This window comes from Clostridium estertheticum (assembly GCF_011065935.2).
GTDB classification, from domain to species: Bacteria; Bacillota; Clostridia; order Clostridiales; family Clostridiaceae; genus Clostridium_AD; species Clostridium_AD estertheticum_A.
Window position 1 is genome coordinate 1125414 of the sequence record NZ_JAAMNH020000001.1, and the last position, 57671, is coordinate 1183084.

Consider the following 57671-nt stretch of genomic DNA (forward strand, 5'->3'; position numbering starts at 1 on the left):
CTGTAATTAAGTATGTTATAAGTAGTATAGATTAATTAGGAGGTTATGAGATGAAATCAGCATTGTTAATAATTGATATGCAAAAATTATTTAAAAGCTTAATGCAATCAGATTTTGAAAATGTACTAGTACCTAATACAGAGAAAGCATTAAAAATTGCTAGAAATAAAAATATGACCATTATACACATTAGAACAGTATATAAAAAAGATAAGAGTAATTGGTCAAGAGTTAGAATGCATTACAAAAAAATGTGGTGTGAAGAGGATTGTTGGGAAAGTGAATTTATTGATGAGTTAATACCACTAATGGATGAATGTATTATTGATAAAAGTAGGTTTAGCGGTTTTTACAATACGAATCTTGGAGATTATTTACATGAAAATGAAATTGAACACATATATATAGCGGGGTATGCAACAGATGTTTGTATTAGATTTACAGCTGTTGATGCATTCAATAGAGATATTTTAGTTACTATATTAAATGAGTGTGTACTTTCAGAAAGAGAAGAAAATGAACAGGCTATAGAATATCTTAAGTTTTTCACAAAAAGTTCAGTATCAACGATAAAAGAAATGGAAAATAGATAATTTTAATTATAATAAATATTATGTTTAATTAAAGAAGTGGTTGATTATATATAGTTTACAAGAGGGAATATTCTAATAGTGTGACCCATGTCCTACCTTTTTCATTTTTAAGAAATATGTTTAAAATATATTTTAGAGTAATTAAAACACCGATATATTCAAATAAATTTTTGAATATATCGGTGTTTTGGTAATATGGGGACTTATGTGACACTATTTAAAGGTAAATAATATCAAACGGCTGTTTTTTTTCATTAACTGTTGCTGCCGGACAATATTATCCAATTTTTCTAAAATGAGTTTGTATTTCTGATTGTCCTCTATAATTTCTACTATTGTGAGTTAAATTATAAATGAATATACATAAGAATGAATATTTAGTAATTTTGTAAAATTTTATTGAAAAATGTCGTAAAACTTGTATAATGTAATTGTAATTACAAAATTAAATTAATTTAGGGGGAAATAAAATGAGTAAAAAGAAAAAAAGCTTTCCTACAGCATTTACTGTGCTATTTATAGTTCTAATTTTTGCAGCTGTACTTACCTATGTGGTACCAGCAGGTTCATATGCAAAATTAAAGTATGATAATGAAAAAAACATTTTCGCTGTAATAAAACCAGATGCCTCTGTAAAGGAATTGCCTGGAACACAAGATACACTAAATAAACTAAAAATCAAGATAGACATACAAAAATTTAAGGATGGAAGTATTAGCAAACCTGTGGCAATTCCAGACACTTATGAGAAGGTAAAGCAAAACCCTCAAGGTTTAGCTAATATAATTCAAGCTCCGATAAAAGGAGTATATGACACCATTGATATTATTATGTTTGTATTCATAATTGGTGGATGTATTGGTGTATTAAATAGCAGTGGAGCTTTTGATGCAGGTATTGCAAGTCTTTCACGTATTACCAAAGGAAAAGAATTTATTTTAATTATTGTAGTTACAATATTGATTTCTATAGGAGGAACCACTTTTGGATTAGCAGAAGAAACCATTGCCCTATATCCAATACTTGTTCCAGTATTTATGGCAGCAGGCTATGATGCAATAGTATGTATTGCTGCACTTTATATGGGATCATCCATTGGTACGATGTTTTCCACTGTAAATCCATTTTCATCAGTTATTGGTTCAAATGCAGCAGGAATAACCTTTACACAAGGGTTAGGAATGAGGGCTGTAGGTTTAGTAATTGCAACAATAATAACTATTATTTATATTATGAAGTATGCTAAAAAAATAAAAAATGATCCAACTAAATCTTTAATATACAGCCAAAAAGAAGAAATTGAAGATAGATTTTTAAAGGGTTATAACGATAAAGAAGTACCAGAATTTACTTTTAGGCGTAAATTAATGTTAATTATATTTGCGTTAACTTTTGCTGTAATGATTTGGGGAGTTTCCACTCAGGAATGGTGGTTCACTGAAATGACTGCACTATTTTTAGTTGTAGGCATAGGGCTTGGTGTAATTTCAGGACTTGGAGAAAAAGAATTTGTTAACAGATTTATTATTGGGGCCTCTGATTTAGTCGGTGTTGCATTAGTTATTGGAGTTGCAAGATCAATTAATTTGATTATGGAAAATGGAGTAATTTCTGATTCAATTCTTAATATGGCATCAGGATCAGTTCAAGGAATGAATTCAAAAGTATTTATAATTGTAATTCTTTTATTATTTATACTCCTTGGGTTTTTTATCCCTTCATCTTCAGGACTCGCAGTATTGTCAATACCAATTATAGCACCACTTGCGGACACTGTAGGATTGCCAAGAGATATAATAGTAAGTGCATATCAATATGGACAAGGGCTAATATCATTTATAACTCCAACAGGACTTATTTTAGCTACTTTAGCAATGGTAGATGTAACTTATGATAAATGGTTAAAATTTATAATGCCATTAATGGGTTATATTGGAGCACTTGCAGTTGTTATATTATTAATTCAAACAGTATTCTAAATAATAAAAAGTAATATATAAGTACCAATGAATTGGTTATTTAACAATTTTATATTCAGAGTAGTTTTATTACATTATATATGTATATTATCATATGTTTTCACATAAAGAATCACACTGTTTATAAATTTATTTAACAGTGTGATTCTTTATGTGATTATTAACGTGAAACTTAATGATAATTGAAGGATAATTCAGCATAATTTCATAAAAATCTGTCTACAATTATGTGAAGGTTAATACGTAAAAAATAGAAGGAGGGAAAATTATCCTCCTTCTATTTTTAATATTATAATGTTGCATGATATAAGAATATTATGTCTTATATTTCAACTTAATGCAGATTTTCTCATACTCCTTATGTTTAATCAAATAAGTAAAAGAATAGATGTCCCAATGACATTTGCTAAAAAATGTGAAATAGTGCACGAGTAAATATTCTTAGTTTTTTGATAAATCACGCCATAAATAATATTATCTATAAAAATAAAAAACAAGATATAAATAAGAGCTGAAATGGAGCCAGCCGAAAAATTTACCTACAATAGAAGATGGAATACACTATGCTAAAGTATTAGAAAAAAACGGAATAGATTTCCTAGATATTTCTTATGGATTTATAAGTGAACAAGAAATGCACGTAAATAAAGAGTATAAATACTCTAATGCTGTTTATGCAGCGCAAAGGATTAAACAAGAAGTTTCAATTCCAGTATTTGCAGTTAACGGAATTAACTCAGCGGAGATTGCAGAAGAAATATTAAATCAAACAAATGTAGACATTGTAGATATTGCTAAAGGATTTCTTATAAATCCTAATTGGGCAAATGACGCCAAAGATGTGTTTTTGGACCTAAAGACACAACTAGTAGTGAACACCCTATTTTAAAATATGCTTATCAATTTGCTAGCGCAGATAAGTATGCTATTGCAGCTCCAATGTGGAACCTAGCTTTCCCAGCCATTTTAAAAGCATATATCGATTATGTTAGTGTTCCTGGTATTACTTTTAAATATACAGCTGAGGGAGCAGTGGGTTTATTGGAAAATAAAAAAGCTGTTAATATCGTATCGCGTGGAGGAGCTTACTCTGAAGGGTCTATGGCGAATTTTGAAATGGGCGATCGTTATTTAAGAACCATTTTTGGATTCTTTGGAATTAGAGAATTCCAAACCATTGCAGTAGAAAACTGTAATGTGCAAGGTATTGACGTTGACGCAATAGTGAAAGAAGTAAAAGATAAGGCTATAGGCCTATCAAAGAATTTCTAGAATAAATACTGAATGGTATCTGTAAGGTAGACAATAATGGTTACTGTTTATATAAAAAAAGCTTCAGGGTTCACTTCAGTTAGTTTGTATTTCATTTAAAGTTTATTTTATGAGTAGCTCTCATAGAGACTTTTTAAGTGGCGAAACTATGAACGGTTTGTTAACAATAAGATATCATCAATGATTTTAATGCAATATAATGGATGAAAATGAGTTAATATGTACAATAATGGGCAATAAAATCACAAACATACAAGCTATGTCACTTTTTGATAGATAATAATATACATTTATAGGTATAAACATTCAAAAAAAAGTTTATTGAATGTTTATACCTTGTTTTTTTCATTATACACAGTAAATTAAAAGATTGTGAATATATATGCAAACAATTTAACATTCCTAATTGTCAAATGGAAACATACATAGCATTATTACGTAAAATAGAGCTTAGGGTAAGGAATGCGGTGTTAAATTAATAAAAATAATAATAGGCATGATATATATGTAATTACAGTAAAATATTCAGTTTTCCTTATGAAATCGTATACTCTATAATGATGGCATCAACAAGAAACAACAGGGGGGAAAATTAAATGAAGTCATTTATAAATGTAACTTCTGAAATAGGAAAACTTAATAAAGTAATGCTACATAGACCTGGAAGAGAGATAGAAAATTTAGTGCCAGAGCTTCTTGAAAGATTACTTTTTGATGATATTCCTTATTTAGAGGTTGCTAGAAAAGAGCATGATATATTTGCAAAAATATTAAAGGAAAATGATGTGGAGGTTTTTTATTTAGAAGAACTTGCTACCGAGGCTTTGAATGAGGATAAAACAAAAAAAATATTTTTACAACAATTTTTGCAAGAAAGCCATATTAGTAATAAAGAGATATATGAATCCCTTTATACTTATTTAATGTCAAAGTCAACAAGAGAAATGATTGATATCCTTATGGCTGGAGTTAGAAAAAATGAGATAGAGGTTAAGGAAATGCAATCTCTAAGAGGATTAATAGGAAACCAGTATCCTTTCTACTTGGACCCTATGCCTAATCTTTACTTTACTAGAGATCCAGGTGCTTCAATTGGAAATGGTATTACTATAAATACTATGCAAACTGAAGCTAGAAGGCGTGAGACTATGTTCTTGAAATTCATTCATGAATATCATAGCTCTTTTAAAAAATATGAAGTGCCACTTTGGTATGATAGAAGCCTTCCAAATAATATCGAAGGTGGGGACGAGCTTATATTATCTGCCACAACTCTTGCAATAGGATGTAGTCAAAGGACTTCACCAGAGGCTATAGAAGTTGTAGCAAGGAATTTGTTCCAAAAACATACTTCTTTCACAAAAGTATTAGTGTTGGAGATCCCAGCCTGTAGAGCATTTATGCATCTTGATACTGTATTTACTATGGTGGATTATGATAAATTCACAATACACCCTGCTATAGAAGGACCTCTTAATGTTTTTGAAATTACAAAAGGCGTCAATGGAGAATTAAATATTAAACATGAGAAAGATATATTACAAAATATATTAAAATTCGCATTAGGCTTACCTTCAGTTGAGTTAATAAGATGTGGCGGTGGAGACTCTATTGTAGCAGCAAGAGAACAATGGAATGATGGATCAAATACTCTTGCAATTGCACCTGGAAAGGTTATAACTTATGAAAGAAATTATGTTACAAATGATATTTTATCAAAACGAGGTATAACAGTGTTAACAATGCCAAGTGCTGAACTTTCGAGAGGAAGAGGCGGTCCAAGATGTATGAGTATGCCTCTAAATAGAGATAACTTATAAAAACAACAAAAAAATAACAAAATATTAGGAGGAATTTATTATGTTTAACTTAAGAAACAGAAACTTTTTAACTCTGATGGACTTTACTCCAAAGGAAATAAACTACTTTTTAGATTTAGCTAGAGATTTAAAAAGGGCTAAGTATGCAGGTACAGAACAGCAAACATTAAAAGGTAAAAACATTGCGTTAATATTTGAAAAAAGTTCTACAAGAACAAGGTGTGCTTTTGAAGTAGGCGCATTAGATCAAGGAGCACATGTAACATACCTAGGACCTACAGGAACTCAAATTGGCAAAAAAGAATCTGTAGCAGATACAGCAAGGGTTCTTGGAAGAATGTATGATGGAATAGAATACAGAGGATATGGACAAGAAGTAGTTGAAGAACTAGCTAAATATGCAGGAGTGCCTGTATGGAACGGATTAACAACTGAAGACCATCCAACACAAATCCTTGCAGACTTCTTAACTATAAAAGAACATTTTTCTAAACCATTAAATGAAATTAAATTTGTTTATGCTGGTGATGGAAGAAATAATATGGCAAATGCCCTTATGATAGGAGCTGCCAAGATGGGTATGGACTTTAGAATAGTTGCTCCAAATTCATTATTTCCTGAAGATGCACTAGTTAATAAATGTAGAGAAGTAGCTAAGGATACAGGAGCAAAAATCACTATTACGGGTGACGTAGCGCAGGGAGTAAAAGATGCAGATGTTATATACACTGACGTTTGGGTATCCATGGGAGAAGCAGATGAAGTTTGGGAACAAAGGATTAGTATATTAAAACCATATCAAGTTAATAAAGAAATGATGAAGTTAACTGGTAATAAAGATACTAAATTTATGCATTGTCTGCCAGCATATCATGATTTAAAAACTGGAGTTGGTAGAGAAGTATTTGAAAAATTTGGAATGAATGGTGTTGAAGTTACAGATGAAGTATTTGAAAGTGAGGCTTCAATAGTATTTGATGAAGCAGAAAACAGAATGCATACAATCAAAGCAGTTATGGTTGCTACACTTGGTGACTAAGCTAAAGTAATTTATAAGTATAAGGTTAATTAGTGAGGGTAATATTATCGCCCTCACTAATTGAAAATATTGCGAATGCACTGAGCAGAAGGAGAATATAAAATGGAAAAAGAAAAGAAGTTAGGCTTGTCACTATTAGTGGCTCTTGGTGTTGGTTCCATGATCGGAGGCGGAATTTTCAATAGCCCAACTGATCTTATAGGTAAAGCAAATCCTCAATCAGTACTTATTGCATGGGCAGTTGGTGGACTTGGTGTGGCATTTTTAGCACTAGTATTTCAAATGCTTGCAAACAGAAGGCCTGAGCTTACAGGGGGAATTTTTACTTATGCAAAGGAAGGCTTTGGAGAGTTTATTGGATTCAATTCAGCCTGGGGATATTGGTTAAGTGCTTGGCTTGGAAATGTGGCATTTTTTATTCTTATATTTAAAACTTTTAATAGTTTAGTAGGTGACATGAGTCCTATAATATCATTTATATTAGCGTCTGCACTATTATGGGGAATTCATTATATACAAATGAGTGGAATTAAAAACGCTGGAATAATAAACGCTGTTGCTACAGTGGCGAAAATTATTCCATTATTAATGGTAGTTGTATTTGGACTTGCAATATTTAAATTTGGAACTTTTAATGTGTCAAATTGGAAAACAGCATTAGCAGCTACTGGAGATTCTGCTACAGTATTTGCGCAGGTTAAAGGAGCAATGGGTACAATTTTGTGGTGCTTTATTGGTATTGAAGCTGCAACGGTACTTTCTGAGAGAGCAAAATCTCAAAAGATTGTTGGAACAGCTACAATAATAAGTTTAATTGTAACTTTAATACTTTATGCACTGGTTTCAACAACAGCTATGGGCGTAATTCCAGCTAAAGCTCTTGCAGGATCAGCTACACCACTAGCCGATGTACTAGCAAGTACGGTAATTGGAAGTGTTGGAGCTTTAATTGTTAAAGTTGGTTTAATAGTTTCACTTGTAGGCTGCCTAATTAGTTGGATTATGCTTGCAGCAGAAATTCCTTATGTTGCGGCAAAAGGCGGTACAATGCCTAAATGGTTTATGAAACAAAATAACAATGGTGCTACAGTAAATTCATTATTGCTAACGGATGGATTAACTCAAATATTTTTACTTTCCCTACTTTTACCAGCACTTCAAACTGCCTACAATAGTGTGTTTTTAATTTCTACAACATGTATTTTGATTCCATATTTGCTTTCATCATTATATGCAGTTAAGGTTTCATTAGCAGATGGACTAGGAGTTAAAGATAAGGTAGTTTCTATATTAGCCTGTATTTATTCATTATATGTAATTTATGCAGTAGGAATGAAATATTTAGGAACAGCAGTAATACTGTATGCAATTGGTATATTTGTATATCTAAAGGCTAGAAAAGAAAAGAACGAAGTTGTTAGTTTAAATGAGAAAATAGGAATGGCAGCGATTATGATAGGAGCAATCTTGATGATTATACTGCTTGCAATTGGTAAAATTCAACTTTAAATATTATTTTAGTGAAATTTTATAGAATAGCTTTAATCTGTTAAATAAAAAAAATTATATTTTATATATAATATAAAAGGAGAAATTAATATGGCGAGAATAGTAATAGCGCTTGGTGGGAATGCCCTTCAAGCAAATCCAAAGGATACTACAGCAGAAGCACAGTTAGTAACTGCAAGAGAAACTTCAGAGGCTATTGTAGATTTAATTGAAGAGGGTCATGAGGTAATAGTTGCCCATGGTAATGGACCTCAAGTAGGTCAACTTGTAGCTACCTATGAAGCAGCAACATTAATTAATGAAAATAACCCAATAATGCCGTTTCCTGAATGTGGTGCTATGAGTCAAGGCTATATAGGGTATCATCTGCAACAAAGTATTAAGGCGGAGATGGGAAAAAGAGGGATAAATAAACAAGTTGCAACAGTAGTTACTCAAGTAATAGTAGACCCTAATGATCCAGGATTTAAGAATCCAACTAAACCAGTAGGTTCTTTCTTTACAGAGCAGCAGGCTAAGAAACTAATGACTGAAAAGGGATACATAATGAAGGAAGATTCCAATAGAGGCTGGAGACGAGTAGTTGCGTCACCTCTTCCAAAGGCTATAGTTGAAGAACCTATTATTAAAACATTAGTTGAAGCTGGACATGTTGTTATAACTGTTGGTGGAGGCGGTATACCTGTAATTGACAAGGGAAACGGAAACCTTGAAGGAGTACCAGCAGTAATAGATAAGGATTTTGCTTCTGGTAAAATAGCAGAACTTCTAAATGCTGATGCATTGGTTGTACTTACAGCAGTTGAACAAGTTGCTATTAACTTTGGAAAGCCTGATCAAAAGAATCTTTCAAGAATAACGGTAGAAGAGGCTAAGACATACATTGAAGAAGGACATTTTGCTCCTGGCTCTATGCTTCCAAAAATAAAAGCGGCGCTTACTTTCGTTGAAGCAAAAAAAGGTAGAAAAGCAATTATAACATCCCTTGAGAAAGCTAGGGAAGCGATAGGTGGAACGGCAGGAACTGTGATAACAAACTAATTAAATTAAGATGTAAGTCCTAAGAAGAAAATTCTTATGACTGGTATTACTCACTTCATCCATAAGTTGATGTAGCTTAGAAAAATAGTGCCTGTGAAAAGGCACTATTTTTTATTGCAAAAATGTTCTCAAATCTAAAATCTCTAATAGTGTTACTAAGTTCTCAGGTCAATATACCATTTTAAAATTTAGAGAAAGCTTTCTAAATTTAGATGAGGCTGAATACTTTAAATACTTAGAAATTGCTAAAAAAGTACTGTCTGGAACTATTGGGAATAATATTTTAGAACTTAACTTTGAAGCTAATGAAGATTTTACAAATGAAAGACAGATTTCGCTTATGCAGCTTAAAAACAGTCAATTAAAAGATGATGCTCTTGTAGGTAACCTTTATGATTTGATTATAGCTAATTATGATTACACTGGTAATTTTTTAATACTCTTTTTTCATGATGCTTATGATGTTATTAGCAAAACCAAAGATAATATTCGGATAGATGAATCTGAAGAAGTATATGAATATGTGTTATGTGCAATATGTCCAGTTTCACTTTCAGAACCTGGTCTTAGATACTTTGAACAGCAAAACGAAATAAAAGCACGTATTAGAGATTGGATAGTCGAGCCCCCAACTAATGGCTTTGTGTTTCCAGCTTTTATTGATCGTAGTTCAGATGTTAACTCTATTATGTATTATACAAAAAATGCAAAGGATACACATACTGAATTAATGGAAAATGTGCTAGGTTGTCATTCAGTACAAACGGCTACGGTGCAAAAGGAAACATTTCAATCAATTATTAAAGATTCTTTTAGCTTAGATGAAAATAAAGCTGATAAAATTTTTATGGATATACAAGAAAACCTAAGTACTATGATAGAAGAATACAATGCTATAAATGATGATGCAGATTGTGAACCTATAAGCTTAACAAAGAAGGATATACAAAACCTTTTAATAGAAAGTGAAGTTCCGCAGGAAATTACTACTTTGATTCAAAACTCCTATGTAGAGAACTTTGGTGATGATATCACTTTAGCAAAGAATTTAATTGACGCAAAGGCTCTTAAGGCAAATGTGCAAAGAAAAAAGGAAGAACACCTCCACAAACAAGTGGAAATACTTCAAGCTAGACTTGATCAAGTTAAACAAGAGAATACTATAGATAATGAAACTCTCCTGTCTACAGAAGTTAATGATGATAATGTGGTTTTAGAAGAAGCCTCTACAACTGATTTAGAAGAAACTTTAGAAACTAATTTAGAGAAAGTTCCAGATGCATATTCAGAAGAGAATAATGTTACCCCTCATTATGATGTTATACTACAAGTAAAACCCGAAAAAGTTTCTCAAATAAAATCTCAAATAATTGATGGCCAAAAATGCATAGTTATTCCTATTAATGACAATGAACAAACTAGGGTTAATGGTATAGAAAATTTGATTTAGAACAACCTTATTAACTATTTTATCCGGAGGCATTTTTTATATATAGGAAACAGCTTGCGGAAACCGCTGTGGATAACATTTTAACAGAGATTGAAGAAAAGGCAGAAATGTTAATGAATGCAATGAAGTATAAAGTAAGTGATGCCAATTCTATAGCATTTATAAAACTAATACAAAGTAAGAAAAAAATAAATTCAGTTAAAGCTGAAAAGGCATTACTTTTAGCTAAGGACATAAAAGCAATTCACAAGACCTTAGGTGAAAAAAAAATTAAAGTTAATAGTGGGTTTTGTCCTAAATTTACACCTTTCGACAAGTGACAGTCACCCTTGTGGGGAGGTTGCTTCCCACTTGCTTAAACTTTTCAATTCACTTTGAGGATTATTGCTGATAAGGATAGAATAAAAAAATATGAAAATAGCCATGTGTATTGTAATGGTGAACTTTGTAAGTTCAATTATGTGACACCAGAAGAGTTATACAAACCTGTAGACTTAATTATTTTTGCTGTTAAATATAGTGCATTGAATAATGCTATAAAAGATGCATCTAATCAAATAGGAGAACACACTATTATTTTATCAGCATTAAATGGAATTTCAAGTGAAGCTATTATTTCTGAAACTTATGGAATGGATAAAATTTTATATTGCGTTGCACAAGGCAGGGATGCAGTTAAAGAAGGAAATGAATTAACATATCATAATAAGGGAATGCTCTGCTTTGGGGAACGAGAACCAGGCATTATGACAGAAAAGGTGAAGAGGGTTTCTGAGTTTTTTGAAAAGGTAGAATTTCCATATGAGGCAGTTATGGATATGAATGAGAGACAATGGGGTAAGTTTATGCTCAATGTTGGAGTGAATCAAACAGTTGCTGTATATGAAAGTAACTACGGTAAAATACAAAGAGAAGGATAATGGTGTAGAAATTATAGTTGTCAATAATGAGGCCTTATCCCCCGAAGCTGAAATGGTTCATGACTTAGTTAACATTATACATGTGTTCAGTTGCATAATTTATAGACTTAGAAAGTATAAAAAAAAGGTCAAGGAGGATAAGGAAATTGCTAAGAACATATAAAACAGAAATAAACCCAACAGGGGAACAAAGACGACAGACTCGTCAAAGCATTGGTGTTTGTAGGTATTTATACAACTTTTATTTAGCTGAAAATAAAGAATTATATAATCAATTTAAAAATGGATTAATAGATAAAAAACAAGCTTTTATGAGTGCTAATAATTTTGATATATTTATAAATCATGCAATTAAAACACAAGAAGAATTTGCATGGATTAATGAATGTGGTTCTAAAGCTAGAAAAAAGGCTATTTGTAATGCTGAAACTGCATTTAAAAGGTTTTTTAAAGGACAAAGTAAATTCCCTAACTTCAAGAAAAAGAAGAATCAAGATGTTAAAATGTATTTTCCTAAAAATAATAAAGGCGATTGGACAGTAGAAAGACACAGAATTAAAGTTCCGAGTCTTGGTTGGGTACAACTAAAAGAAAAAGGATATATTCCAATTAATTTGAAAGTGACTAGTGGGACTGTAAGCTTTAAAGCAAGTAGGTATTATGTTTCTGTTTTAATTGATGTTCAAGACACCAATGATTATTCCACTTCTGAGAATCAAGGAATAGGAATAGATTTGGGAATAAAAGACTTGGCAATAGTTAATACAATAGAGAAACCATTTAAAAATATAAATAAGACTAAAGAAGTTAAAAAATTAGAAAAAAAGTTAAAAAGAGAACAAAGAAAGCTTTCAAGGAAATATGAAAGTTTAAAAGCAAGAAATAAAAAAATAAAAAAAGAAGGAGGAAATGCTACTAGACACAATATATCCAAGAAAATAGCCATTGTACAAAAACTTCATCAAAAACTTTCTAATATTAGAACCAATTATGTTAATCAAGTAATTAATGAGATAGTAAAAACCAAACCGTCTTATATAACAATTGAAGATTTAAACGTAAGAGGAATGATGAAAAATAAGCATTTAGCAAAGGCAGTAGCACAACAAAATTTTTACGACTTTAGAGTTAAACTTGCTTTCAAATGTAAGCTTAATAATATAGAACTAAGAATTGTTGATAGATGGTATCCATCAAGTAAAACGTGTTCTAATTGTGAAAGCATTAATAAAGATTTAAAACTTTCAGATAGAATGTATGTATGTCCAGTATGTGGACTTATAATTGATAGGGATAAAAATGCTAGTGTAAACCTTGCAAATGCTAAAATATACAAAGTGGCATAATCAAGCTATTGTATATGTGTACCGATGGCTAATCGGGAATTTAAGCCTTTGGAGTGTTATATCAAATGTTAGTAGTATCAGTAATGATATGAGGACAGACACAATGAAAAAGGAATTTTCTTGGTATGGATATGTTTGTCCATATTTTAAGTAGCAGTATAACATATGGTTAGAACAATTATGAAAGACATATTTTTTCTTAATCAAAAATCAGAACTTGCTACAAAAGCAGATGCTCAGGTGATACAGGATTTGCTTGATACACTTAAAGCAAATGAAGAAGGCTGTGTAGGAATGGCAGCTAATATGATTGGTGTCAAAAAAAGAATTATTGTGATCAGTATGGGCGATATGAACGTTCCGATGATTAATCCTATGATAGTGAATAAATCGGGTCAATATGAAACAGAAGAAGGATGTCTTTCACTTATAGGTGTTAGAAAAACTAATAGATTTCAAGAGATAGAAGTAGAGTATTTTGATTCGGGATTTAAGAAGCGAAGGGGAAAATACTCAGGATGGATTGCTCAAATTATTCAACATGAAGTAGACCATTGTGATGGGATAGTCATATAGAAAAAAGGTAGATAGCTGTTTATAATGGTACCTATAGACTAAACATTTTTAAAAAAGTGTTTAGCCTATAGGTATTTTTTTGTATAATAGAATTAACATCAGGAGGTATAGGGGTAGCTGTTCACTAGTCTTTTTTATAGAAGTTTTTTAGCAAATTCCATATTATCCAATTTGTTTTCTTTTATATAATTTAGTGAATCAACTAAATATGTTCTATGATGTTCTATGGTCTTTGAGAAAGATTGGATAAATTCAACTATATCTTCTTTGTTATCTTGCTTAGTACATAGATATTTCCCGACTAAATAAAATCTAATAAATGAATATCTTACTAAAAGCAAAATATATTCATCAAATATTGATTCCGATTCAGTAAATGGGAACATATAGTTATACATAAAATTTACTAAATAATTTTCGAAAATATAGCTATTATTATTTATAAAATTTTCAGTATAATATTCAAATGCTTTTATATACAATTCAGAGTATTTGCTAATGTCTTCTCCTTCATCAAACTTGAATCCACTTATAATTTGCTTGGTACATTCCTTAAAAGAAGGACTTTCAACTTCTTTAGATACATTTAAGAAACCCATCATCTTTTTGAAAAAATCCATCTGCATAATATAACTTGATTGATTTTTTTCATAAGAATCATTAACTGAATTCATATTATATTGTTTAATAAATGTAGGTACATCATTATACTTATGTTTAAGTTCTTTTTCTACTGTATTTATAAAATCACCTAATATGTACAGTCTTTCACTTAAATTAAATTCTCTGTTTTGTATTATTTTAATACTCAAATCTCTAATTTCTTTAAAATATTTAACGGGTGAGTTATTATATTCTGTAGATGTAGTTTCAATATCACTTGATAATATATGTTTTTCTAAAGGCTCGTAACTTTCCGTAAATTCAATTCCTTCTTCTTTTAATAAAAGAATTCTTGCAGCTTCGGGACATGCTACATCAAGGGATATTTCATAATACCTATCTACTTTATTTGTTATTCTAGGAAAAGATGTGCAAACATTTGAAAGATATTTCTCTCCAATTTTAGAATGAATTATACAGTAATTTTCTTCATCTAAAAAGGCACACCGTTTCCCACTTTTTAATTTTATTTTTCCATAATCTATATCAGGGCTTAGGTAATAATCATTAATATGTACATTTTTCTGTAACATGAGCTTAATTTCTTTGTCTTGAACTTTATAATACTGCCTGAAGGTGACCTCATCAATATCTATATCCCATCCAATACAACAGCTATCTGTGCATTTCCCACCTATACATTTAAATTCTTTAAGATATCTTGGATATCGCATTTTTATATTTTCTCTCATTGTATACTTCCTTTGCATATAAATTATTTCAATTTAAGTTTCATATTTATTTTACTATAGTAGTTCAAGTTTGTCAGATGTCTCTTCATTTTCAGGTGCAACAAATCATACTCTGGAATAATATTGCCATTGGGTAGTTAATAAGATTTTAGATATATTGTGATTTGCTTTTGCAATCTATTTAATAATGCTAGTATGAATTTTAAGTCTACATCACTTTTATATATAATGCTAGTTGATTTTCCGGCAAGGTATTCACCTGCATCATAATATCAAACAATAACTTCTAGTTATTGTAACGTCACCCGAGGTCGTAGTAAAAACTTGAAGTTTTTACTTTCTAATATTGCAACCTGTTAATATTGAAAGGTCTCGACGCACTCTCGTGGCTTCAGCCATGAGTTAGGTCGACTTGCATATGTTAATTTATATTTAGAGGTGAAAGTAATGGCTCAAGTATATTATGGACGTGGCTATGTTTATTTAATAGAATAGCATATTGTTTGGTGTGTTAAATATAGATATAAAGTTATAACTTCTAGTATAGAAATTATATTAATAGCAAAAAATAAAAGTAGAAAGGCAGGTGAATTTATCTATGGTAAAAGGATTTAAATATCGTATTTATCCAACAGTGGAACAAGAAACACAATTAGCTAAGACATTTGGTTGCGTAAGGTTTATTTATAATAAAATGTTAGCTAAAAAAATAAAATTATATGAAACTGTTAAAAAGAGTTTATCAAAAACTGACTGTAACAATTACTGCAATAGAGAATTAAAAAAAGAATACCTTTGGCTTAAAGATGTAGATAAATTTGCTTTAACTAATTCTATTTATAATTTAGATAATGCTTATCAAAAATTTTTTATAGAACATAGTGGTTTTCCTAAATTGAAATCAAAACATGATCATAATTATTCTTACACTACTAACTTTACAAATAACAATATCAAGGTTTTATTTCATAACAATTTAGTTCAATTACCTAAACTAGGTAAAGTAAAAGCTAAATTACACAGAGAATTTAAAGGGAAAATACTATTTGCTACTGTTAGTAAAGTGCCAAGCGGTAAGTATTTTGTTAGTTTTAATGTAGAAACTGAAAATTTCAAGTTGTCCATAAATAATAATATGATAGGATTTGACTTAGGTCTCAAAGAATTTCTTATAGATACAAACAATAACCATATAGAAAGACCAAATATTAGAAATGATTTTTCAAATAAGTTGTCATCGCAAATTATTAACGATAACCAAGTAATAATTTCAGAAGACTTACAAGTTTCTAATATGATAAAAAATCATAATTTGGCAAAAAGTATTCAAGATGTATCATGGTCAGAGTTTACAAGACAACTAGAATATAAAGTAAATTGGTATGGGAGAACATATCATAAAATAAGTCCATGGTTCGCTAGTTCTCAGATTTGCTCTGATTGTGGAGCAGTAAATAAGAAGGTTAAGCTGCTATCAATAAGAGAGTGGACTTGTGAAGAATGCAAAAACATTAATGATAGGGATGAAAACACATCAAAAAACATTCTAAAACAAGGAATAAAAGAATTAGGTTTCGAAGTAGCTATATAATAGATTATAAAAATTTATATAGAGGAAATGTAGGGTAGGAACTTATCCGAAGTATAACGCCCATGAAGCTCATAGGTTACGAGGACAATGATGTGGTAAACTTTATTAGTAATGATAGAAGCCCGTCACTTCAGTGATGGGAGGTTCACAACTGAACCACGCACACTTGGGACTTCAGTCGTGAGTTAGTGGTTCTTTTACGATAGTAAGAGCATCTTTATAACTTATAAATAGAATGTAAGTTCGCATGAATTTTGTTATAATAAATGTATGTATAGGAAATAATAATAGTATAGTAAAAGTAGAAATGGAGGTGAATATTCATGCCAAGAAAAACAACTCCTACTTATGTTTTAACTCTTAAATTAGATACTAATAATAGAGATGAATCAACATTAAATAAAAGATTTGAAATATGTAGAAAACTTTACAATGCAATTTTAGGAACAGGGTTAAAGAAATTTAATGCTTTAATCGAATTAAAGGTTTACAAAAAACTAAGAAAAGAATTAGCAGAAATCAATAAATTATACTTTAAAGATGAAGAGAGTAAAAAATCTAAAATAAATGATGAACTAAGGAAAGAAAAATATAAAGAGTTAACTGATTTATTAGGAGAATACGGCATTAATGAGTATTCACTTATAAATAAAATGACACCAATGTATAAACCATTTAATAAAAATATAGATAATAAAACTGCTCAAGTATTAGCAAGTAGGGCGTGGAAAGCTTTAGAAAAATTAATATTTAAGGAAGCGCAAAAGGTTAATTTTATTAGATATGATGAATTAAAAAGTGTTGAAGGTAAATGGAATAAAAGTGGTATAACTTATAGAGACGGGATTATTAAATGGAACGGATTAAAGATTCCAGTAATTATAAAATCTAATGATTTTTATGCTCAAATAGCTATTCAAGATAAAATTAAATATTGTAGAATAGTAAGAAAATTTATTCGTGGTAAATATAAGTACTATGTGCAATTCATAATGGAGGGTATACCGCCAGTAAAATATAATAAAGAAAATGGTAATATAAAAAGAAGTATGGGGATAGGTAATGTTGGAATAGATATAGGAACTCAAACAATTGCAATATCGAGTAAGTATGATGTTAAATTATTAGAGTTATGTCCTGAAATTAATAACATTCAGGATATAAAAACTAAATTGTCAAGAAAATTAGATAGACAAAGACGTGCAAATAATCCAAATAACTATAATAGTGATGGAACTATAAAATTTGGTATTATAAGTAATGGAAAGAAAGAGAAATTAATATGGGTTAAGTCTAATAAATATATTAAAACTCAAATGGAATTAAGGGATGTTCAAAGGAAACAAACTGATGTTAGAAAACAATCCCACGAGAAGTTGGCAAATTATATAATTTCATTAGGTGATAGAATATTAGTTGAAAACATGAATTTTAAGGGACTACAAAAAAGAAGCAAGAAAACCACCATTAATGCGAGTACTGGTAAATTTAATAAGAAGAAAAGATTTGGTAAATCCTTAGCGAGTAGAGCACCTTCTAAATTAATAGAGATAATTAATAGAAAACTTAAATATAAGGAACTGGAAATCTTAAAAATAAATACACATAAAGTTAAGGCTAGTATGTACAATCATTTTACGGATAAATACACTAAAAAAGAATTAAAAGATAGATGGGATGTGTCTACTGGAATTCAAAGGGACTGTTATTCTGCATTTTTAATAATGAATGTTAGTAATGATTTAGAAAAAATTAATAGAGAATTATGTTTTGAAACCTATGATAATTTCAAGCAATTATATGATGATGAAATTAATAGACTTAAATCCTTAAAAGAAAATGGTATTAAACTGATATCTAGTATGGGGATATAAATATAAAAAAATATGGTTTTGAACCGAGCCATTATACTATCGCGAATAGGCTAATTGTAGTCTTTGGTAGTAAAAGTCTTATTATAATTAAATGAGTCATTATATGTTGTAAGATATAGGTGAAATATTATCCCTATAAATGAGAGTATTATGGAAGTTTAAGAAGATAAGAACCACGTGACTTCAGTCATGTGAGATTCAGGGTGAGCATATGTCCATAGAATATATTTACTGTTTTTACCAAGTCACAGTTACCTTATTAAAAGATGTAATTTTTTTCTCCATTGTTAATGTTATAATACTTATTGAAAAGTTTAGAGTGTAAGGGTGTTTATGCTTAGTATATAAAGAAAAACTATGTGCATGTACATAACTGACAGTAACTTTTCGAATAATATTTTCTATGGTATTCCATAGGTTAACAGGAGGATAAAATTTTGTATAAGAAAATAGGGGTCCCTTTTGATTATAAAACAAAAAAAGAGTTTCCAAGTAAGTTGATGGATTGGATTGGCGATGTTTTTTACGATATTCTTCCGAAACACGGATATGAGATACGTGATGAGCAAATATATACTGCTTTTCAGCTTGCTGATGCAGTTTGTAATAAAAAAGTTCATCTGGCTGAGGCTGAGGTAGGTACCGGAAAGACCTTCGCCTACTTACTCACTGCAATTGCCTACGCTGGTTTTAGCGGAAAACCTGTAGTAATTGCATGTGCCTCAACAGCACTTCAGGAACAGCTGGCAGGGCCAAAGGGAGATATTCAAACACTTTCCCGAATACTGGGATTAGAAATAGATGCGCCAATGGCAAAGGATCCTCGTCAGTATGTTTGTGATGAGAGAGTTAGTGGAATAGGGGGAGTGTTTGGCGATGCGACAGCCTCTGATGAGATTAATCAATGGTTAGCCAGGACTACAAAAGGTGAACGCTCAGAAATGCCGCATATATCCGATAGTGTATGGAGACAGATTGGATGGGATGAGACTATGCCCTGTGGTGCCTGTCCCAGAAGAGGCTTTTGTAAGCTTGTTAAGGTAAGGGAACATTACAGATCTTCCAAGGATTTAATTATCGCAGATCATAGTATCTTTTTTCAGGACCTGTGGACAAGGGATGAAAGAATTGCAGACGGTAAAATGCCTATGATTCCAGATTACTCGCTGGTGATTTTTGATGAAGGGCATAAAGTCATACTGCCGGCAGCCATGGGTGCTGGAAGACAAATTCATAAAGAGGATATTGATAATATTATCCTTTCCATAGAGGAAATCCAGGGAGCAAGAACTTCACTGGTTGTAATTGCAAATGCCTTGGACCAGGCCACTTCTAACTTTTTCGAAAAACTTAATCAAAACGTAATAGATGATGAGCAATCAGAGCGTCTGGCGGTTCGCACCGATGATATACTTCTGAAAGCAGCTGATACTTTTCATAAGGCACTAGATCGGTTGCTCTTAGAGATACAAATTGAGGAAGAGCTATACATAGACGCGCTACCGGAAAGCACGTTACATACCTTTGAAATTCAAATAGAACTATCAATTACAGCCTTAGCTAGGTTTGGTAGGAATAAAGGTAGAGAGGTTATTACTTGGGTAGATAGGGCAGACGGCAGCTTTTGGGTAGTTCCTAGGAATTTGAGCAATATGCTAGATAAACATTTATTTTTGAAAAAATTGCCTGTGGTGTTTACTTCAGGAACTTTAAGTGATGAGGGGGATTTTGGTTATCTTATGAGGACTCTTGGTTTAAAAGATCCAGCAATATCAACGGTTGGAAGTCCCTTTGATATTGAGGAACAGGTGGTGGTTTATTTACAACAGCCATCCTTTGAGGACACTGACAGTGCCAAGTTTTCACGCAAAATTAAACAATTACTATGGTTGCTGAAAGAAAATGGAGGAAGAGCGCTGATACTTGTTAACTCTTTGAAGGAAGTCAGGAAAATAAGAAAAGAAATTAGTGGCTATGAGCTACCTTTTGAAGTTTTATGGGAGGATAAAGGTGAGCGAGGATACCTTGTCCAAAAGTTTCTTACGGAAGTTACATCTGTATTAGTAGGTTCTACCTTTTGGGAGGGAATTGATGTGCCCGGGGAGTCTTTATCTCTCGTTGTAGTTTGGCAGCTTCCCTTTCCGTCCCTAGACCCTTTGATTGAAATGAGGCGCAAAGAAGCAGAAGAAGAGGGGATGAACCCACTTATAACAGTTGATTACCCTGAAATGGGATTGAAGTTAAAACAAGGTTGTGGCAGATTAATTAGAACAAAGGATGACCGTGGAGCAATAGCTGTCATGGACCAAGTAATAGGAACCCCATGGGAAAAGGTGGTTATGAGGGCTCTACCTAGAGGAGTGAAAATCGAAACTTTGGAACATAGGGAGATTTAAAATACCACACTTAAAGAAACTTTTTAATATATAAGGCTTCAAGAATTTTTTCAGGAGGAGGTCCTGGATGTGGAAACGGTCAAGGTATAGTTACTTTAGCAAATACCTCCGAGAACCTTACCTCAAATACTGACTTGTACGTTGGATACTTAGGTGGATTTGCGGGAAATGAAAAACTTGTTTCCTATTCTTCAACAGAAGGATCTAACCAGAATTGCGCTGAACAACTATACGATTTGTCGGGTACAGAGTAGAAGATAGTAAGGTATATCTCTAAGATTGGCTCTATTACTATTCGTGCTTATATTCTTAAGAAATAAGCCAATGATATAATCTTATAGAGCTGTATATAACCTCTTGGGCTATTGAACTGTATAGCCTTAGGTGGTTTTTAAATTTCAAGGGGATTATTCTCCAAGGTTAGAGTAAAAAAGAATTGTTGTATATAATTTTAATATGGTACTAAATCAAGTAATATGAATACCTTGTATAGTTTTTTATGACATTGTAAGACATCGCAATTTATGCTGTATTATACCTCTTGGGAGTACTAGAGCAAAGTTATTTGTAGGTAATTTGTAAAAGATGGTAACATCAATAAAATAGAATCAGCTATTGAAAGGTAAGCAGATTATATTAATTCTTGTTTTCAGATTTGTTGGCAAAATTATAAGAATTAAATTATTTTTAGAAAATTTATAAAAGCTATAAATATTTTAATAGCAAGCCTTTATGGGCTTATACGATTTTAGTAAATCTTTTGAAATTCTTAAGGGAAATAACTACGAATCAGTTAGTCGAAAGCTTGATTTTTTTCTAATGCACGATTAAAAATAACTTAACCCCTAAAGCTATTGAGATACATAGCTTTAATAGGTTTTTCTATATAAATAGAAAAATATATATTACTCAGAACCCATTGAGTACTATATGGGTTCTAACAATAATAAACAGTGCCCAAAATTAATGAAAAATAATAGAAGATAAAGGTATATTAACACCTAATATAAATTGCCTAAATATAAAAAAGGATAATCTTTACATTCGTAATCAGTAGGTCTTGTTGGCAAAATTATAAGCCTTGTACGATTTTCAAAAAACTTATAAAACCTATAAATGATTTAACGCCGACCTATAGGAGCTTGTACAATCCTAGTAGCAAACAATAACTTCCAGTTATTGTAACGTCCCCCGAGGTCGTAGTAAAAACTGGAAGTTTTTACTTTGCAAAAGTGATATGAATGAAAATATAATCATGAGTGTTAGAGTGGTGGAAAGAGATTCGGTAGGTTTTAAAAAGTAAAAGATATATTATATATAAAATATGAGTAGTTCACTTTAATTATTTACTTATTATATTTATTTAATAAAAAATGACTATTTACAAGGAAATAACTTTCAAATGCAGAATAGATATATATAAGATTATTTAGAGGAGGTCAAATATATGTCAAAATTAGAAATTTCAAAAGATAAAGACGAAATAAAACGACAAATTAAAACCTTGCAGGCCCAATTAGTTATAGATGATAAGAAAAGAGATAGCAAAAGTAAGCAAATACACCAAGATGAAATTAAAGCCCTTAAAAAAGCTTTAAGCGATAAATAAGAGATATTAATTATTAATATAGGTCACACAGAAACCCGTAAATGAAAAGAAAAGGATTAAGGCATTAATGTTTTAATCTTTTTGCTTTTATTACTCAATACCATCCTTAAAAGATTTTAACAGAATGAAGAAATTCAGTGGATATCAAATACTCGACTTTCTTCGGGTTGCCACCGTGGTCTTTGTAAAATACCAGTTTTTACTAAGAACTCGGAGGTCCTAACATAATTTTTGTGCTATAATGTAGAATAAATAATAAAATCAAATTTTTTACAATCAGTTTAAGTATGATAAAGGAGAATGAAAATTATGAAAATTAAATCATTTATATCAAAAGTACTCATTGCATCATTAGCATTAGGTGTTATTTTTACATCATATCCTGGTGTTTCAGTATTTGCAGATTCATTTAAGTCTGTTACTCTAGGTGTTGATTTAAGCGATACTCAAAAAAATGAAATGTTAAAATACTTTGAAGTAACTAAAAATGATGCCAATATATTAGAAATTACTTCAAAAGAAGAGCATACATACTTAGGAAAAATTGCATCAGAAGCTCAACTTGGTAATAAATCAATATCATGTTCTTATATTGAGCCAACAGAAAAAGGTGGATTAAAGGTAGTTACTAATAATCTTACTTGGGTTAATGATGGAATGATAAAAAATGCATTAATTACAGCTGGTATTGAAAATGCTAATGTTAAAGCATCTGCACCATTTGAAGTGTCAGGAACTGCTGCTCTTGCTGGAATATTAAAAGGCTTTGAAAGCAGTAGCGCAGGAAAAAAGATTGATGAAAATAAAAAAGAAGCTGCCAATAAAGAATTAGTTACTACTGGAGATATTGCTGAAAAAATAGGACAAAATGATGCTTCTAACTTAATGAATGATATAAAAAAAGATGTAATAAAAGAAAAACCTAAAACAGACCAAGAAATAAATAAAATAGTAGATACGGCTATTAAAGAATATAAAGGTAAATTATCAGATCAAGATGTAACTAACATAAAAGATGTAATGAGCAAAATAAATTCATTAGACCTTAACTACAATAACTTAAAAGACCAATTAAATGATGTAACTAATCAATTAAAAGATAAATTAAGTAGTACTGAAGCTAAAGGTTTCTTTGCTAAATTATCAAGAATGTTTTCTAATTTATTGGATTCAATAAAAAGTGTGTTCTGAAAATAGCAAAAAATAAGTTGTACAATTATCATCCTATTAATTTAGGGTGATTTTTTTATAAATTTAATAATTATAGAGATTTCGGCTTTTAGTATTTTTTTTTATACTTTTATATTTTATGGTATACTTTTATACGTATTATATTTAATTGTACAAGCCTTAAAAATATATATTAAAAAAAATAAATTAAAAAAAATATATAAAAAGATTTGATAAAGGGGTAATAATGCATTAAAGTAGTGCATTAGTTAACCATACAAGTTATATTATAAGTAATGCTAATGGTATTAGCAGGAAGGCAACTTCCAGTCACCTCCTAAAAGTTTGAGGGAGCTGACAGAAGATGGGGATGAAATGGACAACTTCTGTTTTCTACTTGAAAGCACTTGCGATAGGTATAATATAAATCCAAAGAAAAGGAATGTGTACAATCAATTTTGCTAAACAGTCTTAAAAACATACATATTGATTATAGTGTATAGCAAGCATAAAACAAATTTATTGCAATTTGTTCATGTCCCCCGGGGGTTTATGAGCGGGGCCAATTTTCTACTTGCTAATGAACGGAGTGAGTTTTCCAGTATTTAGAGAAATAATTTTGTTTTATAGTCCCATCATTGTTAAACTCCACACCATTTTACCATCTTCGAAATATTTTATTCCTTGACCATAGGGTATTAATTCATTTATTTTGAATCTATTTTAGTAAATCCTTCGTATTTAAGTGGTCCCGATGGATAGTATATTTCTTGCCACTTTATTTTTATTTCTCTAATCATTAGCAAACAATAACTTCCAGACGTCCCCTGAGGTCGTGACATAGCAAACAATAACTTCCAGTTATTGTTACGTCCCCCGAGGTCGTTACATAAACTGGAAGTTTATGTTTGCTATTAGTGGAAAGGAAGCAGAATATCAAAGGTATGATTGGATATTAGATGATTTATCAGAATGGCATACTGTTCAGCCTAAAGGGTTAATTATATTTGAAGGGGTCTACTCTATAAGTGATGAGTTATATAGTAAATACGACATTAAGATATTTGTAGAATGCGATAGAAAACTTCGTTTAAAGAGAGGATTAGAGAGAGATGGAGAAAGCGCTTTAGGCTTTTGGGGACAGTGGATGAGTGGAGAGGATAAATATCTTCACGAACAAAAACCTCAGGATAGGGCTGATTTTATAATTTTAGGAGAAGAAAAATATTAATATAGCTTAAACTTAAAGTAATTACTAGGTTTGAGAAGCAGTATAAATAATAAAAAGGATATGTTTTACATGGTAACAAGAGAGGAATGGAAATAAGGTAACATATACTTTACTCTCGCATATTATAATACCAAATCTATTTTGTGGAGGTATAAAATGTATGCTATGGCACATATAAAAGGAAGTTCTTTAGCACCAAACCTTACTGGTATGGTTTATTTTATGGATGTTCCAGGCGGTGTAGATATTTATGTGGAAGTGAAAGGGTTACCATTATATAAACCAGGAACAGATAAAGTTCCACCCGTTGGTCCTCATGGATTTCATATACATGAAACTGGAAATTGTGAGATGGGCGACCCAACTAATCCATTTGCGAGTGCAAAGGGTCATTGGAATCCTACAAATCAGCCACATGGAAACCATTCGGGAGATTTTCCAGTGTTATTTTCTAACAACGGCTATGCTAGAACCATATTTTTCACTAATAAATTTAAAGTTATAGGTATAATTGACAAAGCTGTGGTTATTCATGAAAACCCAGACGACTATCGTACCCAGCCATCTGGTGCCTCTGGTAAACGAATAGGCTGTGGTGTAATTAAACATAGTAGTTACCCTCTTTATCCATATATTTAATGACATTAGTATTTATAGATGACATATCCGGTGTGGTATAGTACCCCAAGCGCTTGACGAAAACCATAGATGAGAACTGCTGAAATATATTTGGTGGTTCTTTTTATCGTTAATTAATGTTGAGTAAGCAAGCTATTTAGTAACTTTCTTTAATTTGTCATAAAAAAATTCAGTCATAGGAATTTTCAAGCCACAGCTTGATGCTGATTTAAGTAATTGTCCAGAGAAGGTTTCCAGCTCATTTTGTCTTCCGAAAGCAATGTCTCTATTTAATGAACTTGTGGCTGAATCAGTTTGTTTTTGTAGTATATGATTGAGGTGTACTTCTTCAAGGTCAAAGGGAATATTGGGCAAACAATAACTTCCAGTTATTGTTACGTCCCCCGAGAATGAGTGCATGTATTAAACAGATTCAGAAACTTGTTGAGCAGGGTTAAAAAGTAATTACATGGTGTGTATTTAAGGACTCAATAAGAAGTATGCAATCGCTTTTGGATAATTGTGGTATTAAAACACGTTGCATATATGGTGAGGTAGAATTAAATGATAGAATTACTATTATTAATGAATTTAAAAATGGAAGGTTTGAAGTTTTAATTACAAATCCACACACACTTGCAGAATCAGTATCGCTACATTCTGCTTGCCATGATGCGGTATACTTTGAGTATAGTTATAATTTAGTGCATTTACTTCAATCTAAAGATCGTATTCATAGATTAGGGTTGCCAGAAAATCAGTATACGCAATACTTCTTTATGCAAGATTTATTTGAATATGATGGAAAAGAATTTTCAATAGATGAAAAAGTATATAATCGGTTGATGGAAAAAGAAAAAATAATGTTGGATGCAATTGATAATAACGAGTTGGGGGAAGTTACTACATCAGAAGAGGATTTGGACTTGATATTTGGAAAGCTGTTTCACTAAGAGGATAGCAAATTCACTTCGCTCATTAAACGAAAAATGTAATACAAGTTAGATAGGAAGAAATTATTGCCTTTTATTAATTTATTAAAGGAACGCTAATTTATTTATAGGATTTTACTGGAAAAATGATATTCTACAATAAAAGCTTATTTTATAGAGGAATCTATGTAATAAGCTTTTACTAATTGTTTTAAACAATTACATGAAAATATTACATTAATGTTGGTTAATTGAAAAAATTAGAAATCTTTGTTTCTTATACTATTTATATCTCCAATAAGTTACTAAAATTAATTATATTATTTCTATAAGATGGTTATAAATTTAAAAAACATGGATGGAACTATAAACTCAGAGAACTATGGGGCATCAAGGTTTAAGGCAGCTAAAGATTTATACTTAGAATTCAAGAAAAACATGAGTTATTAATCCTTGTGCTATTATAGTTTGTATTAATTAATACTAACTACCTAGATATTTACTATACAACAAAACATAAGTATAGAATAATATAATAAAAAGCATTCGAATTTTGGAATATAATGTTATAATTAAATAGACATAATAGGATTAATTAGTAATTTGTTAGTATTAAATTATAGAATTTGTTTACAGTAAGGTAATATTAAAGTAGCAGGTGATATTAAGTTGCTTTTAAAAGATATGCATTTATATAATAGAAAAAGATAAATTAGAGGTGTGATAATGGATTATAATGCAAGTAATAAAGAATCAATTGAGGAGTATGCAAGACTATTATTAGATAAAAATCTATCTAATGTTTTAGAGCCTAAGCTTATTCATAGATTCAATAATAAAGCATCGAAGGGTAGATTAGGACAAGTTGTAGAAGAAGAGTATTTTGGATATAAAGTTAATTCTAGAAAGGAAGCTGATTTTAAAGAAGCTGGAATAGAACTTAAAGTTGCACCATTAAAAGAGATAAAACCTAAAGAAAGTTCTGATTCTTTAAGAGAAAAACAAGGCATTTCAGCTAAGGAAAGAATTGTTTTATCAATTATAAATTTTATGGAAATTCATAAAGAACAATGGACTCTTAATTCATTATTTGATAAATGTGGACAACTATTACTGATGTTTTACCTTAATGAAAAAGATAAACCCATTGAAGAATTAATATTTAAGATAATTAATGTTTGGAGTCCTTCAGAAGAAGATTTTATAGTAATTAAAAAAGATTGGGAAACAATTATTAATAAAATTAATGCTGGAAAGGCTCATGAAATTTCAGAAGGGGATACAATGTACTTAGGCGCATGTACTAAGGGAAGTACAGCAGCAAAAAGTAAAAGATCACAGCCATATTCAGAAATATTAGCACCACAAAGAGCATTTTCATTAAAAAGATCATATGTTGATTCTATAATAGAAGAGCTTTTGCAAAGGGAAGTATATTTTACAAATCAAAAGGCAAAAGCAATAAGTGCTATAGTTAAAGGTGTATCTTTTGATGAAGTTATACTTGATTTATTTAAAGAGTTAAAAGGATGTTCACTAGCAAAAATTATTACTAAATATGATATTATAAGAGCGAGAAAAGCTAAAAATTTTAATAGGCTAATTGTAGATGACATTTGTAAAAAAACTTTTGGCGATAAATTAGATAACTTAGAAGAATTAAAAAAGGCTAATATTGAGGTTAAAACAATACTTCTTAAACCTAGTGGAATGCCTAAGGAATCTATGTCATTTGAACAGATAGATTACTGTGGTATTAATAGTGAATCATGGGAAGAATCATCTATTAGAGATAAATTCGAGAATAAAAAGCATCTATGGATTATATTTAAAGCTACAAGAAACTTTGAGAAACAATCAGAGTTAAGTTTAGATGAAATAGTAGTAGATAATGTTATGTTTTGGAATATGCCAATTACAGATTTAGAAGGTAGTATGTACTATGTATGGGAAAATACTGTAGATAAAATATCAGCAGGCGAGTATAACAGTTTTATTAAAATAAGTGACAAGCAAATTGCACACATAAGACCTAAAGGAAAAGATAGTAATGATGTTATGTTAACTCCTCAAGGTACATATGAAAGAAAAAAATGTTTTTGGTTAAATGCAAGTTATATAAAACGACAAATAGAAAAAGAAGGCTAGAAAATAAAATCTAGTCTTCTTTTTCTATAATATTATCTAGAGTTTTAGCCAGTAATGTAACTATATCGACAACTAAAGCATTACCCATACAGAAATATCTAAATGAATGAGTCATGCCTGTATTGGTCCAATCAGCAGGGAACCCATTAATTTTTTCGCATTCAATAGGCGTTAACAGACGTAATTTTTTAGTAGTTAAATCTGCTACAACATGGGTACTACGATTTTTGCTTGCTTCGCTAGTAAGCATGGTTCTTGCAGGCTTATTAATAGAATCAGGGAATGATAAAGCACCCTCTCTAAAAGTATATTTATGCCCTGTTTTAGAGGTTCTTTCTATCGCTTTTGCACCTTTCATGAAGTTCCATTTTTCAAAATCTTCTTCTGAAAGGTAGTATTTTTCATCAACTGATTTTTCAAGCAAATTAAATAATGTTAGAGGTGGATCTTTTATTAATTTATTTGGTGTAGTTTGAGCTGTAAATATTTTACCATCAAAGCAAACACCAGAGTTTCTAAACTCAAAATTAAAATTATTAGATATATCTAAAATATCTAATATATCTGAAGGATATAAACAATTCATCTCTTTATGAGAAATTTCTCCTTCAGTAAAATTACTAACATTAAATGTCGAGCTAAAGAAGCCCTCAGATTGCAATATAGACTTAACATCTTTTTTTCTTGTAAGATAATATTTAGTGTTTTTACGCGCTGCAAATATAAATGTTCGTCTTCTACGCTGTTGAAATCCGTATTCAGCAGCATTTATCACTCTCCACTCAACATAATATCCTAAATTATTCAAACAAGCGAGTATTATACCAAAATCACGACCACGTTGAGCGGTTGGTGATTTTAAAAGTCTATCAACATTTTCAAGTAAAACAAATGGAGGTGTTTTTTCTTTTAGTATTCTTTCAATTTCCCACCATAGAACACCTTTTTTACCATGAATACCTAAGGCACCAGTAGAAGCGACAGAGTAATCTTGACAGGGAAATCCGCCCACCAGAACAGAATGTTCTGGTATCATTTCAGCTGGAACCTCGGAAATATTAGTGTTACTATATTCGTTAATTCCACCGTGCTTTTCAAAGTGAGATTTATAACATTCAAATGCATGCTGAATTTTTTTGCCTGGTTCCCATTGATTTGCCCAAACAGTAGTCCAGTCTTTAGAAGCATTTTCAAAGCCAACTCTAAAGCCTCCCACACCGGCAAATAATTCACATAAAGTTTTATTCACAATATAACCCTCCTTTGTTCAACCTATAAATTATACTACATTTATAACCTTATGTGAAGATCAAATTGCAAATTTAAATATAGAAAATTAAAACTTATAAATTTATGCAGATTTTCATTAGTTATAAGTTTGTAAATTATTTATGTAGTTTTGAAAATAGAAAATCTTTAGAAAGCATAAAGCAAGTTTTTGTAGTATCAATATCAAAAAAAGTATTATAAGCATTAGCGTCTTTGCCGCCTTTAGGAGCTATTTCTAAAACCTGATTTTCAAAAGACTTTGGAAATGGTAACAAAAGTGAATCCCTTTTCTGAATTGATTCTCTAATGCGATTATATGACTTTTCAAATAAGTCTATGTCATTTGAAGTAAATGTAATTTTTGCAATAGAATTTAGTATTCTAAATCCTTGTTTTTCACCTTTGTTACCTTCATAGCATATTGCAATAATTGTAACTTCTTCAAAAAAAATTTTCCAATCAGAGTCTTCCCATTCTAAATCAAACTCAGATAGTGTTAAATTTCTAAAGGATAGTCTTTCTAAAGGATACCCTTTCTTATCAAAACTTGTATTTTTTATTATATAGGTAGTCTTATTAAATAATTCATCTTTACTTGGCAAATCGGAATCTTTCCCCAATAACTTATCTGAAATCATTTTATTAAAATTCTTAGGTACTGGCAAAGAACGTTTTTCTCCAGTTAACTTTTCCCATATATCAATTTGTGTCATACCATTGTAGGGAAATAAAATTGTGCTTATATATTCGGTTACTGTTTTAAATTTAGTAGTGTTTAATTGTTTGAAATTTAAATTTCTTAAAATACCAGTCATATATGAGTTTTTTAAAGAAAATCCTCGAGATTTAGCATCAATTTTTGAATTAGGTTGTTTAACAAGGTTAGGTCCTTGTCCCTTTGTAGCTGCCCCTAAATAAGAAGTATCACCTTCTGATAATTTATGGGCTTGTCCTAGAATTACTTTATTTCTTATAATGTTAAAATCATTTCTAAAAATATCTTCATCTATCTTCATATTATATAGCTGGAAATTATGAATTACAAAATCGCCATAGTTAGTAGAATTTTCTTTTTTATATTCATACCAGATTACTAATAGTTTTTTATTTTTTGAAATTAACTTACTAAATTCAAATTTTTCATTAATTATTTCAAAATAGTCAATTTTACTTAATGATAGTCGTTCTTTAGCTGAGAGAGTTTTATTTTTATTACATACAAATCCAGTAACCTTTAATTCGATTCCTAAATCAGGAAAATCTGCTTTTGCAGTATTATTAAGAGGATACTTATAAAAACCAGTTTCAACAATCTTACCTAAAACCCCCTTGTCCTTAATTCCTTTAGATAAAAGGTTGAGTGTGTCTAGCTCTTTGAATGTTTTTCCAATGATATTCTTAGTATACTCTAATAAATCTTTTTCGGTTTTAAATTCCATTATATGATCACTCCTTGGGTTTACTAATTAGTAAAAATAATATGTTATAATAATAGCACATTAATTGGTAAGAATTTCATATTTAAGAATAATAACTTAGGTGAAGAAGGGTATAAGGGAAATAAATACTATTGAATTTATAAAGGTTGATTTAGAAGATTATAGAGGTTTGAAATATGATTTTTCTGATGAGGATGTTCAGTGTGAAATTTTGGAGAATAACTTCATAAAGAATTCATTCTTTATGAAGATGGCTTCGCTTCTTTCCGGGGATAATGTAAATATAATTCCAATTAAAACAGATGACTCCTGGATATAAACAGGTTTATTATAATAATAATATGCTTTTGAAAAAAGGGCTTACTCTATGTGAGGATAATTATGATATATTTCATAAAAACTTTGGATGCTTTATAAAATATGGTGTTATATGAAGCTGCATAATATTTTGAAAAATTAAAATAATATAATCCAATAGCATATATTGCTGCTGGATTTTTTTGTAATTAAAGAAAAAACAAATTATACGATTTTTATATGGATATGAATGAAAAGGAAATTTGTGGACAAGCTATAATTATAAATAAATTTTAAAGGAGTTCTTATATTATGAAAATCAAACCAAGTATGGTTATTGCGGACCTGGGGGAGTACCTAATGTTGTTTAATATCTCATTATCTGAAGGGGCAAGAAGAACTTTGATGGAGGTAGAGGAATTTGCATATAGATGTGATAATCCTGCTAACTACAAACTTTTCTTTAGTAAGGTAATAAGGAATTCTAAAGTGATTCAAAGCATTATAAAAAGTAAAGGAACAAATGCTAACTTAGTATCCTTAATATTAGAGAAAGACTATTATGATTGCATTGATGAACTGTCCACATATGAAAAGCACAATGACCTATATTCACAAGTATCAGGAAGAATAAATTGTGAAAAAACAGCAATTATTGATAAAGCTTTGGAGTATTGTGTAAATCATAATAGAACTTCATTAGAAAGCGAAGATATTTTTTTAGGTGCCATGTATGATTACGAAAAAAACTTAGAGCAGGATGGTGGAGAATGGACAGATAAAGAATTAAATAAATCTTATACAACCTTATCTCATGTTTATGGTATATATAGTTCAAATTTATGGATTAAATTTGATGATATTAGAGAAGCATTAATAAGTAATAAGAAAGGTGATAAAAATATTAAGATTGCATAATATAAAGCATAAATCCCTTTATTATTAAAATAAAGGGATTTATGCAAGTGTGAAGAATTTAGTAAATATGATTAAGTTATGGGAGGCGTAGCATGGAACTATTTCAGATTATACCCAATAATTTTTTTAATTTATTTTTGTCTGATAATAGGGAATTATATATACAATCAATGCTAGAGATATATAATGAAACAAAAAATAATAGCTATGATTTAACAAAAAATCAATGTTTAAGTATTCTTAGTAATTATCATGATGATAAAATTTTTAAGTATAAATCTGAACTTTTCGATAATGAGGTATCAGATGAAAAAGTAATTGAATTTTATGCTAAAAAGATAGTGAAAAGTCTTGTTTATTATGGCTGGCTCGAAGATAGCATCTCATTTGAAGAAAAGAACATATACATATCTATACCTTCCTATTCCATTCAATTTGTTGAAGCAATTAAAAATATAATAAATCCTGCAACTTTTCAAACTGAAAAATGCATTACTAATATATATGTAAATATTAAGGCTATAGCAGCGGATAATATTATATCATGGATTAACCTGCAAAATGCTTATGATAGTAACTTAGAACTTGAGAGGTTATATCAAGAAATGATATTTAATATGAAAATTTACTATAATAAGCTTTTGGAAAAAAGCACTATTTCAAATTTAATTGAAGAACATTTTGATAACTATACTGCTTCAGCACTTTTTAATAAATATTTCTCACTGAAGACTGATGATAATGTCTACAAATATAGATACGAAATTATTTCAATAATAAATAATATTACAAATGATGATAAGTTGATAAATATTATATCAAAACAGCTTTCTACTAAGAAGAAAATAAAAGAAACTGATGCAGAAGATGAGGTCTTGTTGTTTTTAGATAGAATAAAAACTACATTAGAAGACGTTGATAAAAAGCAAAATTTAGTTAATAAAAGGCATAATCAATATTTAGCAGCTACCCTTGATAGGATTAATCATTTAAAGAATAGAGATGAAGATTTTAAGGGTAATATCATTAATATACTAAAAGCTATCACAGAGGACAAAAGTGATCAGATGATAGATATAATAAATAATTATAAGCGTGTATATAACTTTAAAATATACGCTCAAAAGTCTATATATAAGGAAAAAACTAAAAAACCTCCTTTTCAAGGACAAGGTATAAATGAAAAATTTAATGATAGTAATAAAAATGATCAAGCTCAAAAGGACTCTATTATAACAGGTAACATGAGGAAAATGATCTATAAGTTTAGAGATTCCGTCATAGAAGATTTTATTAAAATAAATATGGGGAATAAAGATTGTATCTGCACTAAGGATTTTCTTATTCAGGATAATGAGGAATTTATGAAATTTATTATTGCCTATAAGTTAACTCAGAAGAAGAGATGCAAATACAAATCTCAAATTATTAGTGAAAAAATAATGGATTATGGTAGGTGGAGATTGCCTAATATAGAATTTAGGAGGAAAGAGAATGGAAATACTTCAATTAGATAGCTTAACAGAGGAAGCACAAGAATTATTTAAAAAGACCATTCAGAAGTTCCTAAGCGTGACTTATATTCTTGAAAAACGTTATCATAGGGATAAAAATTTGTATAGAGATCCACTTTATTCATTTACAGAAGAGTATGAATCTATGGTTAAGGAATATTTAAAACTTAGTGGGTTTGACTTGATAAACGATAGTAATAATGGAGTTTACTATATTGAGAGTGAAGATTTTAATAATAATTTAAATTTTTCAAAACTTACTACTATTTTTTTATTGCTAGCTAGACTGCTATATGAGGAAAAACAAGAATCAGTCAATATTGGTTTATTTACTACATTTCAGTTATCAGAACTATTAAATAAAATTGATGTATTTCATCTTTCAACAAATTTATTGCATGAAACTAAACAAATAGAAGCATTAAGAGTGCTTTCTAAATATAATTTCATAGAAAAAATTGATGGAGCATATACGGATCCTTCTACCATGTATGTAATATACCCTTCAATACTCCATTGCATAGATGGTAATATTGTAAGAAACATCCTGGAGGAATTTAAGGGGAATCATAACAACTTTCAGGAAATTAGTGATATGGGGGAGGAGTTAGATGAGATATTTAACTAAGCTACATTTAGTAAACTGGCATTACATTCAATACAGAACAATAGATTTGGCTCAAGGTATAAATTTTCTAACTGGAGAAACTGGTGCTGGTAAGTCTACTATACTTGATGCTCTTCAACTGATTATTCTAGGAGATCTGAGAGGGCACTATTTTAATAAAGCGGCTAGTGAGAACTCTCAAAGGAAATTAATAGAATACTTAAGGGGAATGATTCAGGATAGCAATGATGAAGGGAAAAAGTGCTTAAGAGATAATATGGATTTTAATAGCTATATTGTCATAGAAGTACTGAATACAGAGACAAAAGAAGTGTTCTGTTTAGGTGTAGTTTTTGAAGTAAGGAAGGAAATTAATGATTATGACCACATGTTTTTTAGATTAAAAGGTATTTTACCTGAAACAGGATTTATAAAACATAATACTCCATTATCAATAAAAAATTTAAAAGAAGAGTATGGTAGCTTATTAAGACCCCATTCTACTGAGGAGTATAATGAACATTTTTTACATGAATATATGGGTAAATTAAAGAGTAGTTTTTTTGATGTTTTTAAAAAGTCTGTAGCTTTTAAACCACCTGCTAGCATAGAGCAATTTATACAGGAATTTATTTGTGATGATATAAAAATAGATGTAGAAGCTATGGTTACACCCATTAGAATTTATAAAAAAATAGAAAAAGAGGCTGAGGGTGTAGAGGATCAAATAAAAAGCCTGCAAGTCATATCTAAAGAATATGAAAAACTTGAAGATATTAGAGAGCAATATAAGATTAGTAAATTCATATATGATAAAAGTGAATTAGAGTTAGAAAATATAGAGTATATAAAATTGCAGCAAGAAATAAGTGATGCAAAGCAATTCATTGAAATAGAAAGTAATAGGATGGAGGAAGCAGAGAATAAAGTTAACGGTCTTGTAGAGGAAATAACCACACTAAAAGATAAAATACAAAACTCACAAGAGATAATTTTATGTAAGGAAATAGAGGAATTAACTATTAAGATAACTGAATTTAAAAGTATACAAAACTCCTTTACAGCAGAGGCCATAAGATTTGAAAGATGGGTTAATTGCTTACAATATTTAGATTTAATGAATGATAATTCAAGTATTGATTTAGAATATTACGTAAAGGAAATTTCTCAAATGAAGCTATATAATATTAGTGAAGAAAGTTTTCTTGAACTGAATCGTAATTTATCTGATATAGCTAAGATAATAACAGACAAATATACAAATGTAGCAACACAACTCTCAAAATATAACGATGACAGAGAAACTATTAAAGAAGAACTTGATAGATTGCTTAAAGGTATAGTTTATCCAATGTCTACTGGTAATTTGAAAGATATTCTTGAAAGTAGCCTATTCGAAATTTATGGCATCAATACAAAAGTTGAAATAGTAGCTGATTTAATTGAGGTTAATGATAAGGAGTGGATAGACGCTTTAGAAGGTTACATGAACTGGCAGAAGTTTTATTTGATTATAGAGCCACAATACTATCAGGAAGCAATTAATATTTATAAAAGGTTAGATAAACGTCAGTTCTATGATGCTGGTATAGTAGATGTTGAAAAAATATCAGAAGATAAATATACAGTAGTTAAGAATTCACTAGCGGAAGAAATTGTTACTGATAACAAATATGCGAGAGTTTATATAGACTATCTTCTTGGGAGAGTAATTAAATGTGATGATTTTAATGACATTAGAAAGCATAAAACAGCTATAACCAAGGATTGCTTTCTTTATAAAGGGTACATAGCCAGGAGGTTGCACCCAGATTTATATTTAAAAAATCGTTGTATAGGAGCTGAATCTAGAAAATTACGTATACAAGGATTAACTATAAATCTAACCAATTTAGAGCTGCGAATTTCTGAGTTAGATGAAGTCAAAAGGAAGTTAGGAGGCTTTATTAATCTTAAGATTTATAGCAAAGAGGAAGTAACTGTTAGACTTACTGAACAAGTGAAAATCAATGAAATCAGTATATTACAAAGTGAAAAGCAGGAGAAAGAAATTGAACTTTCAAAAGTAGATTTGTTGTATGTTGAAAAGCTTAAGGAAATCTATAATCAACTGATAGGTGGAAAAAATGAGTTAGAACAATTAGCAAAGAAGTTAAATAATGAAATTATTAAGAAAGGATATGTTATTGAAGGTGGGATACAAAAGGTAATTGACCAACAAGAAAAACAACAAGATATAGAAAAAAAAATATATGAAAACTTTGACAGTGGTTGGATAATTAATTCGGGTGAGAAGTGCTTCAAAGATGTGGTTGATAGATTTAAAAATTACAATGCCATTTTAACAACCTATAAAGAAAAATATGACGATATTGATAAGAAAAAAACAACTCAATTTCAAAATGTAGCAAAGCAAAGAAGAGAATATTGCATTAAAAACTCATTGACTTGGGATACTCATGCTGAAGATAATGAAAAATATATAGGACAGTTGAACTTATTAGTGGAAACAAAATTGCCACAATATATTGAGAAGATTAATATACAAAAGGAAAAGGCTTATACTGCATTTAAAACTGATTTATTATCTAGGCTAAAGGATGCAATAGATAAAACTGAGGAACAGGTAACCTTTATTAATAGATCTCTTGAAAAAATGAGATTTGGAGAGAAAAGATATAAATTTATAGTAAGACCTAAGGGCAAGTATATTGATTTCTATAATATGCTTAAAAATGAATTTTTGGGAATGGATTTAACGGCAAACCTTTTTGAAGACCAATATAAAGATCAAATAGAATTTTTATTTAACCTTATAGTAAATACTACGGAAAATATTACTGGTAGTGACATGGAGCAATTACGAAAGCAGATTGACATATATACAGATTATAAGACTTATTTGGAATTTGATATGGAGCAAATAATAGGGACAGATAAATCTGATCTTTCAAAAATATTAAGAAAAAATTCTGGGGGAGAGACACAGAGCCCATTCTTCATTGCAGTATTAGCAGCTTTTGCAAATCATTATAGAATATATAATTCTAAAGACAATAACACTATGAGGCTTATTATATTTGATGAGGCATTTAGTAAGATGGACGAAGAACATGCGATGATTAGTATTGAACTCTTAAGGAAGCTTGGATTTCAAGCAATTATTGCTGCACCAGATGATAAAATTCCTGTGATAGGTCCTTGTGTTGATAAAATTCTTTATGTGAAAAATGAAAATAAAAGAAAGATAGCTATAGCCGAATTTGAAGACAAAGAAATTGAAAAACTAATAAATGGCGGGTTATAAGGTGATGATATGGAAAAAATAATAACTACAAAAATCATTCAGCGATATGAAAGTAGTAATAAAAGTGATAGCGGTTTAAAAGAAGGAAATATGTCAGTGAATTTTACTTCTTTTAAAGAGTATAATAATGACTCAAATTATAAGTATAGAATCCATATTAATACTGTAGCTAATGAGCTTGAGGATAAGGGATTAATAAAAATAAAATGGGTTAGTAAAGATAACATAATTGATAGATTATTTTTTAATTTGAAAGATATGGATATATTTTATAGACTTGCGGGAATAACAGATAAAAAAGATATTTTACTGGATATTGAAGGTCAATTGAAAGTATATGATGATTATATTACTAATTATAGTATAAAGCACATTTTTAGTGATTGGAAGATGCATCTTTTAGAAAAACATAGAATTCCTAAAATAATTGAAGATAAAGACAAAAGAGAACTTATTGTAAATGCACTGAAAGGTATAGATGAGCTTCTAAAAAATAATGATACGATATATGAAAGAGTATTTAGCAAAAGATATTTAGGAAATAGCAAGATTTTTGAAAAGCAACTTAGAGGAACAGTAATTTCTTTACTTAGAAAATATTTTAATGAAGTAGATAATAATATGGATGAGGATGAAGTGCTGAAAGTAGTAGGCATAGAAAAGACAACTAGTGAACTTCATCTAAAAGGTAATATTGAATTTAAGTTAAAGGAAAATAATATTAAATTAGCATGTTTTTCTTATGGAGTAGCTCTAAATTCTCATACTATAAAAGAATTAAAACTACAGAATTATAGATTTGATAAAGTTATATCAGTAGAAAATAAAGCAAACTTCAATTATCTTTGTGCAAAAGAAAAAGAATCATTGATCATTTTTACCGGTGGATTTTATACTCCAGTACAAAAAAGGTTTCTAAACAGATTATACAAGAAATTAATCAATTGTGACAAATGCATTGAGTTTTATCATTGGGGTGATATAGATTTAGGGGGGGTTAACATTTATAGAAATATAAAGAGCTTTATTTTTTATAATGTTAAACCCTATTTAATGAATATACAAATTATGAAAGAATATAGCGAATATTGGGAATTTATTGAAGATAACAAGTATATTCTTAAGCTTAAAAAACTGTTAGAGGATGAGACTATTAAAGAATTACATGATTTAATTAGCTTTGTCATAGAAAACAAAGTCACTTTGGAGCAAGAAAGCATGATAATTTAAAAATTGGCACATTATAAGTTTTATAAAGGTCACGGGTTAGGTTAGGAATTATTAAAGCAAAAGTTGTATGCTTTGTTTCAAATTAGATAAAATATAATATATGATATAGTTACAAAGTTTAAATAAATTTAAATATAGAGTGGAAGTTGATATATATGAATATTGAAAGAATAAAAGAAATTCTCAATGGTGGGGAAAGTCTAACCGTTGAATTTAAGCAAAGTAAGAATAAATTAAATAAAGATGTTTTTGAATCCTTATGTGCATTTTTGAATCGTAATGGAGGGCACTTATTTCTTGGCGTAAATGATGTTGGTAATGCTGTTGGAATTGATGATGAAGCTATAAACAAGGTTAAAAAGGAATTTGTGACATCTATAAACAATATTCAAAAGTTAAACCCAACATTTTATTTGTCGGTTGAAGACATTAAAGTTGATGAAAAAACAATTCTATACATTTATGTTCCTGAGAGCTCTCAAGTCCATAGATGTAATGGGAAAATATATGATCGAAATGAAGATGGAGATATGGATATTACTGATAATACAAATCAAGTTTCAGAAATGTATATGAGGAAGCAAGGAACGTATACTGAAAATCGAATTTATCCGTTTACTCAAATGTCAGACTTGCGGAGTGATCTCTTTGCGAAGGTCAGAAAACTGGCGGTGAATCAAAGGGCCGATCACCCATGGCTTCTAATGGATGATATGGAACTTCTAAAGAGTGCCGGATTATATCTTAAAGATTTACAAAGTGGGAAAGAAGGAATCACCTTAGCGGGAATACTGTTGTTTGGTAACGATGAACTTATTTTGAATGCTCTTCCTCACTTTAAAACAGATGCTATTTTACGTAGAGAAGATACTGACAGATATGATGACAGGGATGATATTAGAACCAATTTAATTGATAGCTATGAAAGGCTTATGCAGTTTATAGCAAAGCATTTAAATGACAAGTTTTATCTGGAAAAGGACCAAAGAATAAGTTTGAGAGATAAGATATTCAGAGAAGTGGTCTCGAATATTCTAATTCATAGAGAATTTTTGAACCCATTTCCCGCAAAGCTCGTGATTGAAATTGATAGGGTTTTTACTGAAAATAGTAATAAGCCACATGGTAATGGTGTAATTGATCCGAATAATTTTTCGCCATATCCTAAAAATCCCAAAGTAGCAAAATTCTTTAAAGAAATAGGCAGGGTGGAAGAACTTGGTTCTGGTGTTAGAAATATATATAAGTACAATAAAATATACTCAGGAGCAGCACCTGAATTTATGGAAGGTGATGTTTTTAGAACGATGATTCCATTGATACCTCAAGCTACACCTCAAGCTACACCCCAAGCTGAGCTAAACGAAGATAACGATAGAACAAGTGAAATATTGGAGTTTTGTAAAGTTGCTAGAAGCAGGAATGAGATACAAGATTATATAGGACTTAAAGATAGGAAAGGTTTTCGAATAAGAATATTAAACCCTTTGCTTAAAGGTGGCTTATTAAAGTTATCAATACCTAATAAACCTACAAGTCCAAATCAAAAATATTATAGTGATAAAACGGGTAGGTAAATCAACATATTCTATTCTGAGGCAGGTATTTCTGCCTTTTTTATGGTTCCAGCTATAAAATGCTAGTTATTTAACATTTAACAATCGTTACGCACTGCGTAGTGAATTACGTTGTATTAAAAGTAATTGGAGCACAAATAGAATAAAATTGAAGAATGGGGGCTTAAAAGGCTATGAAATTTGAAAGCAATGAAAAGATTCAGAACTTCTTATCAGATTTTGATAGGTTTGTAGATTACATATGCACAAAAATGTAACAATAGGAAAAGCTACTAAATATATAGCAAGTTAAATTACCAATTAAAATTAGAGCATTAATTTCTTATTTTGAGATAGATTAGCAAGTGAAAAAATGGATTCCTCTGCGCTACATCCATTTTTTTATTATGAACCCCGAGCCATGTGAACACTAAGATTAATTAGTCCTTAGAACTTTAATTTTAGGTTCTAAGGCTTTTTAATACTAATATAAAGATGGAGGCCTTACGAATAATTAATTTTTAACTTAATAAAGGAGTTTAGTCATGAAAATAGAATATCATTAAATGCAGAATAAACTGGTATTGCTTTCTAGTAAGCGAGGGAAAATAGATGTATTTCCATTATGAACATAAACATTGATGGTCGATATGTTTCCTTGAAATGCATTTACCGAAAAACAGCCAAAAAACCGTTGATTTGTTCCCAAGAACGTAGGTTTATAAAATTAACTCAGGACATCTATCCTGTTTCCTCCACGCACTGTGAAAGCATTTGTCTTTTGCAGAAGAAATAAGAAGAATAAGACCTTATGACTGGAGGAAAATAAAAAGAGGGGGACCAACTATGAATCAGTATTTAATTGAATTTATGAAAAAGAATACTTCTTTTAGTAAAGAAGTATTAGAAGAGATTATGCGCGATATGCTGATAGAAACTTATAAAAAAGGAACCATACTACTTAGACAAGGAGACATTTCAAATAAGTGCTATTTTGTATTAAAGGGTTGTATAAGGCAATATAGTTTCGGTAAAGACGGGAAAGAAATAACAAATAATTTCTTAACCGAGGAGCAAGCTGTTGTCATGTTCAAAAGCTGTAAACAAAGGGTGGCCTCAGATTATTCTTTATCTTGTGTGGAAGAGTCTATCTTACTTGTTGGAGATTTTGCAACAGAAGAAAATATGTATCATAAATTTCCTGAACTTGACAAAATAACAAGATCAATGTTAGAACTAAGCTTCGGTGAAACTCAAGATGCAAGTGCAGTATTTATGAGTTCTACACCTGAAGAGCGTTATCGTAACATAGTGCAACAAAGACCGAGTCTTATAGAGCGTGTTCCACAACATCAATTAGCAAGCTATCTCGGGATGACTCCGGAATCTTTGAGTAGAATAAAGAAAAGGGTTTCCAAAGAAGGTGTGTAGATAATTTTGTGTATTCTCTCTCTTAGGCAAAAAAAATGATCTGACATAAAAATACTCTTCCTTGCAATATTTGGATAATTAACTTATCTCAATTTCTGCCAAGAAAGAGTACTTTTTTATTCTGTTTACACAAAATTATTTAAAGGCTATCCAAAGAAAGCACTTTGTGAATTTAATTTTTTATTTTTGTAGTTCTACCACCTTTTACTAATAACCATATGCCAAGAACTAATTCTCCGACAGCCATTGGAAGACTGAGTATGCTTTCTAAAACTAAAGTTTTATTTTCAATTTGTGGCAAAAACAAATGTAATGAGTGAATTAGTACGTAGCATAATGAGGCAATTATTACGAGTATTCCTACTATTTTGGGGATGAAGTCTGATTTTAAAATAATATAGCCTAATATTAATAGATGAAAACCGAATATAACTAACCCAAACGACCATATTTTATCAAATGCATTGATATGATACATCAATTGAACTTTCAATTGGTCCAGTGGTATAGACAGCAAATAATCATCTCCATTGAACAATACTGTTATAGATATTAAATGTGTAATAGCTATTCCTAAAATAGCTGTATACGATAATCGAAGCCATGCTGCTAACAATGCCAAACTGTTGTCAATTTGCTTTAAAAAGACATAAAGTGCCCATGAAACCAAAATATCTAATAGAAGTACTATTAACCAACCCAAAATTTCTGCTCGAAAAAGGCCAATGGACCCTGAAATGTTATTCAGTGTAGCGGTTGCATCCCCTTTTACTACTAGACTAGAGTGTACAAATCCATACGAAAATCCTGCACAAATCGCCATAACAATAATGAATAGACCGGCAATGATAGCCACTTTTCTTTGTGTTAATTTTTCTGTTTTAAAGACTAACATATACTCACCTCCTAGGTTTGATAAGCTTATTGTAGCAGGGAACAAATATAGTGTCATTGACTTAAGTTAAGAAATACTGATTTAAATACCATTTTTTATAGGAAAAATATCATAAAACAAGGGGTTAACATGTTCAATGACATCGGTTTTGTCTACTCAAGGCGCCCTGCCAGGCATTAGAACTTTAATTTTAGATTCTAAGGCTTTTTAATTGACTTCGCTGATAACCCACCCGAGTCATGTAAATATTAGAATTAATTCAATTAAGAATTCAATTGATAGGGTTTAGCAAAGCTTTGACATCCAGTCATCGCCTAACTCTTCGGAGGAAGGAGAAATTTTCCGAATGGCATCGAACAAAGAACGGCTGATGTGCAATCATTGATTATTCGGTTGACCATGCAAGTTGCCATAAATTTTTAACTTAATAAAGGAGTTTAGTCATGAAAATAGAATATCATTAAATGCACCGAAGGTTTTAGGGGAAAATGGATTTAAGTTATTAATTTGTGAAAAAGTATGCTATTTTATCATTTCATTGTGGATAAAATGGTTTAAATATTAGATCTCGGTGTCAATGAAATTTTTTAAATGGATTTTTAAATTTTCATAGCTCCCAAAATGATCATTGACCCATTTATAGCTAGGTAGGTTGTTTTTAGTGCAAAGCGCATCAATACTATGGGTGCCTGGTAACAACGGATTTAAGTATTTAGCCCAAAAATATGGAGGGATAAAGAATGATTAAAAAATATATTGGTTTAATATTTAAATATTTTAACTCGTATTTTCGAAAGAGTATTAAAAATAGGATGATTATCTCAATTACCCTTTCCTTAATTATTCCATTAACCATAGTAACTTATCTATCCTATACACGTTCAAGCAATTCGATGGAAGAAGAAATTATAAAGTCTAACACCAAATCCATTAATTGGGCTGGTAAATATATTGATAAAACTATAGCGCAACAAAGCGATGCGCTATTTACTTTTTTAGTCGATGAGAATCTATCTTCAAATGTGGATAGAACTGAAGACAATAATTATAGAATTCAAGTAGATTCTAAAAATTATGTAATTGGTAAGATGTCATCACTACTTTATTCAAATAATAATTATAATGGACTTTTACTTTTTAATGAAAGTAAAACCCAGTTATTCTATGTTACAGATGAAATGAAAAATTATTTATCGGAGTACATACCTCATGATAAGATTTGGTATTCTTCTTCTACAAAAGAGTTTATGGGAACTATTATAAACAATTCTAAATTTATACCTACAGAGCTTAGTTTTGTCATGAATCAAAAGGATAAAAGTTTTTATGTTTTTAGGAGAATTACTGAATTTACAAATGATTTTAATGGCGTCATCTTTTTAAATGTTAAGTGGAAAATAATGAACGATATATTAGAAATTTTAAAAACACAGGATGAAAGTGATATACTGATAACGGATTTAGAAGGAAATATATCCTATAATCCTTATGGAACTAACGTAGACAAACCGGAAATTAAAGAAGCCATAAATTTAATAAAGAAAGATAATATTAAAGGTAACTCATATATAAAGACAAATAAGTATTCTATTTTTTATTACAAAATTGCTAAAGGTACGATGCTTACTTTTAAAATTATACCTAATGAATTTATTGTTAAAGGTGCTAGGAGTACCTTAAATGTTAGTATTTTAATTATGTTAATATCTTTAATTTTATGTGTCCTAATAGCAAATGCTATAGCTTATGGAACAACAAAACCAATTAGAAGGCTTTCAAATTCTATGAAAAAAGTAAAGGATAATCAATTGATGAGTTTTACTCCCACTGGAAGATTAGATGAAATCGGGGTACTAGAACAAAGCTATTCATTTATGATTGAGAAGATTAAAGATCTTATAGAAAATGAGTATAAAATTAAGATGGAGAAAAGAACTGCGCAACTTAAGGCACTACAAGCACAAATTAACCCTCACTTTTTAAACAATTCATTACAACTTATCGGAGGGATAGCTATTGCTAAAAATGTCCCTGAAATTTACACAATAATAAAAGCGATAAGTAATATGTTTCTTTACTCAATTAAAATTAGTGAGGAGCTAGTACCAATTAATCGAGAAATACTACACATTAAAGATTATTTATTAATTCAGCAGTTAAGATTTACGGATAGAATTGATATCCAATTAAATATTGATGAAAGCTTGGACCAATATGTTCTACCAAAATTAACTATTCAGCCAATAGTGGAAAATGCTTTTAGGCATGGCCTAGAGAAAAAGATAGGTTTGTGGAAATTAAGTATAAATGTTATAAGAAGTGATGATAACATAAATATCATAGTTTACGATAATGGGGTAGGTATTGATGAAAATAAACTTAACCAAATTAACAGTGAGCTTTTGAATAATCTTAACAATGTATTTGATACACACCAAAGTATGGGACTTAAGAATGTCGATGCAAGGCTAAAGCTGTATTTTGGAAATGAATGTGGAATAGATATCAAAAGCAATGATATGACAGGTACAACGGTAATAATGGTTTTTAAAGCATTACTCGAAGGAGATATAAAATGATAAAATTATTACTAATTGATGATGAAATATGGACAAGGAATATAATAAAAGCGTTTGGTGACTGGGACAAGCATGGAATAACTGTAATTGAAGAGGCTAGTGATGGAGTAGAAGGGTTACGTTTAATTAAACAAAGTTGTCCTCAAATTGTTATTACGGATATGAATATGCCTGGAATGAATGGAATAGGACTACTTAAAATATTAAGGGAGGATTACCCTCAGATAAAAATAATAGTTGTTAGTGGTTATGATGGTTTCGAGTTTACAAAACAGGCTATAAAGTCAAATGCTATAGATTATATCTTAAAACCTATTGACGAGCAGGAATTAAATTTTGCCATTGAAAAGTGTGTTAATGAAATCAATAAACTGTATTTCAAACAGGATAAATCAATATATGATTTAGCTAAAGTTTTAGATAAAAATATTATAAGGCTTATAATTGATGAAAAGAAGGTTATTCAACGGCTTTTTATTGAAGGAAACCTACTGGGAATTAAGAATACCTTAAATAGGCTTTATAACAATATTATTAAATATAAAATAAATGAAATAATTGTAGGCGGGGTGATTAAAAAAGTATTTTGTGAAATGATAGAGGAGCATCTTCTTATAACTGAGAGTTCGGTACTTACAGATATGAAGCTTGAGTTTAGGGATAATCAGATTGAAAAGAAATCTTTGCTTTTGGATATTAATTTTATTGAGGACAGCTTTGACAAAGCACTAAAGGCTATAGCCGAAAATACCAAGAATAAAAACAGCAATACTTTGGCTCAAGTAAAGACATATATAGAATTACACTATATAGAGCATATTTCTCTTGAGAAGCTCTCAAATTTATTTTTTATTAGTAAAGAATATTTATCTAGAGCCTTTAAAACGAAATATCAAAAGAATTTAATGAATTATATTATAGAGCTTAGGATGAAGAAAGCAAAATTAATGCTTGAAGATAAAGATATTAGTATAAAAAGTGTAGCAGAATCTGTTGGATATGATGATATAACTCATTTTTACCATGTTTTTAAAAGTTATTATGCTGTCTCCCCAGGAGATATGAGAAGGGAAGTTTAATATTATACAATAAGTAACACTAATTATAATCAATTATAATTAGTATGAAAACGTTTATAATGTGATTATGCTCCAGTAAAGAATAGTTATTAAATATTTAAGGGGGAAAAAATCTATGAAAACCAAAAAAATACTTTCAATAATCACATGTAGCTTCATGTTAACAACCTTGCTTGCGGGATGTGGAAGTTCAGCCCCTACTGCTACTAAAACTGAACCTACAACTACAGCGCCAAAAGAGGTACATTTAAAATTATTTCTTGGTCAATCACAAGCAAGATTCAAAGAACAGTATACAAAATTTATTGATCAATGGACTGTAACATATCTTAAAGATAAAAACGTGAAGGTTACTTATGAAATGGAAATGCCGGACTCAACAACAGACCAACAACTTCTAAAGACAAGATTAGCTGCAGAAGATGAGATGGATATTTTCGCTATTCATGCTATGAATGATATTCCGGTATATGGAAAGGCAGGATATTTAGAAGATTTAAGCGCTGAACCATTTGTATCAAAAGTTTTACCTAGTGTTAAAACTGCAATCTCCTACGAAGATAAGGTAGTTGGAATGCCACTCGAAAGTATGAGTTGGGGATATATTTACAATAAGAAGATATTTGCTGAAAATAAAATAACGCCTCCTACAACCCTTTCTGAAATGAAAGCTGTTGATGCAAAATTAAAAGCTGCAAAAATAACACCATGGTTATTAGCATATAAAGAGTCATGGGTTCCTCAGTTAGTTAATTCGCTTGCTGTTGGTGCTACTTTGCAAACAAGTGCAAAAGAATTTATTAATGACATGAATAAAGGAACAGGGTCATATAAATCAATTCCAGGTATGTTTGATATTATGGATGAGATAAATGCCAATGGTACTGCTAAACCATTAGATATTGGTAATGATCAAGGTTCTGCTGATTTCGCTAATGGAAAAGCTGCTATGTGGCTTCAAGGACCATGGAATTCAGATGCAATTCTAAAGGCAAACAAAGATTTTCAGCTTGGGGTTGCAGCGCTTCCTATAAGTGATGATCCTAATCAAACGTTAATTAATTTAGGTGTTTCTACTACTTTAGCTCTTTCAAAGACAAGTAAAAATAAAGAGGTTGCTAAATCACTTTTAAACTACTTCTTAGAAGATGCTACTGCAAGTGATTTCTATAATAGCTGTGGATTTGCTGCAGTTGCAACTAATCAAACTATAAAAGCTTCATCATGGGTAGAAGATGCAACGGTTTATGTTAAAGCTGGTAAGGCATATCTTGATCCTGCAATGCCACAAGCTGTTAAGGATGAACTTGGCAAACAATTTCAAGGTTATTACTTAAAATCTCTTACAAAAGATGAGATTATTAAAACTTTAGATAAAACTTGGGCAAATTCTATAAAAAGCAGCAAGTAGTTTAAGCTAAATGAATAAATTCTAAGTAGAGCTTAGTATTAAGCTATCAGTAAGAATAGCTTAATACTATTGTTATTAAGTATATATGTTGAATAATTGAGAGTGATTATTATAATTTGGGGGGTGAAAGGCATTGGGAAATAGAGTGATATTAGAAAATAGAACAATTAAAAGCAAGACACTTAAGTCCAAGAATTTCCTAAGTAAGAAAAATATATCATTGCTAGCTTTCGTAGCGCCAGCCTTGATTTTGTATATTATATTTTTAGTTATACCCCTAATAAGTGGATTCTGGTATAGTTTAACCAATTGGAATGGACTAGCTAGGTCATATAACTTTGTAGGAATTAGTAATTTCGTAGAAGCTTTTAAAGAGGATAAAGATTTTATTGCTTCAATTATTTTTACATTTAAATTTGCAGTTATTATTGTTATATTTCAAAATATTTTTGCATTAGGACTTGCTTTAATGATTGATTCTAAGAAAAAGAGCACTGGATTTTTTAGAACAATATTGTTTATGCCTAATATGATAAGTATGGTTATTGCCTCATTTGTATGGGTATTTATATTTTCAAAAGTTTTTACACAAATCGCAGCTGTGACACCTTTTAAATTTCTAGATCAGTCTTGGTTTGGGGATGCGAAGCTTGCTTTCTTCGCGATTGTAGTTGTAACGTTGTGGGCAGGTGTAGGATATATGATGCTTATATATCTAGCTGCACTCCAAGGAGTACCACAGGAATTAAAAGAAGCAGCAGTAATAGATGGAGCGAATGTAGTTCAAATCTTCTTTAAGGTGATTTTACCGATGATCATGCATTCGATAACCATATGTACATTTTTAACTCTTGCAGGTGCATTTAAGGCTTTTGATATCGTCTTTGCATTGACGGCTGGTGGACCAGTAAGGGCTACTGAGGTTATGGGATTAAACATATACCAAGAGGCTTTTATGGGTAATATGAGATTTGGATATGCAAGCGCAAAGTCAATAATCTTATTTTTGATTATCTTGATCGTTACTCTTGTGCAACTTGGTGTTCTAAAGAAGAGGGAGGTTGAGGCATAATGAAAAAGATTAAAATTTCCACCATTTTAACAACTATAGCTTTATGTATAATAGCGGTGTTTACACTTTTTCCTGTATTTATAGCAGTTCTTAATTCATTTAAAACTCAGGCGGAAATAGGAATATCGGTTTTATCATTACCTAAAAACTTTAATTTTTCTAACTACACATCAGCCTTAGGTAAAATGGACTATCTAAGAGTTGTTTATAATACTTTTTATATTACATTGATTTCAGTTGTAGGTATAATTGCCGTTAGTTCATTAGCTGGGTATAAATTAGCTAAGACATCAGGGAAATTAAGTGCTTTTATATTTTTATTATTTACATCTTCCATGTTAGTACCATTTCAATCTGTAATGTTGCCACTTTATAAATTAGCAAAGACTATAGGTTTGTCGGGAACAAAAACAGGGCTTACTGTAATTTATATGGGACTTGGTATAAATATGGCAATATTTCTTTATCATGGATTTTCAAAGGGAATTCCAAATGAGATTGAGGAAGCAGCATTAATTGACGGATGCAATGAATTTGAAATGTTTTATAAAATAATTTTTCCTCTATTAAGGCCCATTTCTGCAACTATAGCTATCCTTGATGTTCTTTGGATTTGGAATGACTTTATGCTTCCGCTTGTAATGATTTCAGATACAAAAAATTACACTATAGTACTTAAAGCAAGAATGTTTGTTAGTCAGTATATTATAGATTGGCCAAGTATTTTGGCAGCCTTAGTATGTTCAATGATTCCGGTTATAATATTTTACGTCATTTTACAAAAGAATATTGTTAAGGGGATTGCGGCTGGTGCTGTAAAAGGTTAATGTCGGCATGGAAATCATTTTAAAGAGGGGTGTAGTTATGCATTTAGTAAGGGTAATACAAACATGTAAAACAACGGGAGACAGGCTAACAGAAAAACAATCTTTATCACTTGCTCCTAAAAATAGCGAAAATGTAACTTTGACAATCAATACTGACGAAACGTTCCAGGAAATTATTGGTTTCGGCGGTGCATTTACTGAATCAGCGGCCTATACTTTGGCAAGGATGGAACCAGAAAAAAGACAAGAAATAGTAAAAAAATACTTTGATCCTGTAGAAGGATTAGGATATAACTTGGGAAGAGTTCACATTCATAGCTGTGACTTTGCACTTGGTAATTATACGTATGTTGAGGAAAATGATACAGAGCTAAAAACCTTTGATATATCACATGAGAAAAAATGGGTATTTCCTTTTATAAATGAAGCAATGAAAGCTGCAAATGGGAAAATATCTCTACTGGCTTCACCATGGAGTCCACCCGCTTGGATGAAAACTAATGGTGAGATGAATAATGGAGGACAGCTTATTCAAAAATATAGAAAAACTTGGGCGCAGTATTATGCTAAATATATTAAAGCTATGAGGTTAGAAGGTTTTGATATATTTGCAATCACAGTACAAAATGAGCCTGCAGCGGTTCAAACTTGGGATTCTTGTATTTATTCAGCAGAAGATGAGGGGATTTTTGTTCGCGACTTTCTAGGTCCGGTACTAGAAAAAGAAGGATTGTCAGATGTGAAAATATATATTTGGGATCATAATAGAGACATTATAGTAGAACGTGCAAAGGGTGTGATGCAAGATCCAGAAGCCGCAAAATATATATATGGGGTTGCTAATCATTGGTATGTATCTGAAGCCTTTGAAAATCTATCTAAAGTTCACGAAATGTACCCAGATAAGCACATTTTATTTAGTGAAGGTTGTCAGGAGGGTGGATTACATCTTGGGTCTTGGCTTACAGGAGAAAGATATGCTAGAAACATGATTGGTGACTTTAACAATTGGCAAGAAGGCTGGCTGGATTGGAATTTAATTTTAGATGAAACTGGTGGACCTAATCATGTAGGGAACTATTGTGATGCTCCTATTGTGGCTGATACAAAAACCGGAAAGATTCACTATAACAGTTCATATTACTATATAGGTCATTTCAGCAAATATGTTAAGCCAGGAGCTAAAAGGGTGGAGGTCAAGTTACAGGGTATTACAACAATTAAAAATGTAGGCTTTATTAACGAAGATGGATCTATAGCTTTAATAGTTATGAATGAAACAGGTAAAGACGAGAGTTTCCAAGTAGAAATAAAAGGTGAGTTTGTTAAATATATTCTAAAAGCACATTCCATAGTAACTCTTTTATTTATTCAGTAAAACACAATTATGATGAAAATAAAAAAGATAATACTTCATATTCAAATAATTTCTAGCTAGGCGATGACATCCAGTCATCGCCTAGCTCATTGATGTGTTGTTATTTTGTTCAATCTACCATGTTATCGTCTATTAGGGTCTTTAATTATCCTTATGCTGCTTTGGAAGAAGCTATAGTTAATGCTGTATATCATAGAAGTTACGAAGTAAGAGAACCCATAGAGATAAGAATAGATGCAGAAAAAATAATTATATTAAATTATCGCGGTATTGGTGTTGGTACAACCTATGTAGGACCCTTGGCAACTGTTTGGGGTAAAATCAAATTTTACCAAATGGAAACACTCAGGAGCAGCACCTCAATTTATGGAAGGCGATGTTTTTAGAAGGATGATTCCAGTGATATCTCAAGCTGGTGAACTTGCTGAGGATAGTACCAAAAAAAAATTGGAGGTTTGTAAAACAGCTAGAAGCAGAAGTGAAATTCAAGATATTCTATTCTGAGGCAGGTATTCCTGCCTCTTTTATGGTTCCAACTACAAAATGTCATCGAAGATAGAACAGCTGAGGGGTAATCAGTGATTATTCATCTGACCATGCAAGTTACCGTGCAAGCTAATGAAAAAACTACAGCTTTGCTTTAACAGCATTTATATATTCTAACTTTTCATAAACTTTCTTTTCAAGACCCTCTTGGGTGGGCTTATAATACTGTCGGTGTTTCAAATTATCAGGCAGACACTGCATGTTAGTAAGTTTTTCATCTGTGCTATGAGCGTACTTGTAGTCCTTTCCATAGCCAAGGGAATCCATAAGTTTTGTAGGGGCGTTTCTTAACTGAAGAGGTACACCCTCGGCAATGGTATTTAAGGCATCTTCTTTTGCACTTTCATAAGCAGTATAAAGGGCATTGGATTTTGGCGCCATTGCAAGGTAAACTACAGCTTGGGTAAGATTTACTGTACATTCTGGCATTCCAATATAGTGGGAAGCTTCATAGGCTAAGACTGTAATTTGAAGAGCATTAGGGTCTGCAAGTCCAACATCTTCAGAAGCAAATCGAATTAATCTTCTCGCAACATACAAGGGATCTTCTCCGCCCTCTAACATGCGGGCAAGCCAGTAAACAGAGGCATTTGGGTCACTGTTTCTCATAGACTTATGGAGAGCTGAGATTATATTGTAGTGTTGGTCTCCTTTTTTATCATAAAGGAGAGTTTTTTTGTTCAGACATTCTTCAATTATTTTTTTAGTTAAATTTAGTTTACCTGACTCCATAGGCGTACTACTAATTGCCAATTCCAACAGATTGAGCGCTGTTCTAGCATCTCCATTTGAAAAAACCGCTATAATCTCAAGGAGAGAACTCTCAACAAATATTGGTAGCCCCGCATACCCTCTTTGGTCCAATAGTGCATTTTTTAAAACCTTGATTATGTCATTAATGTCTAGAGGGTTCAAAACAAATACTCTAGAGCGTGATAATAAGGCTGAGTTAACCTCAAAGGAGGGATTTTCAGTGGTCGCACCAATGAGAACTATATTACCTTTTTCTACATGGGGAAGAAAAGCATCTTGTTGAGACTTATTGAAGCGATGAATCTCATCAATAAACAAAATAGTTCGGATACCTTGTTGTCGATTTTCTTTTGCTTTTGTCATGACTTCTTTAATTTCTTTTATTCCTGAAGTAGCCGCACTAAAGGTTATGAAATTAGCACAGGTAATTTCTGCAATAATCATAGCAAGAGTAGTTTTTCCAACCCCAGGGGGACCCCATAAAATCATGGAAGAAACATTATCAGATTGTATAATATTTCTCAAAACCTTGCCATTTCCTATAATATGCTCCTGACCCACATATTCCTGAAGAGTTCTAGGACGGACTCTATCAGCCAGTGGAGCCTTTTGTAACATCTTATCAAATATTGAATTTTGCACATAATCCATTTTAACACCTTCACTTTTTATTAATAAAATACAAGCACATAAGCTAAGTTATTTTTCATTATAACGCTATATTAACTTAATTAGCAAGTGAGAAGATGGTCAATTATACCATTATGTACCATTGTAATAATAATGTGCTAGACCATTTTGATGACGTCAGCAATATGGTTGAATTAGGATCTGGTGCTCAAAGAAATGTTGAAGATATTATGCTCTCAAGATATGCATGTTATTTAATTGTTCAAAATAGCGATCCAAGAAAAGAAGTAATTGCTCTTGGTCAGACATATTTTGCAGTTAAAACAAGAGAGCGAGAGCTTGAAGAAAATTATGAACAGCTAGCTATGAAGTGCTGTTAAACAGTGTTGACGCAATGCGTCAAGAATTAAGTTGGACTCATTATAGACTGATAATGTGTTATAAGTAAAAGGCTTACTCTAAAGGGTAAACCTAATTTTATTATATCTACATATTAAATCTGCAGAGACACATAATAGATATAATTATTTAAAGTGTGAGGTGTAGTGAATGCCAAATATAAAGTCTGCATTAATCAGATTAATTCCTAAAAAGTTACTCTTAATATTGTTATTTTCAATAATTCTAAACTGCAGTGTAATTATTGGAGAAATAGTAGAAGCAGCAGTAATTGATATTGGAAGTAGTTTATCAACAATAGCTAAGGAGGAAGTAATAAAACTAATAAAGACACAAGGAACAAAAGGCCCTTATTATTTCGAGGGACTTTCCTATAAGGTAGCTAATATCGATAAAGATAATGATTTTGAGATTGTTGCAAAAATTGATGGAGGGGTTCATGTAGGTTATTTCTTTATATTTGACAAGAATAGCCAAGGTGAATATTCTCTTGTAGCAGAAAAAGATTGGAAAGTAGAAAAATGGGACTTGGAATACTGGTACAATCTTAAGGGAGACAATAAAGCATATGAAATGACAACTCGTGCCGGTGGATCTGGTATGGATATTTTTTATGGTCATGTATGGTATTTGAAAGATTCCAAGTTCGTTGAGGCATGGATGGGAACGTTAAAGGAAAGAACGGCATTTCAAGATATTCTCAATTTAAAGATGGGGGGGTATCAAATTAATAGCGATGATTCAAGACTATATGCGTGGACAACGAAATATAGTACTAAAATAAGCACAAATACACCAATGGCAAAGCCGACAACTATTGTATCAATATTCAAATTCGATGGTGTTAAGTATGTCTTGCAAAGTCAAGATACTTATGAGCATAGCAATTAAATTCTAGTTAGGCGATGACACCCAGTCATCGCCTAACTCATTACATTCTTCAATCCACCACATTATCATCCGCAATAAAATCCACATCAACATTCTTCTCCCGAAGCTTACTAATATAAACCACTGCACACCTAAAAGTCTTTTTATTCTTTGGATTTTCTTGTCTCACTGAAAAATTCACAGGCTTACTGTAGCATTTGCAATACTGCATATTACTTAATTGTTTTTTGAAACTACTCAGTGGCAACACTTCATGAGTCACATTATGCTCTCTACAGTACTTTACAAACCTATCATAAAAGGATGTATAGTTAAGGCGAAGCACAAAATCTCCACCTAAATCTATCACTGCATCATAGTCGATATTTCTTAAAAGTTCATTATTAGCTGCCATACTATATTACTTAAATTGATTTTATTAACATTATTAGGTTGATGGCTATGGGGGGGTTATGAGCGAAGCGAATATGCTAATAACTATTGACAATATTATAAAAATCAAATACTCTTTCTATATACTTGTGGTATTTCACAAATAACTCTAGCATATTTTATTTATAATATTTGCTACAAGTTCGTTAGTATTTTCATGTGTCTAAACTATTAAAAACAACAAATAATAAATTCATATAATAATATTAGGAGGAATCCAGTGGAACTTAAAATGTTTAGCTTCATTGATGATGTGACAGAATATTTAGAAAGTATAAAAAGTGATTTGGAAATTGTATCAAAGGATATAGAAATATATTTTGAAGAACTTATATTGTCCAACAATGAAGAATATTTAAATATAAATTCAAGAGTAAAATCAGGTTCAAGTTTAAGAGAAAAAATACTTAGAAATAATTATTATAAAAAATATAAAACCCCTGAACAACTTATTTCAAATCTTTCAGATTTAATAGGCATTAGAATTGAATGCAGATTTGTTGAAGATGAAACTAAAATATATAAGGTATTGAAAAAGCATTTTAATAAAATATATTCTGATGGATATAATTACAATAATTTAAATGAAAATATAAGGTTAGATTTGTCAGATAAGCAACCTCAGAGACAGAGAAACGGATTTGAAATATTTAGAATAGATGGAGTTTATCGCCACAGTAATTCTGTCATAAAATTTGAACTTCAAATTAAATCCCTTGTAAATATATTTTGGGGAGAGATTGAACACAAAATAATTTATAAGAATAACACATATATGGTAATGCATAATTTTTTAAGTGATATAATGGGTTCTATTAAGAAAAATCTCTCTATGATAGATAATCAACTTCTTTTAATATATAATCAATTCAATGAGGAAGATGCAATTAATCCAGAGGCTAGGAAAATACAGTTAGAGATGTTACTTTCTAAACTCATTTATGAAATTTTCTCAAAAAGAATGAAAAACAGTATTGGGATGATTGTGGATTTCGGAGAATCTTGTGAGACAATAATGAAATATATTTTCAGAACAAATAATGCTGAAAACTTAGATGATTATACTAACACAATAACAAAAACAATTTCAAGACTTAATGACCTTTCTAAAAATGAAATGAACTTCAATAGTAAGATAAAATTTGAGAGAGAAATTTTATTGGATGATGAGTTTTCGAGCATTATCGGAAACACAATACTAGATTCAATTAATAGTGACTTTCAGTTTAATTTATTTTTTAGAATATTATTTGAAATAGAATTTGAAAATAATGCTGAAGACTTCGAAACGTTCATAAGCTTCCTTAGGAATAGATTCTATGATAATAAAAGCTTTTTAAATTTATATTTATGTTTCGAAAAAGAAGAAGTATATGAAATAGTAGATTCTATAATGAAGCAAATAGCTTACAGCTTTAAAAATATTGATTCCATAAAATTTATATACGACTATAATATAGATGCAATAAATGAAGTTGTAAATGAAGTTATTAAAATAATATGTACAAATATAAATTCATATGAACAGTGGCAAACAATTAAAGATATTTATTTAGAGTTGTTTAATTTAAAGATACTCGCAGTTTTTAACTATAAAATTAAAACTGATAAAGCGAATAAACTTATTCAGAAGATAAATAATTATTCAGGAAAAATAGAAATAAGTGCAGAGGTATTAAAGCATTTAAATAAATTAGAATCATCATCTGAAATTAAGGCTCATGATGTCTTAAAATTAATTAAAGTGTAATTTTATTAATTAATAAAATTAATAAAATTAGTATGGGAATTGCTGTAGTAGTAATTCCCATACTCCAAGATATGAGGATTTATAATAACCAATCTAGCCAAGTGTTATTACGTCTCCCTCAAAGGATATCTAAGGTGTAGCTACATGTTGTCTCGCCTATAACCCCTTCCTCCGTAACAATATGTCCTATAATTTGAGTATCACCTTCATTTTCAATATAATATTTAGGAGCAATTTAAATAACTGGTCTATATTAAATAAGGAAAGGAATATAAATTCAATTTATATTCCTTTCCTTATTTAATATTGTGTAAGTACAGCCAGTAACAGAATAATGGTAATTATTACGCCAATTATTGCTTTAATTCTAATGAAATCTATTGCACCTTCCCTTTCAATTGGATTAGCGTCTCGTCTTAAATTCCAAAAAACTTGAAAACCAAAAACTTTTTTTGGATATATAATTGAATATATTCCCATTGTCATGGATACACCCAAAAGTATTAATGTGAAAATTAGCATATTCCTCCCTCCTTTCATTAATTTTTAAAACTATTTTAAGTTTTACGTAGAGTAAAATCTAAATAAACAAAATAAACCTTCATAATAAACCAATTTAAAATTCACAAAAATACTATTGTGTCCTTATTTAATTATACAACATATTAATGTAATTATTCAAATATTTAACATGATTAAATATTTGGTTTTTACAGTATCCTTCTCTGTATTAAAAAACTGAAGTAAAAATTGCTCTCCGCTACGAAATTCAGTTATCAATTACTTTGTGATTATATTCCCTGCAGATTATAAAAGATGGTATGATGTTTTTGACTCAAAAAATTGCAATCCAAGAACACTGGGGGAGGGTGGCGTCCTTCTTGCCTGCGCTGAGCAGTATATAGTGTATGAGAATAAATATCGCAGACTAACTAAGGAAAAACATTGAAAATTAATTATCTTATTTCAAAGTATGACAATTAGTGATAGAA

At 30.4% G+C, this 57671-nt stretch carries 49 protein-coding genes and 3 pseudogenes; 42 read left to right on the top strand and 10 right to left on the bottom strand.

The features are described from left to right. Window positions 1-50 precede the first annotated feature (50 nt). A complete protein-coding gene (locus G9F72_RS05165) occupies window positions 51-593 on the top strand; it encodes an isochorismatase family cysteine hydrolase (protein WP_164959973.1) in 543 nt (180 codons plus the stop codon). Between the two features lie 470 nt (window positions 594-1063). Continuing rightward, on the top strand, window positions 1064-2572 hold the full coding sequence (locus tag G9F72_RS05170; protein WP_164959974.1) for a YfcC family protein: 1509 nt from the start codon (window positions 1064-1066) through the stop codon (window positions 2570-2572). A 368-nt stretch (window positions 2573-2940) separates the two neighbouring features. Here the strand turns inward: G9F72_RS05170 and G9F72_RS27525 are convergent, their stop codons facing one another. Continuing rightward, entirely contained in the window at window positions 2941-3090 is a 150-nt protein-coding gene (locus G9F72_RS27525) for a type II CAAX prenyl endopeptidase Rce1 family protein (RefSeq protein WP_411955948.1), read from the bottom strand. Window positions 3091-3128: 38 nt separating this feature from the next. Between G9F72_RS27525 and G9F72_RS05175 the strand changes: the two genes are divergently transcribed. The 12 genes and pseudogenes from G9F72_RS05175 (at window position 3129) to G9F72_RS05230 (ending at window position 13545) form a co-directional block, all read left to right on the top strand. Beyond that, window positions 3129-3461, top strand: coding sequence for a tRNA-dihydrouridine synthase (locus G9F72_RS05175; protein ID WP_224676266.1), 333 nt, complete (start codon window positions 3129-3131; stop codon window positions 3459-3461). Continuing rightward, window positions 3425-3844 (top strand): annotated as a pseudogene (locus G9F72_RS05180) (FMN-dependent NADH-azoreductase); the annotation flags it as partial. The gene G9F72_RS05175 and the pseudogene G9F72_RS05180, both read left to right, overlap by 37 nt. Before the next feature lie 596 nt (window positions 3845-4440). Beyond that, complete coding sequence (gene arcA / locus G9F72_RS05185; protein WP_164959975.1) at window positions 4441-5664, top strand: arginine deiminase; 1224 nt, start codon at window positions 4441-4443, stop codon at window positions 5662-5664. A 37-nt stretch (window positions 5665-5701) separates the two neighbouring features. Further along, window positions 5702-6703 carry an ornithine carbamoyltransferase gene (gene argF, locus G9F72_RS05190; protein WP_202054902.1) on the top strand — a complete coding sequence of 334 codons (1002 nt, stop codon included), beginning with the start codon at window positions 5702-5704 and terminating at the stop codon, window positions 6701-6703. Window positions 6704-6805: 102 nt separating this feature from the next. Next, complete coding sequence (locus tag G9F72_RS05195) at window positions 6806-8212, top strand: basic amino acid/polyamine antiporter (RefSeq protein WP_164959977.1); 1407 nt, start codon at window positions 6806-6808, stop codon at window positions 8210-8212. A 90-nt stretch (window positions 8213-8302) separates the two neighbouring features. Then, window positions 8303-9253 carry a carbamate kinase gene (gene arcC / locus G9F72_RS05200; protein WP_164959978.1) on the top strand — a complete coding sequence of 317 codons (951 nt, stop codon included), beginning with the start codon at window positions 8303-8305 and terminating at the stop codon, window positions 9251-9253. A gap of 139 nt (window positions 9254-9392) precedes the next feature. After that, complete coding sequence (locus G9F72_RS05205) at window positions 9393-10703, top strand: DUF4317 domain-containing protein (RefSeq protein ID WP_411955949.1); 1311 nt, start codon at window positions 9393-9395, stop codon at window positions 10701-10703. Window positions 10704-10771: 68 nt separating this feature from the next. Further along, window positions 10772-11023: a hypothetical protein gene (locus G9F72_RS05210; protein WP_164959979.1), complete on the top strand. Its 252-nt coding sequence runs from the start codon at window positions 10772-10774 to the stop codon at window positions 11021-11023. Window positions 11024-11077: 54 nt separating this feature from the next. Further along, a pseudogene (locus tag G9F72_RS27530) lies at window positions 11078-11620 on the top strand (ketopantoate reductase family protein); the annotation flags it as partial. Then, window positions 11616-11786: pseudogene (locus G9F72_RS05220) on the top strand (IS607 family transposase); the annotation flags it as partial. The pseudogenes G9F72_RS27530 and G9F72_RS05220, both read left to right, overlap by 5 nt. Next, window positions 11770-12969, top strand: coding sequence for an RNA-guided endonuclease InsQ/TnpB family protein (locus G9F72_RS05225; protein ID WP_164959981.1), 1200 nt, complete (start codon window positions 11770-11772; stop codon window positions 12967-12969). The pseudogene G9F72_RS05220 and the gene G9F72_RS05225, both read left to right, overlap by 17 nt. Before the next feature lie 165 nt (window positions 12970-13134). After that, window positions 13135-13545: a peptide deformylase gene (locus G9F72_RS05230; protein WP_164959982.1), complete on the top strand. Its 411-nt coding sequence runs from the start codon at window positions 13135-13137 to the stop codon at window positions 13543-13545. 134 nt (window positions 13546-13679) lie between these two features. Here the strand turns inward: G9F72_RS05230 and fliB are convergent, their stop codons facing one another. Beyond that, entirely contained in the window at window positions 13680-14900 is a 1221-nt protein-coding gene (fliB, locus tag G9F72_RS05235; protein WP_164959983.1) for a flagellin lysine-N-methylase, read from the bottom strand. Between the two features lie 598 nt (window positions 14901-15498). Here fliB and G9F72_RS05240 point away from each other — a divergent pair. The 5 genes from G9F72_RS05240 to G9F72_RS05260 all read left to right on the top strand — a co-directional run bounded on the left by G9F72_RS05240 (window position 15499) and on the right by G9F72_RS05260 (window position 23561). Next, the gene (locus tag G9F72_RS05240; protein ID WP_164959984.1) at window positions 15499-16491 is read left to right on the top strand and encodes an RNA-guided endonuclease TnpB family protein; all 993 of its coding nucleotides are present in this window, start codon (window positions 15499-15501) and stop codon (window positions 16489-16491) included. A gap of 323 nt (window positions 16492-16814) precedes the next feature. Continuing rightward, window positions 16815-18365, top strand: coding sequence for a transposase (locus G9F72_RS05245; protein ID WP_164959985.1), 1551 nt, complete (start codon window positions 16815-16817; stop codon window positions 18363-18365). Between the two features lie 437 nt (window positions 18366-18802). Further along, window positions 18803-20761, top strand: a complete 1959-nt coding sequence (locus G9F72_RS05250; protein WP_224675975.1) for an ATP-dependent DNA helicase — start codon at window positions 18803-18805, stop codon at window positions 20759-20761. Window positions 20762-22208: 1447 nt separating this feature from the next. Beyond that, entirely contained in the window at window positions 22209-22370 is a 162-nt protein-coding gene (locus G9F72_RS05255; protein WP_164959986.1) for a hypothetical protein, read from the top strand. Window positions 22371-22679: 309 nt separating this feature from the next. Beyond that, window positions 22680-23561, top strand: coding sequence for a DUF1002 domain-containing protein (locus G9F72_RS05260; RefSeq protein ID WP_224675969.1), 882 nt, complete (start codon window positions 22680-22682; stop codon window positions 23559-23561). A 686-nt stretch (window positions 23562-24247) separates the two neighbouring features. Here the strand turns inward: G9F72_RS05260 and G9F72_RS26910 are convergent. Then, window positions 24248-24382 carry a hypothetical protein gene (locus G9F72_RS26910; RefSeq protein WP_263486745.1) on the bottom strand — a complete coding sequence of 45 codons (135 nt, stop codon included), beginning with the start codon at window positions 24380-24382 and terminating at the stop codon, window positions 24248-24250. 62 nt (window positions 24383-24444) lie between these two features. Between G9F72_RS26910 and G9F72_RS05265 the strand changes: the two genes are divergently transcribed. Both G9F72_RS05265 and G9F72_RS05270 read left to right on the top strand, forming a co-directional pair. Further along, window positions 24445-24771 (top strand): uridine kinase, encoded by a 327-nt coding sequence (locus tag G9F72_RS05265; protein WP_164958769.1) that lies wholly within the window; start codon window positions 24445-24447, stop codon window positions 24769-24771. A 156-nt stretch (window positions 24772-24927) separates the two neighbouring features. Continuing rightward, a complete protein-coding gene (locus tag G9F72_RS05270; protein ID WP_164958770.1) occupies window positions 24928-25410 on the top strand; it encodes a superoxide dismutase family protein in 483 nt (160 codons plus the stop codon). 132 nt (window positions 25411-25542) lie between these two features. On the opposite strand, the gene G9F72_RS05275 is transcribed toward G9F72_RS05270, so the two are convergent. Beyond that, a complete protein-coding gene (locus G9F72_RS05275) occupies window positions 25543-25764 on the bottom strand; it encodes a ketopantoate reductase C-terminal domain-containing protein (protein WP_224675976.1) in 222 nt (73 codons plus the stop codon). Between the two features lie 89 nt (window positions 25765-25853). Between G9F72_RS05275 and G9F72_RS05280 the strand changes: the two genes are divergently transcribed. Together G9F72_RS05280 and G9F72_RS05285 are read left to right on the top strand one after the other, a co-directional pair. Then, window positions 25854-26342 (top strand): helicase C-terminal domain-containing protein, encoded by a 489-nt coding sequence (locus tag G9F72_RS05280; protein ID WP_318010971.1) that lies wholly within the window; start codon window positions 25854-25856, stop codon window positions 26340-26342. A gap of 705 nt (window positions 26343-27047) precedes the next feature. Beyond that, window positions 27048-28469, top strand: coding sequence for a Sau3AI family type II restriction endonuclease (locus G9F72_RS05285; protein WP_224675977.1), 1422 nt, complete (start codon window positions 27048-27050; stop codon window positions 28467-28469). A gap of 10 nt (window positions 28470-28479) precedes the next feature. Here G9F72_RS05285 and dcm read toward each other — a convergent pair whose 3' ends face one another. Continuing rightward, window positions 28480-29718, bottom strand: a complete 1239-nt coding sequence (gene dcm, locus G9F72_RS05290; protein ID WP_187356094.1) for a DNA (cytosine-5-)-methyltransferase — start codon at window positions 29716-29718, stop codon at window positions 28480-28482. Between the two features lie 136 nt (window positions 29719-29854). Further along, window positions 29855-31177, bottom strand: coding sequence for a Sau3AI family type II restriction endonuclease (locus G9F72_RS05295; RefSeq protein WP_164958774.1), 1323 nt, complete (start codon window positions 31175-31177; stop codon window positions 29855-29857). 100 nt (window positions 31178-31277) lie between these two features. Here G9F72_RS05295 and G9F72_RS05300 point away from each other — a divergent pair, with 100 nt between their 5' ends. The 8 genes from G9F72_RS05300 to G9F72_RS05335 all read left to right on the top strand — a co-directional run bounded on the left by G9F72_RS05300 (window position 31278) and on the right by G9F72_RS05335 (window position 42037). Next, window positions 31278-31496, top strand: coding sequence for a hypothetical protein (locus tag G9F72_RS05300; RefSeq protein WP_164958775.1), 219 nt, complete (start codon window positions 31278-31280; stop codon window positions 31494-31496). A gap of 290 nt (window positions 31497-31786) precedes the next feature. Next, window positions 31787-32392 carry a hypothetical protein gene (locus G9F72_RS05305; protein WP_164958776.1) on the top strand — a complete coding sequence of 202 codons (606 nt, stop codon included), beginning with the start codon at window positions 31787-31789 and terminating at the stop codon, window positions 32390-32392. 92 nt (window positions 32393-32484) lie between these two features. After that, window positions 32485-33909, top strand: a complete 1425-nt coding sequence (locus G9F72_RS05310) for a Wadjet anti-phage system protein JetA family protein (protein WP_164958777.1) — start codon at window positions 32485-32487, stop codon at window positions 33907-33909. Beyond that, entirely contained in the window at window positions 33887-34534 is a 648-nt protein-coding gene (locus tag G9F72_RS05315) for a DUF4194 domain-containing protein (protein ID WP_164958778.1), read from the top strand. Before G9F72_RS05310 ends, G9F72_RS05315 begins: the two co-directional genes overlap by 23 nt. Next, entirely contained in the window at window positions 34518-37820 is a 3303-nt protein-coding gene (locus tag G9F72_RS05320) for an ATP-binding protein (protein WP_164958779.1), read from the top strand. The genes G9F72_RS05315 and G9F72_RS05320 overlap by 17 nt, the downstream gene beginning before the upstream one ends. A gap of 9 nt (window positions 37821-37829) precedes the next feature. Then, complete coding sequence (locus tag G9F72_RS05325; RefSeq protein ID WP_164958780.1) at window positions 37830-39050, top strand: Wadjet anti-phage system protein JetD domain-containing protein; 1221 nt, start codon at window positions 37830-37832, stop codon at window positions 39048-39050. A 155-nt stretch (window positions 39051-39205) separates the two neighbouring features. After that, window positions 39206-40627, top strand: coding sequence for an RNA-binding domain-containing protein (locus G9F72_RS05330; RefSeq protein ID WP_164958781.1), 1422 nt, complete (start codon window positions 39206-39208; stop codon window positions 40625-40627). Window positions 40628-41380: 753 nt separating this feature from the next. Then, window positions 41381-42037, top strand: a complete 657-nt coding sequence (locus G9F72_RS05335) for a Crp/Fnr family transcriptional regulator (protein WP_224675978.1) — start codon at window positions 41381-41383, stop codon at window positions 42035-42037. A gap of 172 nt (window positions 42038-42209) precedes the next feature. Here the strand turns inward: G9F72_RS05335 and G9F72_RS05340 are convergent, their stop codons facing one another. Beyond that, on the bottom strand, window positions 42210-42932 hold the full coding sequence (locus G9F72_RS05340) for a DUF4386 domain-containing protein (RefSeq protein WP_164958783.1): 723 nt from the start codon (window positions 42930-42932) through the stop codon (window positions 42210-42212). Between the two features lie 740 nt (window positions 42933-43672). On the opposite strand from G9F72_RS05340, the gene G9F72_RS05345 reads away from it, so the two are divergent. The 8 genes from G9F72_RS05345 (at window position 43673) to G9F72_RS05380 (ending at window position 51782) form a co-directional block, all read left to right on the top strand. Next, entirely contained in the window at window positions 43673-45511 is a 1839-nt protein-coding gene (locus G9F72_RS05345) for a histidine kinase (protein WP_164958784.1), read from the top strand. Continuing rightward, window positions 45508-46590, top strand: coding sequence for a response regulator (locus G9F72_RS05350; RefSeq protein ID WP_164958785.1), 1083 nt, complete (start codon window positions 45508-45510; stop codon window positions 46588-46590). The genes G9F72_RS05345 and G9F72_RS05350 overlap by 4 nt, the downstream gene beginning before the upstream one ends. Before the next feature lie 115 nt (window positions 46591-46705). Further along, window positions 46706-48001, top strand: a complete 1296-nt coding sequence (locus G9F72_RS05355) for an ABC transporter substrate-binding protein (protein WP_164958786.1) — start codon at window positions 46706-46708, stop codon at window positions 47999-48001. Between the two features lie 133 nt (window positions 48002-48134). Next, window positions 48135-49073: a carbohydrate ABC transporter permease gene (locus tag G9F72_RS05360; RefSeq protein ID WP_224675979.1), complete on the top strand. Its 939-nt coding sequence runs from the start codon at window positions 48135-48137 to the stop codon at window positions 49071-49073. Beyond that, window positions 49073-49900, top strand: coding sequence for a carbohydrate ABC transporter permease (locus tag G9F72_RS05365; protein WP_164958787.1), 828 nt, complete (start codon window positions 49073-49075; stop codon window positions 49898-49900). The genes G9F72_RS05360 and G9F72_RS05365 overlap by 1 nt, the downstream gene beginning before the upstream one ends. A 7-nt stretch (window positions 49901-49907) precedes the next feature. Further along, the gene (locus G9F72_RS05370; protein ID WP_224675980.1) at window positions 49908-51278 is read left to right on the top strand and encodes a glycoside hydrolase family 30 protein; all 1371 of its coding nucleotides are present in this window, start codon (window positions 49908-49910) and stop codon (window positions 51276-51278) included. 119 nt (window positions 51279-51397) lie between these two features. After that, on the top strand, window positions 51398-51664 hold the full coding sequence (locus tag G9F72_RS05375) for a hypothetical protein (protein WP_224675981.1): 267 nt from the start codon (window positions 51398-51400) through the stop codon (window positions 51662-51664). Next, the gene (locus G9F72_RS05380; RefSeq protein ID WP_164958789.1) at window positions 51645-51782 is read left to right on the top strand and encodes a hypothetical protein; all 138 of its coding nucleotides are present in this window, start codon (window positions 51645-51647) and stop codon (window positions 51780-51782) included. Before G9F72_RS05375 ends, G9F72_RS05380 begins: the two co-directional genes overlap by 20 nt. A 123-nt stretch (window positions 51783-51905) precedes the next feature. On the opposite strand, the gene G9F72_RS05385 is transcribed toward G9F72_RS05380, so the two are convergent. Next, window positions 51906-53228: a replication-associated recombination protein A gene (locus tag G9F72_RS05385; protein ID WP_164958790.1), complete on the bottom strand. Its 1323-nt coding sequence runs from the start codon at window positions 53226-53228 to the stop codon at window positions 51906-51908. A 113-nt stretch (window positions 53229-53341) separates the two neighbouring features. Between G9F72_RS05385 and G9F72_RS05390 the strand changes: the two genes are divergently transcribed. Continuing rightward, the gene (locus tag G9F72_RS05390) at window positions 53342-53587 is read left to right on the top strand and encodes a hypothetical protein (protein WP_318010939.1); all 246 of its coding nucleotides are present in this window, start codon (window positions 53342-53344) and stop codon (window positions 53585-53587) included. A 169-nt stretch (window positions 53588-53756) separates the two neighbouring features. After that, a complete protein-coding gene (locus G9F72_RS05395; RefSeq protein ID WP_164958791.1) occupies window positions 53757-54497 on the top strand; it encodes a hypothetical protein in 741 nt (246 codons plus the stop codon). Between the two features lie 49 nt (window positions 54498-54546). Here G9F72_RS05395 and G9F72_RS05400 read toward each other — a convergent pair whose 3' ends face one another. After that, the gene (locus G9F72_RS05400) at window positions 54547-54891 is read right to left on the bottom strand and encodes a hypothetical protein (protein WP_164958792.1); all 345 of its coding nucleotides are present in this window, start codon (window positions 54889-54891) and stop codon (window positions 54547-54549) included. A gap of 258 nt (window positions 54892-55149) precedes the next feature. Here G9F72_RS05400 and G9F72_RS05405 point away from each other — a divergent pair, with 258 nt between their 5' ends. Beyond that, the gene (locus G9F72_RS05405; protein ID WP_164958793.1) at window positions 55150-56679 is read left to right on the top strand and encodes a GTP pyrophosphokinase family protein; all 1530 of its coding nucleotides are present in this window, start codon (window positions 55150-55152) and stop codon (window positions 56677-56679) included. A gap of 300 nt (window positions 56680-56979) precedes the next feature. On the opposite strand, the gene G9F72_RS05410 is transcribed toward G9F72_RS05405, so the two are convergent. After that, on the bottom strand, window positions 56980-57201 hold the full coding sequence (locus tag G9F72_RS05410; RefSeq protein WP_164958794.1) for a hypothetical protein: 222 nt from the start codon (window positions 57199-57201) through the stop codon (window positions 56980-56982). Between the last annotated feature and the right edge of the window lie 470 nt (window positions 57202-57671).

What these genes read in the sequence shown, in the direction of transcription:
- G9F72_RS05165 (WP_164959973.1), top strand. Translation starts at nt 51, where the DNA reads ATGAAATCAGCATTGTTAATAATTGATATGCAAAAATTATTTAAAAGC.
- G9F72_RS05170 (WP_164959974.1), top strand. Translation starts at nt 1,064, where the DNA reads ATGAGTAAAAAGAAAAAAAGCTTTCCTACAGCATTTACTGTGCTATTT.
- arcA (WP_164959975.1), top strand. Translation starts at nt 4,441, where the DNA reads ATGAAGTCATTTATAAATGTAACTTCTGAAATAGGAAAACTTAATAAA.
- G9F72_RS05195 (WP_164959977.1), top strand. Translation starts at nt 6,806, where the DNA reads ATGGAAAAAGAAAAGAAGTTAGGCTTGTCACTATTAGTGGCTCTTGGT.
- arcC (WP_164959978.1), top strand. Translation starts at nt 8,303, where the DNA reads ATGGCGAGAATAGTAATAGCGCTTGGTGGGAATGCCCTTCAAGCAAAT.
- G9F72_RS05230 (WP_164959982.1), top strand. Translation starts at nt 13,135, where the DNA reads ATGGTTAGAACAATTATGAAAGACATATTTTTTCTTAATCAAAAATCA.
- fliB (WP_164959983.1), bottom strand. Translation starts at nt 14,900, where the DNA reads ATGAGAGAAAATATAAAAATGCGATATCCAAGATATCTTAAAGAATTT.
- G9F72_RS05240 (WP_164959984.1), top strand. Translation starts at nt 15,499, where the DNA reads ATGGTAAAAGGATTTAAATATCGTATTTATCCAACAGTGGAACAAGAA.
- G9F72_RS05245 (WP_164959985.1), top strand. Translation starts at nt 16,815, where the DNA reads ATGCCAAGAAAAACAACTCCTACTTATGTTTTAACTCTTAAATTAGAT.
- G9F72_RS05255 (WP_164959986.1), top strand. Translation starts at nt 22,209, where the DNA reads ATGTCAAAATTAGAAATTTCAAAAGATAAAGACGAAATAAAACGACAA.
- G9F72_RS05260 (WP_224675969.1), top strand. Translation starts at nt 22,680, where the DNA reads ATGAAAATTAAATCATTTATATCAAAAGTACTCATTGCATCATTAGCA.
- G9F72_RS26910 (WP_263486745.1), bottom strand. Translation starts at nt 24,382, where the DNA reads ATGTCACGACCTCAGGGGACGTCTGGAAGTTATTGTTTGCTAATGATT.
- G9F72_RS05265 (WP_164958769.1), top strand. Translation starts at nt 24,445, where the DNA reads ATGTTTGCTATTAGTGGAAAGGAAGCAGAATATCAAAGGTATGATTGG.
- G9F72_RS05270 (WP_164958770.1), top strand. Translation starts at nt 24,928, where the DNA reads ATGTATGCTATGGCACATATAAAAGGAAGTTCTTTAGCACCAAACCTT.
- G9F72_RS05285 (WP_224675977.1), top strand. Translation starts at nt 27,048, where the DNA reads ATGGATTATAATGCAAGTAATAAAGAATCAATTGAGGAGTATGCAAGA.
- G9F72_RS05295 (WP_164958774.1), bottom strand. Translation starts at nt 31,177, where the DNA reads ATGGAATTTAAAACCGAAAAAGATTTATTAGAGTATACTAAGAATATC.
- G9F72_RS05305 (WP_164958776.1), top strand. Translation starts at nt 31,787, where the DNA reads ATGAAAATCAAACCAAGTATGGTTATTGCGGACCTGGGGGAGTACCTA.
- G9F72_RS05310 (WP_164958777.1), top strand. Translation starts at nt 32,485, where the DNA reads ATGGAACTATTTCAGATTATACCCAATAATTTTTTTAATTTATTTTTG.
- G9F72_RS05315 (WP_164958778.1), top strand. Translation starts at nt 33,887, where the DNA reads ATGGAAATACTTCAATTAGATAGCTTAACAGAGGAAGCACAAGAATTA.
- G9F72_RS05320 (WP_164958779.1), top strand. Translation starts at nt 34,518, where the DNA reads ATGAGATATTTAACTAAGCTACATTTAGTAAACTGGCATTACATTCAA.
- G9F72_RS05325 (WP_164958780.1), top strand. Translation starts at nt 37,830, where the DNA reads ATGGAAAAAATAATAACTACAAAAATCATTCAGCGATATGAAAGTAGT.
- G9F72_RS05330 (WP_164958781.1), top strand. Translation starts at nt 39,206, where the DNA reads ATGAATATTGAAAGAATAAAAGAAATTCTCAATGGTGGGGAAAGTCTA.
- G9F72_RS05340 (WP_164958783.1), bottom strand. Translation starts at nt 42,932, where the DNA reads ATGTTAGTCTTTAAAACAGAAAAATTAACACAAAGAAAAGTGGCTATC.
- G9F72_RS05345 (WP_164958784.1), top strand. Translation starts at nt 43,673, where the DNA reads ATGATTAAAAAATATATTGGTTTAATATTTAAATATTTTAACTCGTAT.
- G9F72_RS05350 (WP_164958785.1), top strand. Translation starts at nt 45,508, where the DNA reads ATGATAAAATTATTACTAATTGATGATGAAATATGGACAAGGAATATA.
- G9F72_RS05355 (WP_164958786.1), top strand. Translation starts at nt 46,706, where the DNA reads ATGAAAACCAAAAAAATACTTTCAATAATCACATGTAGCTTCATGTTA.
- G9F72_RS05365 (WP_164958787.1), top strand. Translation starts at nt 49,073, where the DNA reads ATGAAAAAGATTAAAATTTCCACCATTTTAACAACTATAGCTTTATGT.
- G9F72_RS05370 (WP_224675980.1), top strand. Translation starts at nt 49,908, where the DNA reads ATGGAAATCATTTTAAAGAGGGGTGTAGTTATGCATTTAGTAAGGGTA.
- G9F72_RS05375 (WP_224675981.1), top strand. Translation starts at nt 51,398, where the DNA reads ATGTTATCGTCTATTAGGGTCTTTAATTATCCTTATGCTGCTTTGGAA.
- G9F72_RS05380 (WP_164958789.1), top strand. Translation starts at nt 51,645, where the DNA reads ATGGAAGGCGATGTTTTTAGAAGGATGATTCCAGTGATATCTCAAGCT.
- G9F72_RS05385 (WP_164958790.1), bottom strand. Translation starts at nt 53,228, where the DNA reads ATGGATTATGTGCAAAATTCAATATTTGATAAGATGTTACAAAAGGCT.
- G9F72_RS05390 (WP_318010939.1), top strand. Translation starts at nt 53,342, where the DNA reads ATGTACCATTGTAATAATAATGTGCTAGACCATTTTGATGACGTCAGC.
- G9F72_RS05395 (WP_164958791.1), top strand. Translation starts at nt 53,757, where the DNA reads ATGCCAAATATAAAGTCTGCATTAATCAGATTAATTCCTAAAAAGTTA.
- G9F72_RS05400 (WP_164958792.1), bottom strand. Translation starts at nt 54,891, where the DNA reads ATGGCAGCTAATAATGAACTTTTAAGAAATATCGACTATGATGCAGTG.
- G9F72_RS05410 (WP_164958794.1), bottom strand. Translation starts at nt 57,201, where the DNA reads ATGCTAATTTTCACATTAATACTTTTGGGTGTATCCATGACAATGGGA.